Consider the following 56,899-nt stretch of genomic DNA (forward strand, 5'->3'; position numbering starts at 1 on the left):
TAAACAAAATGGTACACCGCATATTTGTCTATAAGTGTATCATTTTGTCTATTTATTCGCTACCTAGGGACTAGCTCCTTTTTTCCACCATAGCCGAGGGTTGGTGGGCACGAATCACGGTTCGAGTGACGTAATGAACCGGATAGTCTAGCTTTCGGAGTTGGTCCGTATCGGCTTGTAGGCCTTATAAGACTTATTTCCTTTGATCGGCTTTTTGCCACCGATAAAACCGTGTTGCCACCCTGAACCCACTTACTATAACGTTTTGGCGGGTCTCACCACGGAGTCCCGGTTCTGAGTATCGACATAATGCCATTGACAACTTGTCGATGGTCGTGACGCAGGCTTACCGATTTTGGGTTGGAGCGGTGGTAGTAGCGGTTTTAACTAATCCCACTGTTCCCTACTTAAGTCTCCAAGGGTTCCTCAAGACTCCCTGCCGGAACTCGCCTATTTTCGAGGATACAACGAGGCAAGAAAACACGCCCTAGGCTTTTAAACTCATTATTGAGGATATCCACTGTATCACTTAAGTCAAGCACTGTCATAGTTTTAACACATATGTTGTTAGCCATCCCCCTAGAGAAATATTTTTGGGTAAAATTGTGTAAATAATTGTAAACTTCTGGGCGATCGAACCAGTAGTAGGAGAAGATAGACGCAGCAATAAGGTGGCATCTATAAATTTTAGCTAAAAAATTTCTCTTTCCAATGAAATCAAGAGACGGGACATATTCTGGATAATCTCTCCTTAACCATAATATCACTTGAGTTAGGCCCGACGATTAAAAGGTTGATTAATTTCAGGGGAGAGGGTGGTATAAAAAAATACCTCAGCATTAGGGACTCGATCTACTTACGGTAAAGTTGTTGTCTAATAGCGTCGGAAGAATATGATCAGAAAAAAAATTAGCAAAGTGTTGGTGGGATTAAGAACCCGTCATTTTTTGATAATCGATGCAATTTGTTTTGCGATCGCACCGTTACTGGCTTTGGAAATTCGTTTAGATGGCATATTGGATCTGACTCCCTACCTACAGAGCCTAGCGGTAGTTACAGTATTATTTGTAGCACTCAAGCTTACAGTATTTTATGGCGGCGGCTTCTACAAGCGTTACTGGCGGTATGCGGGCCTGGAAGAAATGGCACAAATAACGATGCTGATAGGTATATCCCTAGCAGGGGAAATTATCTTGTTCCAAGAACTCTACCAGCTAAATAATTCGCCGATCGCCAATCTGCCACGATCGCTGCCGCTACTAGACGCTATGATCAGCTTTTTGTTAGTGGCGGCGATTCGTTTCAGCATTCCAGCTCTGGAAAGATGGAACCAAAAATCGTGGAAAGTTCAGCAACGCGAGCGCGTCCTGATAGTCGGTGCGGGCAGTGCAGGCACATCTCTGATGCAAACGATGCAGAGGAGCCCAGAGGTAGGACTCGATCCAATCGCTTTCATAGACGACGACCGCAAAAAAATCTCCAAGCAGATTGGCAGACTGACTGTAGTCGGCAATCGCTGTAACATTCCGGAGGTAGTTCGATCGCTAAATATCGACAAAGTTATGATTGCCATCCCCTCAGCTCCGGGAAAAGAGATTAGGGAGATCGTAGAAATTTGTCAGTCAATTGGAATTCCAACCAGCACCCTCCCCGGCCTCAATGAAATCATCAACGGTCGTGTCAGTTTAGGTAGCCTCAGAGATGTACAGATTGAGGACTTGCTCCGCCGCGAACCCATCCAAACCGATGTTGAGAAAGTCTTGGGATTGATTGGAGGTAAGAAAGTTCTAATTACCGGTGCGGGTGGCTCCATCGGCAGCGAACTTTGTCGGCAAATATTAAAGTGCGCTCCTGCGGAAATCATCATCGTCGGACACGGAGAAAATTCTGTATTCAACATTCAACAAGAATTAGGAAAAGTCCTGTCAGAACTCAAAAAAACCAGCAAAACCCCAACAGATATTACTCGCGTGACAGCCTTTATGGCCGATATTCGCTTTCGCGAGCGATTAGAGTACGTTTTTCTAAAAGTGAGACCCGACATCATTTTTCATGCGGCCGCTCACAAACACGTACCCATGATGGAATTAAACCCGCCGGAAGCGATTACTAACAATGTGCGGGGGACGAAAAATCTGCTGGATCTAGCATTGAAATACAATGTGCAACAATTTGTGATGATTTCCACCGACAAAGCGGTGAATCCAACGAGCATTATGGGAGCTAGCAAAAGAGTTGCCGAAATGCTGGTGCTGCAAGCAGCCAAAAAAAGCAAAAACCCCTTTGTAGTGGTTCGTTTCGGTAATGTTCTTGGCAGCCGCGGTAGCGTCGTACCTACTTTCAAGCGACAAATTGCTGAGGGCGGGCCGATCACAATTACCCATCCAGATATCACTCGCTATTTCATGACAATTCCCGAGGCAGTTCAACTGGTTTTGCAGGCAGCAGTCATCGGCAAGGGCGGGGAAGTATTCATGCTGGAGATGGGGGAACCAGTCAGAATTTTTGATTTAGCAAAAGATTTGATTCGGCTCTCAGGATATGAAGTGGGTAAAGACATAGAAATCGCGTTTACAGGGCTGCGGCCGGGAGAAAAATTGTTTGAAGAACTGTTTATTCCGGGCGAGAAATACAACCGCACTAAACACGAAAAAATTCTGAGTCTCGGCAATGCCAGCCGCCTAGTGAAAGAAAATATTGACCAGGAAATAGAAGCCCTTTGTCAAGCAGGCGATCGCAATGATACCACTTTAATAGTCTCAATGTTACAGCAGTTAGTGCCTGAGTACGTACCAGGGTATTCAACCGCCAATTTGGACGCCACTACAGCCCAAAAAACAACCCCTGTGGCAAAGATTAGCAGTGCAGCATCTATTCATTTAGAGAATGATTTGCGTGTGGCTCTGGCAAATGAGGAGTTTCGGATTCACTATCAGCCGATCGTCTGCCTGGAAACTAATAAGATTAGTAGTTTTGAAGCGCTGTTGCGCTGGCAGCACCCGAATCGAGGTTTGCTTTGGCCAGACGAATTCCTACCAGCGGCAGAAGAAACCGGCTTGATTGTTCCTATTGGCGAGTGGGTACTGCGGCAAGCTTGCAGCCAGATGCGGATTTGGCAGTCGCAATTTCGTCTTAACGCTCCTTTAACAGTCAGCGTGAATCTGACTAGCAAACAGTTTTTCCAAGCTGAATTAATCGAGACTATTGCCAAAATATTGAAAGAAACAAATCTCGATGCTCAGAGTTTGAGGTTAGAAATTCCTGAGTATGTTGTGACGGAAAATTCCGAGTGGGCTGGGTCTGTTTTTCTCAAACTTAAAACTTTAGGGGTGCAAGTACAAATCGACCACTGTGGTCTTAGTGATGTATCATTAACTCAGCTCTACCAATTGACGCGGCTGAAGTATGGGAAATTCGACAGTTTGAAGCTAGATTGCTCTCTCGTCACCGGCCTGGATGCTAGCAACCCCAACTTAGAAATTTTTCACAAAATTATTGCCATAACTCAAGAGTTAGGTATGGGGATGATTGCCACAGGAGTAGAAACGAGCTGGCAAATAGCTCAGCTAAAATCTATGAAGTGCGTCTACGGACAGGGATACTTTTTCTCGAAGCCTGTAGAAGGCTCTAAGGTAGAAAAATTGATTGGGGGTATGGCTGTTAAAAGTTAATGGGGTCTTTGTGAAGAAATTTGAAAGGGGAAATACACGATGGGGAATTCACCAATGAGCAAGCAGGTAATTAGTTACTAATGCAACAGTTGAAACCACTAACATTGCGCCGTAATTTTTCCTGGACTTTCACGGGCAACCTCATTTATGCCGCTTCCCAGTGGGGGATGTTGGTGGTGCTTGCTAAATTGGGCAGTCCTGAAATGGTGGGTCAATTTACCTTGGGATTGGCAGTTACAGCGCCTGTACTCATGTTTACTAATCTGCAACTGCGAGCTATCCAAGCGACGGATGCCAAAGGGGAGTATGTTTTTAGCGATTATCTGGGTCTGAGGTTAATTGGAACAGGGTTAGCACTATTGATAATTGCGGGCATTACGCTCAAAGCTGGATACCCAGGGGAGAAATCCTTGATGATTTTGACTATCGCACTGGCGAAATCCTTCGAGTCGATCAGTGACGTGTTTTACGGATTGATTCAACAGCACGAACGGATGGATAGGATTGCCATATCCCTAATGATTAAAGGCCCGTTATCGCTGTTACTTTTAGGCATCGGAGTTTCCGTGAGTGGGAGTGTTTTAGGGGGAGCGATCGGATTAGCAGTTGCATGGGGTTTAGTCCTATTCGGATGGGAGCTTCGCAATGGTAGATTACTTTTAAGGAATTCTTCGCAGGGGAGAGAGGAAGAAAATTTATTAGTTGCTGATGCTGAACCTGCAAACAGCAAAAATCCCTTGTACCCGCGCTGGCACGGAAAAACTCTGGGCAAGTTAGTTTTGCTGGCTTTACCTCTGGGTTTTGTGATGATGTTGATTTCGCTGAATACTAACATTCCTCGATACTTTATCGAGCGGTATTTAGGCGAACGAGAACTAGGGATTTTCTCTGCAATATCTTACCTGATGGTAGCAGGAAACATGGTAGTGAGCGCACTAGCGCAGTCTGCTAGTCCGCGGCTGGCAAAATATTATGCAGCGGGAAATAGCACTGCTTTTCGCACACTTTTGTTTAAGCTGGTGGGGATAGGCTTGATGTTAGGTGGGGCGGGCGTTTTTTTAGCTATTGTTGCTGGCAGGGAAATCTTAACTTTACTATATAAACCCGAGTATGCCGAACGAGCTGATTTGTTCGCGTGGCTAATGGTGGTTGCGGGTATGGGGTATGTGTCATCCTTCTTGGGTTACGGGATGACGGCAGCTAGATACTTTCAGGTGCAAATGCCTTTGTTCGGTTTGGTAACGGGGATTTCTGCGATAGCTTGTCTTCGGTTAATTCCGACGATGGGAGTGCAAGGGGCCGTGATCGCTCTGATTATTGGGGCGATCGTTCAAGCAGTTTTTAGTGTGGGAGTTATCGTGTATGCACTGCAAAGACTCAACAAATATCCAGGAACAAAATCAAATATCGACTAAGCAGCGTCCCATTCGTATTCTTCATGTTGTCGGTGGCATGAACCGCGGTGGCATTGAAACTTGGCTGATGCACGTTTTGAGACATATTGATCGCGATCGCTTTGTGATTGACTTTTTGGTTAATACCACTAAACCCTGCCCTTACGATGACGAAGTTCGCACTCTTGGCAGCCAGATTATATCTTGCCCTCGCGCATCCCAACCGTTGCTTTACGGGTCTAATTTTAAACGAATTCTCCAGAAAAATGAATCGTATGATATTGTCCACAGCCACGTTCAGCACTTCAACGGTTACGTTCTCCGGTTAGCAAAGCACGCTGGTGTACCCATCCGCATAGCCCACAGCCATAACGATACCTCTGCCGTAGAAGCTAAGGCTAGCCCAACGCGAAAGTTGTATTTGAATTTAATGAAATGGTTGATTTCTCGCCATGCCACGATCGGTTTAGCGGCAAGTCGCCCATCTGCCCAATCTTTGTTCGGTTCCCATTGGGAAAATGACCCGCGCTGGCGAGTGCTTTACTGTGGTGTCGATTTGACTCCTTTTCGCCAATCTGTCGATCGACAAGCAATACGCAATCAATTAGGCATTCCTGTCGATGCTTTTGCCATCGGTCATGTTGGTAGATTTGAAGAACAAAAAAACCATGAATTTATCTTAGATATCGCTGCTTTGCTAGCTAAGAAAGATGCTGATATCCGTTTCTTATTGGTGGGCGATGGCCCATTGCGGGCGCAAATGCAGGAAAAAGTCGATCGGATGAATTTGAGCGATCGCGTTATGTTGGCAGGCGTGCGATCGGATGTTCCTCAATTGATGCTGGGTGCAATGGATCTGTTCCTCTTGCCCTCCCTTCACGAGGGACTACCTCTGGTTTTGATGGAAGCGCAAGCTGCTGGTTTACCCTGTATTTTGTCTAATGTAATTACTCAGGAAGTAGAGGTAGTTCGGCCATTAATGCAACGACTTTCCTTATCCAAGTCTGCATCCGCATGGTCTGAAGCGCTCCTAACTATTAAAAACGCCAAACCAAAAATTACGCAAACAGAAGCTTATCAATTGGTCGAGCAAAGTTCCTTCAATATTCATAATAGCCTTAAACAATTGGAGGCACTCTACCTGGAGCGATCTTTTAATGAAGTTTAAAACTAAGGCTAAATCCGTTAAACCTAATTCTATTCCTATATCGTCATCGCAGTTAAAAGGCACGAAATGGTTATTTTTTGCTTTTTGCTGTTATTTGTTATCCCAAAGTTTCACCGTTCCGATCTTACCAATCGGGCCTTGGGCACTTTGGCCTTGTTTTTCTGATTTGGCATTTTTCTTCATCGTCTTCACCTTTATCCGATGTCGTCAATATACTACGCCCCTATCTCTTCCTAATAAAAATATATTTTCTATTTTTATAATTATTTTGTTGGGAAGTATCCTATCCTATCTTTGCTACTTGGCTTCTGCCGAACCCAATGCCGTTGGTCCTCCTTTTGGAGCTTTCCAACTTTATCGCTTCGTGCAATACTTTAGCTCATTTTGGTTAATTGCTCGTATTCCATTAACACCAGAGCGACTTCAGAAAATGAGGCAAATTGTTGATGGTGTACTAATTTTTGTTTGCTTGGGAGTTTTCTTAACCTATGCGGGTGTAATACCTCTCTCCTTAATCACCGCCCATTTACCAAAAGTTGGAGCTTGGCAATACTATGGTAGTGTGGGTGAAATTGGAACTAAGGGTTTAGGTTTTGTCGGTTACAACCATGCTTATGTTGCTGCGCAAGTAATGATGCTTTTGATTTTAAGGTTGCACTTAGGCAGTAATCAAAAAAATGATATATCTAATACTACTTTTCTTATTCTTTCTGCGCTAACTGTATTTATCAGCGAGTCTCGTTCTGGATTCGCAGCTATATTGTTTTTGATGTCGCTCTATTTGGTAACCAAACCAATTTATGTTTTATTTATTGTTAATCTAGCATGGATTTTACCTGTACTGGCATCAGCTTTAGGGTTGAAAAGTATTGAGCTAAATTCCTACGAAGGCTCAATTATAGATCGCCAATTAACCGTGTTCCAAGCTAATAACACTGACAATTTAAGTGGAAGGGATAAAAGATGGGCTGCTCACCTGGCTGCATTAGATGACAATCAAGTTAGTTGGATTGTCGGAAATGGTTTTGGTTCGGCGATTGATCGAGGTGACAATGCCCATATGCTTTATCTACAAATTACTTCCGAAACTGGTTTGATAGGTTTGAGCATATTTGGCATATTATTTGGGATGATTCTATTCTATTTGTATAAAATAGAAATCAAAGAAAAACCCTTTTTATGGGGAACAGTTACTTTTTTACTTACCGCTCTTAGTCAAGAAACTTTTTATCCAGAACCCGCTCTAGGTCAGTTTCTGGGACTTTATATAAGTTCGGTAGCAATTGTCCTGAGAACTCCTTATTTACTAGAAGAATCTTTACCTAACTCAAAAGGCTTAAGCGAAAAAATATGAGCGAGCGAAACAAATGGTATAAAATCTATACATTGGTAGCATTATTTTTGGTAATGCTAGTAATAACTGTAGCAATTACAACAAATAAGAATTTACCCTGCTATTCTCAAGCCACCACTATAAATCAATCGTTAAATAAGAGCGTAAATATTGTTAACGGCATCACCCTAGTTAATGGTAAATCCTTTTTTCCGTTCGGGTTTTATCACGTTTCTTGGAAATCCAAACCAGAAGAATTAATCAAAGATATGCGGGATATTGCAGCGGCTGGATTCAACACAATTCATGCTTCCGCAACGGAAGTTAATAGTTACGAGCGATTTTTGAATGAAGCCGATCGCCTTGGGATTTATGTTTTGAGCGAACAAGGAATTGGGTTAGTTAAAATGGTCAATTCCTTCAAAGAAAAAGCGGCAGTTTTGGGTTGGAATATTGCGGATGATGTTGATAATGGTAAACTCGTTCCCCAAGAAGTGTTAAAATTACACCAACAAGTGAAATTAAACGATCCAAATCATATCACTTATATCAGCGGTTATTCAAATAAAATTAAAGAATTTGCCAGTTGTGCTGATGTAATTGCCATGCAGTCTTATCCTATTGGTAACGGAGATGATGAGATATCATTAACCTACGATCGGGTTTCCCTTGTCCGCGATGCAGTTGCTCCATACCAGAAGGCTGTTTATGCTAACGTACAAGCTTTTGCTTGGCAAAACAAAAAGCAAGGAGAATCTCGTGCAATTCGCATACCTACCTTTGACGAAGTGAGAAATATGACCTACCAAGCTTTATTAGCAGGTGCGAAAGGAATTATTTACTACACTTATCACGATAACGATTGGCATTTGCCATCATACCCAGATTTGTGGGCGGGAATGAAGACTCTAGTGCCGGAAATAAAAGCAATTAATTCCCAGTTGTTAGAGGGAGAATTAAATATAATTGATGTGAGGATAAGAAAGGTAATAGCTGGAATATGGACGTATCAAAATGAAGCGTTAGTAGTAGTAATTAACAGGTCTTACGATCGCAAAGAAGTATCGATCGCCATCCCGTCAAAAATTACCAAACTAAAACGTATGTTTGAAAATCATCCTGACAATCTAACATTAAACGGCACTCGACTATCTGGATTTCTCAAACCTTTAGATGTCGCAGTTTATCAAGCAACTAAGGAACTTTAGATTTTATTGCTCTTTCATTCCCCAGCCCCTAGCCCCTCTCTCCCGCTATGATGAATGTTGTCGTAACTTTAGAACATCGCTTCGATCGCACGCCAGATGGCAAGGTATGGACGCAAACAACCTTCCCCTATTCCTTTTGGACACGATACTTACAAGTATTCGATCGCGTGCGCGTCGTAGCTCGCGTGCGAGACGTACCGAATGTGCCTTCCGACTGGAAACAAGCAAATGGCGAAGCCGTTGACTTTGCCGCCATACCCTATTACATTGGCCCTTGGCAATATCTGCTCAAAGCATGGCAAGTGCGGCGCTGTGCCAGAAATGCAGTCAAACCAAACGATGCGGTAATTTTGCGCGTTGGTTCCACGATCGCATCCCCTATTCAATCCATGCTACACAAAATTGGGCGTCCTTATGCCGTAGAAGTAGTAGCAGACCCCTACGATGTCTTTGCACCTGGGTCAGTAAAACATCCCCTGCGCCCGTTTTTGCGCTGGTCATCTCCCCGGCGACTGCGACGGCATTGTAGAGAAGCAGCAGCAGCAGCTTATGTTACCAAACACGCTTTGCAGCAACGATACCCTTGTGCTAACTTTTCCGTAGGTGTATCGGATGTAGATATTCCAGAACGCACGCTAGTTTCTTCCCCTCGTCTACCGCGTCAGGGAGGGACATTTAATCTGATTTTTGTCGGTACGATGGCTCAACTTTATAAAGCGCCAGATGTGTTAATCGATGCAGTTGCGGCTTGCGTGCGAGAGGGATTAGATCTCAAATTAACTTTAATTGGAGATGGCAAACATCGATCGGAATTAGAGGCAAAAGCCAAATCCCTTGGCTTGGGAGAGCGAGTATCTTTCCTCGGTCAGTTATCCGGTGGTGATGCAGTAATGGCCCAACTGGAGCGAGCCGATTTGTTCGTTCTACCTTCCCATCAGGAAGGTTTACCTAGAGCAATGGTAGAAGCAATGGCGCGAGCATTGCCTTGCATTGGCTCCACAGTAGGAGGCATCCCGGAATTGTTACCCCCGGAAGATATGGTGTCCCCCGGCAATGTTACAGCATTGGCGACTAAAATTCGCCAAGTAATAACTGACCCCGATCGCATGGCGCAAATGTCAGCGCGTAACTTACAAATAGCCACAGAATATCGAGATGAAATTCTCCAAAAACAACGAATCGAATTTTATCGCCACGTCCGAGAAATTACAGAAACTTGGTTGAAGGAAAAAAAATGACGAAACTGTTAATAGTTACTACCATAGAAGGTACGCTGCGTGCTTTTCTGCTGCCTTTTGCTCAACATTTTCGCTCCCAAGGTTGGCAGGTAGATGCAATGGCGCTGCGTGTTTCCAAACACCCGGAATGCTTGTCGTCTTTCGATAAAGTTTGGGAAATCGAATGGTCGCGTAATCCTTTAGATCCCAGGAACTTCCTCGCTGCTCCGCAAGTAATTAAAAAAGCAATGGCTGAGGAAAAATACGATATCATTCACGTTCATACTCCTGTAGCTGGTTTTGTAAGTCGAGCTGCTCTAAACGACTTCAGAAAACAGGGCAAATGCAAGGTAATTTATACTGCTCATGGTTTTCACTTTCATCCGGGAGGAAGCCAATTTAAAAATGCAATATACCTGAACTTAGAAAAATTAGCTGGACCTTGGACTGATTATTTAGTAACGATCAATCGCGAGGATGAAGCAGCAGCAAAAAAACACCATTTTTTGCCATCAGATCGCATCCGTTATATGCCGGGAATAGGAGTAGATTTGGATTATTACAATCCCGATCTGGTTTCGGAAGCTGAAGTAGCGCGGGTGCGTCAAGATTTGGGCTTAACTAAAGAAACTCCTTTGTTTTTAACAGTAGCAGAATTGATTCCCCGCAAGCGTCATCGCGATGTTATCCAGGCATTTGGTGCATTGAATCGACCAGAAGTACATTTAGCTTTAGCAGGCCCTAGCACTACATCGGTCAAAGAAGAAATGCAACAATTAGCCTCAGATTTGGGTGTGAAAGAGCGGGTACATTTTTTAGGAATGCGCCGGGATATTCCTATCCTTATGCGAGCTTCTTTGGCAACAATTTTAGTTTCCGAACAAGAGGGATTAGCTAGATGCGTTTTGGAGTCTTTATCGATGGAAATTCCTGTGATAGGAACAAAAATTAGGGGGATTCAAGAGTTAGTTGAAGACGAATGCGGTCTGCTCGTAGAAGTAGGAGATATTCCGGGAATTACACGAGCAATGGCTTGGGTTTTAGATCATCCAGACGAACTAAAAAAAATGGGTCAAAATGGACGATTGAAAATGCAAAAATATCAAATTAAGCAGATAACTAAACTCCATGAAGACCTTTATGCAGAAGCACTGAGTCGATGAAAAAACACATTCGCATCAACATACCGGACTGGGGTGCCTCGGAACTGGCGAATGCCGCGTTAGCCTTAGTGGGGCGCAGCTACACAGAGGCGCTAGCGGGAGAATTGCAGGCATTTGCGCTATCGGGCTGGCAACCTTATTTGCTGGCATCGGCGCGTTACGGACTGGCGCTGGCAGTTAAGGCGTTGGGCGTGCGGCGCGTGGCTGTCCCCGGTTATATTTGTCCGGCGGCGCTAACGGGATTGCGGGCTGGCGGGGCAGAAATTGTCGCGGTTGATTGCGCTTCGTCGTCCTTGCTATTCGACGCCCAGAAATTGACCGAAACAGTACTTGCTGGGCGTGTGGATGCAATTCTGGCCGCCAACACTTACGGAATAGACCAAGACTACGCGCTGCTTACCAACTTGGGCTTGCCAGTAATTGAGGATGCGGCTTATCAAGCGGGCTATAATACCTGTGGCGTTCGTGGTGCGGCGGGTGTGTGGAGTTTCAACTTCAAAGCCCTAACGGCAGTTGGTGGTGGAGTTTTATGGCTTAAGTCGGGTACTGTGACACCAAATTTGCCAGACCAAAGACTGACGGCTAAAGAGCAATTACCGCTTTTCGCTAATTATGCTTTGCGGGCTATTGTGCGTGAGTATTTACCGAAAAAGTTAGGGGGGGCTGCGCCACCGTCGCTGGAGAAGGAGACGGGAGTACGGGCTGTGTTGCAGGAAATGCGTGCCGCGTCGATGTCGGAATTGCAAGCGGCGATCGCAGTGACGCAGTGGCGGCGGCGTACTAAACTCGCAGTGCGACAGCAGGAAAACACCCGCATTTTGTTGGACAAAGTGCTGGCAAGTTGTCAGACGTTTAAGCGATTGGCAGACACAGAGGGTCAGACGAAAATACATCTGTTTCCTTTGCTTGTTAATGCCACGCCGGAACAAGCGCAGGAGTCTGTCTATCGCGTGCGCTGTTCTCTGTACGATCGCGGCATCCAAACGGAAACCCCCTACCCCCTATTGCTGGGCGGGCCAGATGAACTACCCAACGCGCACGCGCTAGCAGCACGCTTGCTACTTGTGCCGTGCAACACCAGTTTGGATGAAACGTCTATAAAATACATTGCCACTGTTTTAGGGAGCATCACAATATAAAGCTACATCAAAAACCCTATGCCGAAGCTTTTTTGAGTAAATTATTAACTTAATTAAAGGACGATTATGCGCGTTTTATTGACCTATGGATGGTGTCGCACGGCTTATGTAGCCGCTGAAAGTCTTGCCCGTGCTGGCTGGGAAGTTTATGTGTGCGATTTTACACCTTTGAGCATGACCCGCGTTTCTAGGTTCGTTCGCGGTTTCGATTTTGTTCCCCATCCATTTAAAGAGCCGGAGCAATATGTAAATGAATTAGCAGCCATTGTCAAACGGCGACAAATTGATGTTTTGTTACCCGTACACGAGGATAGTTTGCCGATTCAAACTTATCGCGAGCGCTTACCGGAAAATTTGATAATTGCCTGTCCTTCTCGGAATGACTTACTCAGGGTAATGGATAAGTATGAAATTATTAAAATTGCCGAGGCAGCCCAAGTTGCCGTTCCCAAAACACTTACACCTTCCAGTATTTCCGAAGTTGATTCTCTGGCTAGAGAACTGGGATTTCCGCTCGTGATTAAAACCCGACGGGGTAACAGTGGAAAAGGTGTTTTTCGGAGCGATTCACCAGAGGAAACCGTTCAAAAATACCGGGAAATTGTGGAAGACTTTAGTTTGGCAAATAACCAAATGCCCATTCTGCAAGAATATATAGAAGGTAGTATTTATGGCAGTTGCTTTTTAGCCAAAAAAGGCGAGGTAAAAGCCTGCTTCACCGAACGCTATCTGCGTTGTAAGGAAGGAGGATTTGGCACCAGCGTTTTTCGGGAACGTTGTCATTTTCCACTACTAGAAGATTATGCCAAAAAAATGGCTAAAGAACTTAACTGGACTGGCATCGGTCATTTTGACTTTGTGGTTGATGCTCAACAATCTTCTGCCTATTTGATTGAAATGAATCCTCGTTTTTGGGGGGCGCTAAATCTAGCTGTCAAAAATGGCTATGATTTCCCTAGAGGGCTAGTAACAATGCTAACTACAGGCGAACCAGATGCTCAGTCTTTTCAACCCGTATCGCCACCAATTTCTAGCCTCTGGATCGTGGGTGAAACTATTGCTAGCGTTGGTGAACTCCGTAGTGGAAAACGGCTGGCTCCCCTGGCTTCCCTTAAACGCATTTTCTTGCCCGGTCGTCATTGTAGCTACGATGACTTTCGTTGGCTCGATCCCCTACCTTTATTTATGGAATTTGCCTATTATGGCAGTTCTTTTTTAGCTTCTGGTGGTAATATTAATCCTGTAGCTGTGGAAATGATGCAATAATTATGCTAAATAAAACTGATACCAATTCCAACCAAATCAAAAGCAATGTGAACTTATACTTGTTATTTGGCAAGCGTCTATTCGACTTTACAGCCGCTTTTTTGGGGTTGCTAATTTTAGCAATTCCAATCGGCACGATCGCCATTATTATTTTGGTAACAGACGGTCGCCCTATTCTTTTTACTCAACAGAGAGTGGGTCAAGAAGGTAAGCTGTTTCAGATTAAAAAATTCCGCACAATGTATGTTCGGCAAGAAGGAGATAGTACAATTACTGTGGCAGGCGATCGACGCATTACACCTATTGGTGCTTATTTGCGACGGTGGAAACTTGACGAATTGCCACAACTATGGAATGTGATGGTAGGAGAAATGAGCTTTGTTGGCCCTAGACCTGATGTTCCCGGCTATGCAGATAAGTTGGAAGGCGATGAACGTAAACTTTTACTACTAAGACCAGGTATTACTGGCCCTGCAACTTTGGCTTACCGTAACGAAGAGGGGATATTAGCTAATGTTAGCGATCCAATTCAATACAACAATGAAGTGATTTATCCAGAAAAAGTCCGTCTGAATTTAGAATACTTAAAAGAAGCTTCTTTTTTCAAAGATTTAGCGTATATTTACCAAACAATAGTTGATTAGTTGAAAGCTGTATAGAGAGAAAAATAAGTTAGATGCCAATTAGATATTTTAAGAATAAAGACCTTTCAGATGCGAAATTGGTATCTATCAAAGAAGCCGAATTTGCTAATAGTCTTCGTGAGTCTGGAACTCACATTTTAAGGCATTGCGATCGCTATTGGAAGGAAACTTATCCCGGCTTTTATGAACCAGTTCATTGGATGGCTCGCTTGAAGGCAGATCAAGCAACCTGTCCCTCACCATTATCTTGGGGATTTCGTGCATCTTTGGAAAAAGACTCTTTATCGGCTGCCAATGGAGCAATGCCTATTATCTTGTTGCAAGACTTGGAATCTTATAATTTGGAGAGTCTGCCCTCAACGCGCAGAAGCCATATCCGTAAATGTAAAAAACTGGTTAAATTAGTTCAATTAACTGGAGAGCCGGCGAAAGAATTACTAAAGCAACAGGGATATGAAATATTTGCATCTGCAATGAAGCGATTTAAAAATAAGCACTTTTTATCGCAAGAACAATACATCGAAAAAATGAATGATTATATCGACTCTGAACATTATTTTGTTATGGGAGGTATTTTCGGAGATGAATTAATTGGATATCTTACGGCAATCTCGATCGACGGAACTGCTTATATGGATGAAAGGTTGGTGAAAACGGAAGCATTAAAAACCGATATTGGTAGTACATTGACTTTTGAATTTGCACAAGTTTGCAGACGCTCTGGGAATATTCATGAAATTGTCAGCGGTCAACACTCCCCGGAAAAGCAGTCTCTAACTGATTTCAAAATATCAATGGGATTCCAAGTAACTTATGTTCCCGTAAAGGTGGAAATAAATCCAATGATCGATAAATTTATTCGCTGGCGATACCCAAACAAATATTATCGTTTGAAGGGACCAACATCCTAGTGAACTGGGAACAGGTTCCCTGTTCCCTAAAATTGATACGATCGATTTGTGCTATTGTACATTTGAGTAGTTAAGGAGAACCTAATGAATATATTAATAATTTCTCCCCGTGAAGGTATAACTCTATCGCTATTGAGATGCCGGGGATTACTTAAGGGAAGCTCTTGTGTAACAAGTATATGGAAATCTTCAAGAGCATCCCGATTTTCAAGGTTTTGTAAAAACTATACTTTCTACGCTCTCTCGGAATCATCATCACAATAATTATGTGGTCAGATTAAGGGCAAAATATTTAAATATTGAGCCTCAAGAACTCCTAAAGTCGAACTTTTTTCCAACCTATCGTTCTCCCAAATGAAGATCAAATGACAAAACAAATTCTCCTTTCAACACCTCACATGGGTTCCCTCGAACAAGAGTTCGTCAAAGAAGCCTTTGATACCAACTGGATCGCCCCCGTTGGCCCCCATGTAGATGCTTTCGAGCAAGAATTCTGCGAGGTAGTTGGCGCTAAACACGCAGCGGCTGTTAGTTCCGGAACCGCAGCTTTGCATTTAGCTTTACAATTAATTGGTGTCGGTTCGGGAGATGAGGTTTTTTGCTCGACTCTGACTTTTATTGCAACTGCTAGCCCAATTACTTATCTTGGCGCTAAACCTGTTTTTATTGATAGCGATCGCACTTCTTGGAATCTCAACCCCGATTTGTTCCGAGAAGCACTTGACAAACGAGCAAAAATTGGTAAATTACCCAAAGCTGTGGTTATCGTACACCTCTACGGTCAAAGTTGCGATATCGACCCAATTCTGGAAGCTTGCAATGCTTATGAAATTCCGCTAATAGAAGATGCGGCAGAATCTCTAGGGGCTAGCTATAAAAATCGCTCTCCGGGAAGCTTTGGTAAAATCGGCATTTTCTCATTCAACGGTAATAAAATTATCACCACTTCCGGCGGCGGAATGTTAGTTTCCGATGACCAAAAGCTGGTAGAAAAAGCTCGTTTTTTGGCAACACAAGCCCGTGACCCCGCTCCTCATTACCAACATTCAGAAATTGGCTACAATTACCGCCTCAGCAATGTTTTGGCGGGAATTGGTCGCGGTCAATTACGGGTGTTGGAGGAGCGAGTGGAAGCTAGACGGCGCAATTTTGACTTTTACAAACAAGCTTTAGGAAACTTGCCGGGAATTGAATTCATGCCGGAAGCTGCCTTTGGACGCGCTACTCGCTGGCTGACTTGTTTAACGATCGATCCTGCCGCTTTCGGTGCAGATAGAGAACAAGTTCGCCTAGGGCTTGCTCAAGAGAAAATAGAAGCGCGTCCGGTTTGGAAACCTTTACATTTACAGCCAGTATTTGCTGATTGCGAATGTATGGGCGGTGCCGTGGCCGAAGAGTTATTTGAGTACGGGCTTTGTTTGCCTTCTGGCTCTAATTTAACTGAGGAAGATTTAGATCGGGTGACAAGTGCGATCGCCCAAATTCACAAAGAACATCGATGATATAGCCTTTCTCAGTAACATGAGGTGCTCAGAGGGCATAGGGCATAGGGCATAGGGCATAGGGCATAGGGCATAGGACTCGCCCCCATACCTCACTGTCTTGAGAACCGCTATATAGCCGAAGGAAGTTCGGCTACGGATTCTGTAAGGGATGTAACGGAGGTCAGGAAAAAGAAAGATGCGATCGCTATTATATCCCCCACTTATTCAAGAAGTTGGGGAGTTGGGTATTTTGTCTCTTGATTAATTTTGTTGCAATTCTTGCAATGCGATCGCAATTCCCTGTTTCAATCTTGGTTCGAGACTCTCTTGCTTAACTAAGTTTTCTAATTTCTGCCTCGCCTCGGCAGCACCTAGCTGTTTGAGCGCTGCCATGCAGTGCAGCCTGACGCTGCTGTCTGTGTCGCCCAACATTGAAATCAGAGCATCTAGCCCTCTCATATCTCCTAATTTTCCTAAACCTAAAGCTAAAGATTTTTTGCTAACTCCCTCCTGCACTGCCGGATGACCAGTTTTCAGCAAATCAATCAGAATTTCAGCAGCAACAGCTTTTAATTCCAGCTTTTCTACTCGCCCTAAAACAGTGACTATCTCTTGATAAACAGTAGAATTTATGTTAGGAAATTGCGCCATTAATGTCTGATGTAAATAGGCTAAAGCGGTTGCAGTTTCCATCCAGCTTAGGGCGCGCACAGTTTCGATTTGCAATTCAACCGGAGTTGTGGGCGATCGCAGCAATTCAAATAAAGCAGTGGCTGCAGCATCGGTTTTCACTCGTCCGATCGCGATCGCCGCTTGCTGACAAACTTCTAATCGGATGTCCGAAAGCAAAGGTTTGAGCAAGTTAACTAAATCTAATTCTGCATCTAAATAGGCGCGCACTCCGAGAGCTCGCACGGCTTCTTTTCTGACTGCTGTCGCCGGATCTTTGAGCGCTGCTACCAGTACCGGCGGGATGCGGGAGTCGTGAAAGCTGCTCAGGGCCTCGATTGCGGCTGCCCGCACCGCAACTTGAGAGTCTCCGACTACGCTCAACAGCGGTGCGATGGTTTCGGTGCGCCGAATTTGGGCGAGTGCTGCTGTTGCAAACTGTCGCGAGTCTTTTTGCTGCAAGAGATTTGCTAGGGATTCTATGGCTGTTTGGCCTAAATTCCCTAGGGTTTCGGCGGCGATTTGGCTCAATTCTTCGTCGGAATTTTTGATCGATTCTACTAAAGCTTGAATCACTTCTGGGTGATCAAACTTTCCGAGAATGCGGGCGGCAAACCACCGGGGCTCGGTGTCTGCATCTTCGTCTTCGAGCACGGCAATTAAAGGTGCGATCGCGCCATTTCCCAGATTTGGCAATACTTTAGCAATTTCCCAACGGTCTTGAAAATCGCCCCATTTTAAGGCTTCTATTGCTAAACTGACAGCTTGCTCTAAAATGTGTTGTTCCTGCGGCTTGCTACCGTCTGCTGTCACTTGCTGCAAGCATTCGACTAACCCAGGCCAGTTTTGGCGATCGGCAGCGACTTGCGCTTGTTCTAAAAAATTAGACATGATTTTAGTTTTACTTCTTTAAGGAGCTAGGTAGAGGGCAGCTAGTGGAGAACGCAAGATATTTTTTAGCAATCTTTTGTTACAATTATCCTTTTTTTGGCATTTTTGTCAATCCAGCATAATTGGTAAAATCGAAATCAAGCATTAATTTGATCCAGTTAAGCCATCAAGCTATACTTTTGGTAATTTAAAAAACTCCATATTCCCCATTAAAGATCAACCAATGAAGAAAGCTCTACTTTTAGTAAACCAGCACTCCCGAAAAGGGCAAAAGCTATTATCTCAAGCTACTAGAGAATTAAAAGCACTGGGTTTTGAGTTAATTGTAGAATCTACTGACCACGCCCGCGAACTTCCCGACACAATTCGCCGCCACCAAAATCGAGTTCAATTAGTAATAATCGGCGGTGGCGATGGCACTCTCAACGCTGCCATAGAAGGTTTGATAGACACCAAGTTACCCTTGGGTATTTTGCCGATGGGAACGGCTAACGACTTAGCCCGCACTCTGGGAATTCCTACAGATTTATCAGCAGCTTGTCAAGTAATTGCCAGCGGTAAAGTTCGGTTAATAGACTTGGGTTGGGTTAACGACCAATATTTTTTTAATGTTGCGAGTTTGGGACTAAGCGTGGAAATTACCCAGCGGCTGACTAAAGACGTAAAGCAGCGCTGGGGAGTGTTAGCTTATGCTTTTACTGCTTTGCAGACAATTTATTCAGCGCGACCGTTCCGAGCACAAATTAAGATAAATAACCAATCTTTTAATGTTAAAACTATTCAAATTGCCATTGGCAACGGTCGCTACTACGGCGGTGGCATGACAGTTGCCGAGGATGCCACAATCGACGACAAGCGACTGGATTTGTACAGTTTGGAAATAAAAAAATGGTGGGAAATCATTGCTTTGCTGCCAGCTATGAGGCAAGGAAATCATACCAGTTGGCCTAACGTTCGCGCCTTGCACGCTCAAGAATTTGAGGTTAATACTAGCAAACGCCGTCCGATTAATACTGACGGTGAAATCACAACTTACACGCCTGCAAAATTCCGAGTAATTCCCCAAGCTTTAGCAGTTATAGCTCCTTCATGACTCACAACTAATATAATTATGTTGTGGAACAGGCCGGAAAGCCTGTTCATATATAATTATGTTGTGGAACAGGCATCTTGCCTGTTCAGATATTAGCCACGGGCAAGATGCCCGTGCCACAATTAATCAGTTAATAAATTATATTGTGTTGTGGAACAGGCATCTTGCCTGTTCAGATATTAGCCACGGGCAAGATGCCCGTGCCACAATTAATCAATTAATTATATTGTGTTGTGGAACAGGCATCTTGCCTGTTCAGATATTAGCCCCGGGCAAGATGCCCGTGCCACAATTAATCAATTAATAATCGCCTCCAGCGCCATATTGCCACGCTTCAACTAATCGGTGAAAATAGTATTGCTGTTCGGGTGCTAAATTTTTAACCTGCGGTTCTACGGCTTTTCCCAAAGGCTGCAATCCCGTATAAATTCCTAAATTTACATAATGAACCATCCAATCTAGCAAATTAGCTACTCCCACCTGCGGGATAATTTTCATAACTAATCCGGGATGGCTAATTGCTGTTTTAAACAGGGTTTGGGACAAAGCCGGAAACAGCACGATATCTTGAAGAAACGGTTTGAGTACCGGTTCTCCCAAGTCTTCCATTACCTGAAATACGGCCGCCAAAAGTTGATTGATTTGATTGGGGTCTATTTGTTGATTCATCGCAGCACTCATCGAACGCTGAAACAACCAGGTGACAGATAGATTCGGCTGGTAGGGTTGCAAAAGTGCGAGGGAATTTTTGCTGAGACTGTCGCTTGTCAAAGCTTCGTCAATTCCTAGAGTCAAGCGCTTGAGGTGGCGTACCATTGCGCCGAAACCGCCGAAGCTGAGGGGAGATTGGCTACCGCTGCTGTCTCCGACTGGGAGTATGCGATTCCAAGGCGTTTTGAGAGGACTTTGGCGATAGCAGGGGAAGAATCCGTAGAGTGCTCTTTGGAATTTTAACTGTTCGAGTTCGACGTTTTGATATTGGGGAAGCAAGCGCAAATAGTCTTCAAATAATGTTTCTAAACTGAATCTTTCTGTGTCGGCGTCTATGTAGGTAAATAAGTAGGTGGTGCGGCCGTCTCTGGCTGGAAATGCTTCCCAAAAATATTGGCACTGATTTTGCATTGGGGTGAAGGATGCAAATATGTCCCCGGTGTCGTTTTTGGGGTATCCTTGAGCGCAACTGCCGACTACTAAACATACGGCGTCGGGTTTCTTCCCTTGTCTAGCTTGAAGGACAATAGGCGAAAAATGTCCCATTGCGTCTAATAATAATCTGGTTTTAAATAAATTTGTAGCAGGTTGTAAGTCGGTATTTTCCGATTCTACAAGGACTCCATTCGGATGAATGGTTGCTGTTTTAAATGGTGTATTTTCAAATAGCTTTCCTCCAGCTTGGAGAAATCGCTGTTTCAAGGTTTCTAGGAGGTAAACTGGGTCTATTCCGATGTTGAGTACGTCGCGCACCCAAATGTCGGGGGTGTTGGCAAAGCTGATGCGGGCTGGGTTATATTCGGTGGCGATCGCCTTTTCTATCTCTTCAACAGATAGCAAATTTAGTTCTAAGAATGCGTCTAATTCTTTGCGAGAAATGTTCCATTCTTGATCGCGGCCTCGCAGGATGCCGCGTTCAAGCAAGGCTACTCGCCAACCCCGCACGGCTAAGGCTGTACCGATTAATATTCCTAGGGTTCCGCCGCCGATAACTATGTCGAAGTCGAGGGTTTCGAGGGGTTGTTGGCTGTGTTTGACTGCTTGGGGTGCTGGTGCGGTGTTTTGTTTGAGGTTTTCCCAGAGTCGATCGACTTTTCTCAGGCCTCCGAGGGCGTCTGCTGGCAGTTGGGAGAGGGTTTGTTCGGTGAGGGACATCGGTTTTTAGTATTAAACAGTGGTTGATTTTTTATAATTTAACTTATAGCCTTTCTCATAAAGATGAGGTACTCATGGGCATAGGCCTCCGTGGGCATAGGCCTCCGTGGGCATAGGGCATAGGCCTCCGTGGGCATAGGGCATACCTCACTTTTTTGAGAACCGCTATAGATTAACATTTGCGACAGTTTCAGGGCTGACGCATGGGGTGGCGATAAACTCGGTTTATACTAAGATGTTGCACCATTGTCAATAAGCTTTTTAGGAACAGGCAAGATGCCTGTTCCACAAGAAAATCTACTCTTTGTGGAACAGGCATCTTGCCTGTTAAGGGAGAATGGTGCAAGATGTGAGTTTCTACGAATTTTGGGCTTAGTAACGAGAAATCTAGGAATCAACCGGGTTTATGAGGTTGGGAGTGCGATCGCGAACCGAGTTTTTATCATCATACAGAGAAACCCGGTTTCTGAAAAAAAACCGGGTTTCTACCTCTCGTTGGTAAGTCTGGGGAATTATCTTCAATCAGCCGTGCTTAATTCTTCAACTCGCAGCCGATCGCACAAAATTCGCTCGCACACTATACCACCCGTATCCGCACTCCTGCAAACTTCTAACTGAGCTTCCGGCAGCGCTTCAAACAAAAAACGCTCTCCAGGAAAAACCGTCCGCTCAAAATACCAATTAGGAATATTTGTAATGCGAGCGATTTGCACTTTGCTAGTATTATTTAGATACCAACACAAAATGCGCGTATGACCTTCGGAAATTACCTGATTTAGTGTCAAATTCATCTTTTTAACTTGTTTGTGCAATTGTGCGAGCGAGTGGCGAAAGGCCTAAGCTTATTATAGCAGATTCCCAGTTAAAACAGAATTTTTTATACATTTTTTTTATATTCTTTGGGTTAATTAATAAATTTCTCCGGGGAAACATCAGCGCCTTCCCCCTATTCCCAAGAAGGTGCAAAAGCCGGCATTGCTAAAGTGCAAGATTTCCATCCTCCCTTAACAGGTGCATTCAACAATTGACAGTGACCGACTGAACCTCTTGCCTGTTGGTAGTGACCGCAAAAATTACACTTGGAAGCCGGATTGCAACCGCGCTCGCTAATTACAAGGCAGGGCTGGTTTTGGGTTTGGTTGCGATCGATAGTTAAAGTGTTCATTAAATTACTTTTTAAATGTTCAGTCTTAAGTATGAGGGCTGAAGTGCAGTCGTGGCCTCTATCTGAAGGCTGAGTTAGCCTTAAGTTTTGTTGAGGGATCGATAGAAAATATATTATTTTTGACAGTATAAAGCGAGGGAGCAATTTAATTTGCTTCCGATCGCATTGGCGGCCCCGGCTTTAGCAAAGCTCGCGTTTGCCGGGGGGTATACTTCCTCAGACAGAGCTAATTATTTTCGCCTAACTGGCTGAACAAATCGGCTAAAATTGTATTAGAAAATAAAAAACCTTCGGGATCGCTCAACCTCAAATTGCCCGAAAGCGGCAGTTTCGCGGCATCGCCTAAAGTTGCGTGAAGCGGAGCTATCCCGTAGGGAATCGCCCTATCCTCCGTCATAATTTCCACCCATCCTTGTCGCCAGTAGGGCTGCAAACAACGCCAAATTTTATCAACCGTTTGCTGAGTAAACTTTTGAGTCAGCGCCGACAGGCTAACTCCTTCTGCTAAACGCAAACCTAGCATCAGCGTTTCTAACAAAATGTCATTTTCTGAAACTGGAAAATTTTGCTCAATTGCTGGGTAAATATCTGGCTGGGTTTCCCCCCCAATTTGAGGAGTAGCAGGGGAATTGAGGCCAGAGATCGATCGCACCCACTGATAATATTCTTGAGTTTTGCGAGGCCTTGTCAACCTCCTGCCTTCCACGTAACTCGCCGCCCCCATTCCCAAACCGTAATAAGGGCGATTTTCCCAATAAACGCGGTTGTGGCGGCACTGATAGCCCTCGCGAGCGTAATTAGAAATTTCGTAATGTTCGTAGCCAGCACCGGTCAGAATTTCCCGCGCTAAACGGTACATTCCAGCAGCGGTTTCATCTGCTGGTAGCGGCTGCGCGCCGGCTTCAAAGTAGCGCCCGAAAGCAGTTCCCTGCTCAACAATTAAGTCGTAACTCGACAGGTGAGTCGGGGAAATTTCCACCGCCGATTTCAGGGAAGCTTCCCACTGTTCTAAAGTTTGGTGCGGCAGTCCCGAAATTAGGTCTAAACTAAAATTGACAATACCAGCCGATCGCACTATTTCCACTGCTTCAAAAATATCAGCGACAGAGTGCGATCGCCCGCAAGCTTGCAGCAATTCATCCTGAAAAGCTTGCACTCCCAAACTAACTCGATTTACTCCCGCCGCTACATATCCCCGCAACTGTTCTAAAGTAAACGTACCCGGATCTATTTCTATAGAAATTTCCGCCCCAGCATCAATCCCAAATTTGCCGTCGAGAGTCTCTAAAATATTGCTCAACTGACTGACAGAAAGCAGCGAAGGCGTGCCACCACCAAAAAAAACTGTTTTCAGAGATGCGCCTAAATTTTTAGTTTCTTGAATTTCTTGACACAGTACGGCAACGTATTGCACGATTGTGCCGGAATTCTCGCCATTTTTGCGATCGCCCACCACAAAAACCGGAAAATCGCAGTAGTAACAGCGGCGGCGACAAAAAGGTATGTGCAGGTAAGCCGAACTAGGAATCCCGGAATTTGCCGCTGGCACACTTTTTTTTAATTCAAATGTTAAATAATCTGTGGGAGGGTTCATTACATCTCAAGCCGAAAGCGCAACTTCAAATCTAAAGTTTTAATTAAACAATCATGAATAATTATGTATATTATGACATTTTATTAGCAAAAAAGCGCTGCGAACGATGGCGTCCCGCCCTCGCCCGTGCTACGGCTCTTTTCATTTAACGTCGTACCGGTTTTGAGCGTCCAAAATTCCCCAACAGCCCGCAGCGCGGTCTATTCGCACCTCGTGCCTGCTTTCGGCGGGGCGTGGTAAATTCCGAGCGACTCCCTGGCACATCCCCCAATGGGTACAACGGCGCAATATAAGTTTATGAAAGTCCCTGAGTAAATAGGGCGATATCCGACCAAAGCATGAAAACAAGTATCAGCACTGGAAAGATATAATGGGAATAAATTCATTAACCTAGAACTAATGCTAGACGCAATCATAATAATCTCATTCGTAATCGCAGGCGGAGGCATTGGCTATTACGGAGTGGAACTCCTGCCGAGCAACCTGCTGCAGCAAGTTACAAATATACAAGGTTTAAGTTCTGTACTAGGCTCGTTTGGAGCATTAATCGGCTTCGTGATGGGATTAGTGGCTCAAACAACCTATCGGCGCCTGGAAAAACAAGTCCGCGATATGCCAGTGGAGATGCTGCTGACGCGGGCGATCGGCTTAATCATCGGACTGCTAGTAGCAAACTTAATGCTGGCTCCGCTATTCCTGCTGCCAATTCCCCGCGAGTTCGGCTTCATCAAACCTCTAGTCGCAGTCTTGGGTAGCGTCATGTTCGGCTTCACAGGCGTCAGTTTGACCGACACCCACGGCCGCGCTTTCTTGCGACTGATCAACCCCAAAAGCTTTGACACGGTGTTGCTAGCCGAAGGTACTTTCAAACCAGCCACTGCCAAAGTTGTCGATACTAGCTGCATTATTGACGGCAGAATTGAAAACTTGCTAGAAACAGGTTTCCTCGAAGGTCAAATTATCGTGCCCCAATTCGTGCTCCAAGAACTGCAACTGGTAGCTGATTCCGCCAACGATCAAAAGCGAGTGCGCGGACGCCGCGGCTTAGATGTACTCAACCGCATCAAAGAAACATATCCAGAACGGATTCAAATTCACTCGGCAGACTACGAAGATATTGCCACAGTCGATGCGAAATTAGTCCGCTTCGCCTTGGATATCGACGGCATTTTGCTCACCAACGATTACAACTTATCGAAAGTAGCTACCGTCCAAAAACTGCCAGTTTTGAATATCAATGATTTGACTCATGCGGTGCGCCCGACTTATTTGCCGGGAGATACGATCGAACTAAAAATCCGCAAAGAAGGCAAAGAACCCTCTCAGGGAATCGGTTACTTGGATGACGGCACAATGGTTGTCGTAGAAGCAGGAAGCAGCTATGTCGGCGGCGAAGCCAGAGTCGTAGTCACCAGCGCCCTGCAAACCAGCGCCGGCCGCATGATTTTCGCCCGTCCTCAAGAATCCGTTATTGTTTAAAACAGAGTAACAATGGCCAGGGCAATCAGAATCAAATATTGCGATCGTTGTTCCCAATCTGCCCCGACTCTCTACCGCGCCCGGTATGACGAGTCGGGGCAGTGGTTTTTTTTTGTGTCTTAAATGTTGGGAATCGGTAAGTAAAAACAATCCTTTTTACTTCTATGGTGGCACTTGGAAAGCTAGCAAGAAAAAATAGCAATTACCAACTTCTCCTTCTTTTCTCTTCCTTCGTGTCCTACCCTACGGGAACGGCTTCGCCGAACGCGTCTTCGCGGTTCGATCGCCCTTTTTCACCTTTCCCCAAAGTTTTAACGTCGGCGCGGGGCCGGAAGCCTCGCGCTATTGCCATTTTGCGGTTGCGGTTTTTCTTGCAGCTTCATTGTCAAACTAACCCGCTTTAACTTCTCATTCACCTCCAAAACCCGCACTTTCACAACTTGTCCGACTTTAACAATCTGTTTCGGATCTTCCACGAATCGATCGGCTAATTGAGAAATATGAACCAAACCATCTTGGTGCACTCCCACATCAACAAAGGCTCCAAAGTTAGCTACATTCGTGATTATGCCTTCTAATTCCATCCCAACTTGCAAATCGGATATTTCTTTGATTCCTGCTTGGAAAGTGGCATATTTAAACTCGGCTCGCGGGTCTCTTCCGGGTTTTTCTAGTTCGGAAATAATGTCTCGGAGTGTTGGTTCTCCGACTTTCTCTGTGACATATTTCTTAATATTTAAAGTCTTGATTTTTTCCGATATTTGTGTTATTTCTGTCAGCGGCAAGTCTAAATCCTTGGCGATCGCTTGCACTACAGGATAACTTTCGGGATGAACTGCGGTATTGTCCAGGGGGTTTTCGCCGCCGCGAATGCGGAGAAACCCCGCTGCTTGTTCAAAAGCTTTTGGGCCGAGTTTGGGAACTTTCAGGAGTTGACGGCGATTTTTAAATGCGCCGTTTTCGTTGCGGTAATTAACGATATTTTTGGCAACTGTTGCCGTCATTCCTGACACAAAGGTAAGCAGTTCTTTGGAGGCTGTGTTTAAGTCAACTCCGACATAATTAACGCAGCTTTCGACTGTTTCGTCGAGTTTCTTTTTGAGCAGTTTTTGGTCAACATCGTGCTGGTATTGACCGACTCCTATTGATTTCGGGTCGATTTTCACGAGTTCGGCGAGGGGGTCTTGCAAGCGCCGTCCGATGCTGACTGCGCCGCGGACGGTGATGTCCAGATCTGGAAATTCGGCGATCGCCACATCGCTTGCTGAATAAATCGATGCACCGGATTCATTCACCATGACTTTAATCGGTTTTCTTTCCATTTGGGCCAAAACTTCCGAAACAAATTCGTCTGTTTCGCGGGAAGCTGTACCGTTGCCGATCGCGATTAATTCAATTTTATATTTTTCAATTAAATGCTTGACAATTTTACCCGCTTGTTGTCGCTGAGCGGCCGCTTGGTGGGGGAAAATTGCTTGATATTCTAAAAATTGCCCGGTTTCATCGAGGGCGGAAACTTTGCACCCCGTGCGAAATCCCGGATCGATCGCCAGTGTCGGTTTCATTCCCGCCGGCGCAGACAGCAGCAACTCGCGCAGGTTGGTTTCAAAAGTGGCGATGGACTCGATATCAGCGACGGCTTTGTTGTGCGATCGTACTTCTGTAATTAACGAAGTCTTCATCAGTCGGTTGAAGGCATCCTTCAAAGTCGATCGATAAAACTCTTTAACTTCCGGTATCCTAGTTCTAATTTCCTGACCTTCCAAATAAGCCATCACTGCGGATTCATCAAAAGCCAGTTCCAAATCTAAAACCCCTTCCGTTTCCCCGCGAAACAGCGCTAACATATTGTGCGACTGAACGCTTCTCGCTGCAACTTGGTAATTGCGGTACATTTCAAATTTAGTGCTTCCTTCAGGGAAATCCTCTTTAATTTTCGAGACAAAAACTCCTGTTTTCATCAAAAATTCTCGCAAATAAGCCCGCAAGTCAGCTTTTTCCGAAACCGCTTCCGCCAAAATATCCGCAGCACCTTTAAGAGATTCTTCTGCTGTTTTCACTCCCTTTTCTTCCGAAATATATTTAGCTGCTTCCGCCTCAAAGTCTGCTGGTTTAGCCGTCGGTAAGTTCAGAGACTTGATAAATTCTGCCAGCGGTTCTAAACCTTTTTCCCTAGCAATAGTCGCTCGCGTCCGCCGCTTGGGTTTGTAAGGCAGATAAAGGTCTTCTAGTTCATTTTTTTGCAAACACGATTCGATTTTAGCTTGCAGTTCTTCTGTGAGTTTTCCCTGAGAGCTAATCGTCTCTAAAATCGACTTTTTGCGTTCTTCAATTTCCGTCAAATAGGTGAAGCGATCGGAGATATCCCGCAACTGAATTTCATTCAGCAAATCCGTGCGTTCTTTGCGGTAGCGGGCAATAAACGGAATAGTTGCTCCCTCGGCGAAAAGTTCCAGAGCATTATTGACTTGAGACAGATTAATGGAAAGTTCTTGAGCAATCAGTTGAGGAATGTCGATCATAGTGCAGAATTTCGGAACAGTCAATTTTAGATTTTAGATTTTAGATTTTAGATTAACTTCACAGAAGAGAGGAAGAAAAGGGATCATCCCGATTTTGTTAAAATCGTTTTCTAGGAGTTAGATCGTCGGGCACAGCAAAGCCGATATATCTCGCTGCTAGCTCTCCGGTTTGCACTCCTGTGAAAGCTCTCATTGGGATGCTCCCGTGATGTTAGCATAAATGCAGTCATTTCTCAATATTATATGTTGCCTTTTAAATATCCTGTGCCACAAACCGATCCGCCGCGATCGCCCAGAGAAACGCTGCCGACGATGTACGATTTACCTAGCGAAGACCCGGAGGAACCAGGCTTGCCTGACGAATTTCACGATTTGCAGCCGCAGTTGTTGAGCCTGACGTTTCGACCTCGGAATTATCCGGCTTCTGAGATATTTAGCGGCACCGACATGAACCTTTATTATGACGTGCATCACACTCTGTGGCACAAGCGGCCGGATTGGTTTGGAGTTGTGGGAGTTCCCCGACTTTACGATCGCTCCGAACTGCGGATGAGTTATGTTACTTGGCAGGAAGGTGTGAACCCTTTTGTAATTGTAGAACTGCTTTCGCCGGGAACAGAAAAAGAAGATTTAGGCGACAATACCGATGAGGAAAAGTTGCCACATCAGTCGGGAAACGCTGCCGGTAACGGGCAAGTTTTGCAGCCGGAGACGAAGGAGGAACCGCCTAGAAAATGGGAGGTTTACGAGCAAATTTTGCGGGTTCCTATTTATGCCGTTTTCAGTCGCTATACTAACAAATTGCGAGTCTTTGAATTGAAGGGCGGACACTATCAAGAATTAGAATTGCCCGAGTCGCGAGTGTGGATTCCTGACCTAAGTTTGGGCTTGGGTTTGTGGCAAGGAGAGTTTCAGGGAATCGATCGACTGTGGTTGCGCTGGTATGATGTTGATGGCAATTGGATTCTGACTGAAGCGGAACAGCAACGGCAGCGGGCTGAGTCAGCGGAAGCTCAATTGCAGTCTTTAATTCGGCGGCTGCGGGAATCTGGCATCGATCCCGATCGATTTTTAAATGGTTAGAGAAGACGGAAGTCCTGACTAATAGTATGTCCGGTCGATTACCCCTAATACGGTAGGGGCGGGTTTACGAAAAATATCTACCAATAATTGACAATCTCAAAAACCCGCCCTTTTAATCGCGGTAACTCGATCGGACATGATATAAAAACTGGTTCGCAGTCAGGACTGTAGTTTGTTTTTACTTCAACATAAGACTGAAGGCCTCACTACGCACAGGCTTTAAGATTTGATCGCAACTTGATTGGTTGCCGCTTGTTTGTTTGTTGCTGGTACTCTTTGCGGTCAAGTCATCCGCGTCGAGAGAGTGATGCAAATAAGCTTTACCGACAGAACCGAAAAGTTGCAGTTTGTCAGAAATGACCCATCGCATGGCATTGATAGCTTTTTCCATTATTTCCAACAAATCCGGATCAGACAAAGAAATGCTACTTTTTAACACGTCCATATAAGCTTCGCGAACTTCTGTATTCACATTAAATTTCGATACTCCGAATTTAATACATTCATGAATCATTGACCCCGGCAAACCGCTAGCACCGTGCATCACTAAGGGCACTGAAACAGCAGCCCGGATTTTTGCCAGACGCGGAAAATCGAGTTTCGGTTCGCTGAAATATTTGCCGTGAACGTTACCAATTGTTACGGCTAAAAAATCCACCTTAGTTTCTTTGATAAACTCTACTGCTGCTACGGGATCGGTCATCCTTGCGGCTTTCTCATCGATTGTCAAACCTTCTTCCCTGCCACTAATTCTGCCGATTTCTGCTTCAACGGCCGCACCGTTAGCGTGGGCTAATTTAGTCATTTCCCGGCTAAATATTAAGTTTTGTTCGTAGGGCAAAAAAGAACCGTCTGCCATAATTGATTTGATGCCGTCGGCTAGGGCGAGGTGAATGTCTTTTTCTGAGGTGCTGTGATCTAAGTGTACTGCGATCGGCATTAAAGATTTGCCGGCCGCTTTGATGCACAGCGCGACTAAAGGCGATTGTCCGTATTGGAGGGCGCTGGGGTGAATTTGCAGTATAGCAGGACTGTGCAGCGCTTCGGCCGCATTGATGACCGCTTTTACTCCTTCGAGGTTGTAGACGTTAAAAGCGCCGATCGCATAACCATTTCTCAAGGCCGTGTTCAGCAATTCGCTAGTTGATGCGAGCATATAGTACCTACTTTAAAAACTTTTCTGAATGTCGATCATTCTATCAAAGTTCGAGGGCCAGCTCAGCGTAATTTTTGTTTATTTTAATTGCGAATTCTTCGGCGACGATTTATGTGAAGTGCATTTATTCTTCGGTAAGGTGCGCCTAGCGCACCCTACTATTTGTTTGGTGCTCCTAGCGCACCTTACTCCTTGAGTGATTTCCTATGTTTGTGCGTTACCAGCGTGCAAACCGCATTCTTTTACGGTCGCTTCTTCCCACCACCAGCGACCTTCGCGTTCGTGTTGGTTCGGCAATACCGGCTTCGTACAAGGTTCGCAACCAATACTTACAAAACCACGTTCGTGCAACTTGTTGTAAGGCACATCCAAAGCGCGAATGTATTCCCAAACCTCTGCCGAAGACCAGTTTGCTAAGGGGTTGAATTTAATTAATTCATGGTCAGGAGTGGAGAATGCAGTATCAACTTCAATGACCGGAATACCGTTGCGGGTACTGGGACTTTGGTCTTTCCGCTGACCAGTAATCCAAGCATCGAGAGTATTCAGTTTGCGGCGCAGCGGCTTGACTTTCCGCACGCCACAGCATTCTTTGTGACCGTCTTGATAAAAACTAAACAATCCCTTTTCTTCTACTAGGGCTTGTACTTCGGCTGCATCGGGAAACATTACTTCTAATTTAATGCCGTAATGTTTTCTGACTTGATCCAAAAACTGATAGGTTTCTGAGTGCAGTCGTCCGGTGTCTAGGGTGAAAACGCGGAAATTTTTGGTAATTTTTGAGGCAATATCGATCAGAACTACATCTTCTGCACCGCTGAAAGAAATTGAGATGTTGTCAAAATTTTCTAGGGCAAATTTGAGAATTTCTCGCGGTGTTTTTTGACTGTATTCTGCTTCTAGGGCGGCAATGTTGAGATTTCTTTGGATGGCAACCATATTTTCGGGTTTTCGGTGTTCTTTTCCTCTAGCCCTTTATTATAGCCGATCGCCGTCGGGAGCATCTCATATTTGTAAAAACACTTCTTCTGGCTCCTTCCTTCTTCCTTCTTCCTCTTTTCTCCTGGCTCCTGACTCCTGACTCCTGAATCCTATTTCTAGCGGAGGGTTGCTTTCATTGAGATGCTCCCATCGCCGTCTCTCTCTCACCGACTAATTTGACAATCAAGCAATGTCGTCCGGGGCCGCCGGATTCATCCGTGAAGCGAGAAAAAAGCTCCGACTGCTCATCACCAGCCCCCGGATTTACCAGTGGGAGCGCTTTCTTCTATTCTAAAATCTAAAATCGATTGACCGCATCTTGCAGCAGTCTTTTCGGCTGGGCCCACAATCAAGCTCAAGGATGGCGATCGCCCACTGGTAGCAGTTTTGGTGAACCCAAAACTCCTCTACTGGGTAAAATGGGACTGTCGCGCGGCCCATTGATATCAAATCTGTTAGCATCAGAATTATTTCTATCTCTATTCTTTTCATCTGCGTGAATCTGCGTCAATCTCTTGTCCGGGGCGGTGAATAAATTATCTTTTTTTGACCGCATATACAGGCAGATAAACACAGATAAACGCAGATGAATTAGATCGATTCCGGTTGCACCATCCGTGATGGTTGACTGTTGACTGTTGACTGTTGACTGTTGACTGATGACAATCTAAAATCTAAAATCTAAAATCTAAAATCTAAAATCGATTGACTGTTGACGGTATTTTACTATTTCGATGCTACCGGAATTGATATGAATTTACCCACCATTATAAATGATCCACAACAAAAAGCTTTAAATATTATTGCTTTCATCCTAAATATTAAGCTGTTTAATTAATAAAACAATAGCGTTTATTCGGCGAGTTGGTGCTGTATTTTGCCTGAAAATAACCTTGGGGCTTCCCAGGATTAGCACCGCTATAGGTACTTTTTAATTGCGTCTTATGGCGCTGAATAAATAATTTGTCTAGCACCAGTTAGGCACCTGCTCAAACTAAATCATTGAAAGCCAAGCTAGTAAACGTAGAAGATGCGGCTGGTTTTTCCAATATATCCTTATATGGCACTCCTAAATTATTGGTAAATTTCTTACTCCCGATCAAGCGGGTTCGGGGAGGGTGGGGGTAGGGTAAAAATTTACGACTCCTGTAAGGATTGCCATACTAAGATAGGTTGGTTTTCAAACAGCGAATTACCAATAATCAATTACTAATTGCCGATTAATTTATTGAGAGCGATTCCGTTAGTAAAGTAAATTTTTATCGCTTTTTATCGCTGACAGCTAACCTTCAGCCATACGATCGGCTATATTGTATTTAGAAGTACATTAATTTGTCCGCAAAGCGGTATAGTCCCATCGCCGCCGATCGCGTCAGCTTCTGAATAAACATAGTCCGCTGTCAATAACAGCAAGGAAGTGTGGAATCATGTCCAAAATTTTAGTAGTGGACGACGTAAAGAGCGAACTAGAAATCATCTGCCGTATTCTTCAAGATGCGGGATTGGATGTGATCCGGGCAGGCGACGGCGAAGAGGCGATCGCCATGATCCGCAAAACCCTTCCAGCTTTGGTAGTTTTAGATGTAGTGATGCCGCGAATGAACGGGTTTGAAGTGATCAGAGAATTGCGGGGCGATCGGGCAACTGCAAAATTGCCCGTAGTATTTTGTACTCATAAAAACACCGAGATCGATAAAGCTTGGGGAACTGATTTAGGAGCCGACGCTTACGTCAGCAAACCTTTTGAACCTCAGCAACTCGTCCACATAGTGCAGCGCTTGCTTTCAGCGTAAACTGAATATAAAGCGATCGACCACTTCCCAAAAAACATTATACCGACAAACCCCGTTATTTTTAATAAACTGGGTTTTGGAATCCCATAAAAGTTTATCTTTAATGATAGAAACCTGCTTATTTGCCGCAGCCCAGATTTATTTAACGGAAACTTTTGAGTCACCCAAACTGATGCTGAAAAACTCGATCGGCGATCGGCTTTAGGGTCAAAGCAAAACTCTAATTTGTAAGGTACACTAGGAACTAAAAATCAGCCATGAAAATAACGGCTCCCCCCGCTGGGGGGCATCAGACAAGTGCAACAAAGCAATTTCTCCTGTTCGGTCAAGGAGGCAGTCTGTTCGGCATAGAATTAGAGGCAGTGCGGGAAGTCCTTTGCCTCAAGGAACAACCGATTTCCCTGGTTCCCAATACCCAGCCATTTTTGCTGGGATTAACCAACTTGCGGGGCGAAATCTTAGCAGCAGCAGACTTCGGACTGTTTGTCGGTATTGAGTCAGTTGACACCTACCACCCAAAGAGCCGCATCTTAGTGGTAGAAGCGCCCGATCCACGAGACGTGAGATTGTTATCGAAAATGCGCCTGGGATTAGCCGTTTCCCGCGTCGAAGGAGTTTTACCTCTCAATCCCGATCGCATTGTCTCAGCACTAGATGTCAGTCCCGACCTAGCTCCCTTCTTAAAAGGTCTGTACAATTCCGAAGGACGCTTGCTAATGATTGTCGATGTAGAAGCGATCGCCCATTCCGAACGCTGGTAAAAATCAACAATAAAGATAAGTCTGCAACGGCTTTGCATCAATAATATTAACTAACGATCGCCCGCATCCGATTTGCCCATCCTTAATTTTATGATCAAAATTCTCTATACCTCGATCGCAACGACTTTCACCCTGACATTGCCTGACTTGTCCTCATCAGTGGTAGCTGGGGCTGCTAATGTCATCATTTCTGGGTGTTACTTTTCCATCGCCTGGCTAATCAGCTTAGCTTTGTGGCGAAACCGTCAATTCGGGTTCGACATCTTCGCCACAGTCACAGCCTGCATATTTTGGACCTGCGCTTTCGGCCATAGCGGCCACGCAGCCGAATACCTAGGACTGCCACACTCTCCGGTGGCGCAAACAGTGTTCGATTGGATAACTGTAATTGCGGCGATCGCTTTTTTGAGTTTGTCCAACCGCTACACCTTCTTAGTAGGTTCCACCCAAATCCTTAACTCTAAAAAAGAAACAGAACAAGCACTGAGCGAAACTAACCAGCGATTTCACGCAATCTTCGACCAAGCTTTTCAAGTGTTCGCATTATTGGAGCCAGACGGTACTCTGATCGAAGCAAATCAGACAGCGCTAGAAGTGGGCGATTTCCAAACATCAGAAGTCCTGGGGCTGAAATTTTGGCTGACACCAGGGTGGGCATCATCTCCAACCAACCAGCAGCGCCTAAAAACGAACATTCAACAAGTCTCGGCCGGCAAGTTTGTCCGGGAAGAATACGAAATCACCGGCTTCAACAACCATGTGACAGTAATGGACGTGTCGTTTAAGCCGCTGTTAAATGAAACAGGAGAAGTATTTCAAATCCTCGCCGAAGGTCGCGACATTACCCAGCGCAAACAGGCAGAAGCTGCATTGCAGCAGCTAACCGCAGAACTAGAGCAGCGAGTGAATGAAAGAACCGAGCAGATCCTGCAAACTAACGCACAATTGGAACAGGAAATTCGCGAGCGTACCGCAGTACAAGAACAATTAAAAGCCTCCGAACTATTCTTAAACAACATCCTCAACAGCATTCCAGACCCGATTTACGTCAAAGACCAACAGCACCGCTGGATAATATTAAACAATGCCTTTTGTCAATACATAAATCACAGCAGAGAAGAACTAATTGGCAAATCCTACGACCTGTTCTTGTCCCAACAGGAAGCACAGACATATCGAGAAAAAGACGAATTAGTTTTCGTGACAAATACCAGCACCGAAGTCCAAAAAACCATCACAGACCGAGCAGGAAACACCCGCTTTCTCTCCGCCAAAAAATGTACCTTTGTAGATGCCGAGGGCAGGAAATTTCTCGTTTGCGCGATTAGAGATATCACCAATCGCGTGGAAATGGAAGAACAAATGCGGCAGACACTGGCAGAAATAGAAAGTTCCCAAAACTTGCTGCGAACAGTCATTGACGCTACGCCAGACTGCATTTTTGTCAAAGATCGAAACTTGCGCTACACCCTAGTCAATGCAGGTTTCGCCGCCGCCTTCGGCAAAACTCAAGCAGAAATTATCGGCAAAGACGACGCAGAAATCGGCATATCGGTCGATCGAATCTTCGCCAACTTCCAGCCCGAAACCGATTCCGAGAACCAAATCCAAAACTTCCGGGCCGGCAACCACCTCGCGTCGGCCTCCAACGACTTAGCCACCTTAGCCGACGGCAAAGTACACACCTTCGACACCCAGAAATTGCCCCTCAAGGATGCAGAAGGCAATATTTTAGGAATGCTCGGCTTGGCGCGCGACATCACACAGCGTCGCAAATCTGAACAAGAACTATTGCGGTTCAAAGCAATTTTAGAAACCACAACAGACTGGGTAGGCATAGCCGACACCCAACAGCGCACCATTTATCTCAACCGCGCCGCCAGAGAAATGCTGAGAGTTGGCGAAAACGCAGATTTAGCCGGAGTCAGCATTTCCGACCTGACATCGCCCAAAAGTATCGACACTATTATCAACGTCGGCATCCCCGCAGCTTGCCGGGACGGGGCGTGGAGCGGTGAAACAATTTGGCAAACTTTAGACGGCAAAGAAATACCAGTTTCTCAAGTAATTATTGCTCACAAATCCGAGAAGGGAGAAATTGAATTTCTGTCAACGATCGCCCGCAACATTACAGAACGCAAGCGCGTAGAAGAAACCTTGCAGCAGAACTTGCAAATGCTCGACCTTGCCAGCGATGGCTTGATCGTTCGGGATATGGACGGCACGATTAATTATTGGAGTCAGGGAGCCGAACGGATGTACGGCTGGACAAAAAATGAAGCATTAGGGAAACCCACCAATACTCTATTGCACAGCATTTTTCCCCAGTCTTTAGCAACTATTTCGGCACAGTTAGAAGAGCAGGATTATTGGGAAGGAGAAGTAATTCACACTACCAATTATGATACCAAAATTACCGTATTCAGTCGATGGAATTTGCAGCGAGATGAACAGGGTAAACCGAAAGCAATTTTAGAAACTAACAACGACATTACGGATCGCAAGCAAGCCGAAATCGAAAAGCAAAGATTGATTTCGCTCGTAGAAAGCAGCTCAGATTTTATCGGCACTGCAACAATGGAGGGAGAGGCAACATACCTGAATGTCGCGGGAATGAAACTAGCAGGGTTGCCAAATATTGAAGAAGTCAAAAGCAAAAGTATGTATGACTTCTTCTCAGTAGAAGATGGTAAGATTTTTAAAGAAGAAATCGTGCCGGCTACTGTGCGAGACGGTTTTTGGCAGGGTGAATTCCGCTTGAGGAACTTTCAAACCGGCGAAGACTTTCCGGTTGACTTCACCCTATTTACAGTCAAACACCCAGAAACCGATGAGCCTATGGGGTTCGCAACAGTTACTCGCGACATCAGCGATCGCAAACGCGCAGAAGAGATGGTGCGCGATCGCGAAAGACTGTTCCGAGCCATTTTTGACCAATCGTTCCAATTAGTGGGGCTGCTAAAACCAGACGGAACCGTTTTGGAAGTCAACCAAACAGCCCTCGCCGTCGCCGGAATGGAGCGCGAAGACTTCGTAGGCACGCAGTTTGTAGATAATTTGTGGTGGCAAATTTCTCCAGAAGCCAAGCAAAAAGTGCAAGCAGCGCTCACAAAAGCTGCCGCCGGCGAGGTAGTCCGCTACGAAGCCGACGTGCTCGTTGCTGGGGGTGCTGTGATAACTGTGGACTTCTCCCTCAAGCCGATCGTAGACGACAGCGGCAAAGTCGTGCTGCTAATTCCCGAAGGCCGCGACATCAGCGATCGCAAAGCCCTAGAACGAGAATTAGTTTTGCGTCAAAGCCGCTTTGACGCATTTTTCGCAGCCGCCCCGGCCTCAATGTTTATTTTTGACGAGCAGTTGCGCTTCGTGCAAGTTAACGAGAAATTAGCGGAAACCACCGGCGTCTCAGTTGCCGAACACCTCGGCAAGACTGTGAGGGAAGTTATACCCGAAATGCTCGATACCCTACAGCCGATGCTGCAGAAGATTCTCGCCACCAACCAACCGTTTTTAAACGTTGAGGTGTCGGGTTCAATCTTCAACGAACCGGGCGTCATGCGAGATTGGCTGGCGTCATATTTTCCTTTGCCCGGATATGACGGCAAACCCATCGGTGTCGGCGGTGTGGCGATCGAAATTACCGATCGCAAAAAAGCAGAAGTAGAGCGCGATCGATTTTTTACCCTGTCTCTCGACTTGCTTTGTATTGCAGATTTTGAAGGCAAATTCAAGCGCGTCAATCCCGCTTGGGTAAAAAGCCTCGGCTACACCCTAGAAGAACTGGAAGGCCAACCTTTTCTCAATTTCGTCCATCCAGACGATCGCGAACAAACCGTAGCCGAAACCGGCAAATTATCCAGCGGCCTCGAAACAATCGCTTTTGAAAATCGCTACCGCTGCAAAGACGGTTCCTACAAGTGGCTGTCGTGGAAAGCGCGACCTGAAGCCGAACAAAAGTTTATATATGCAGTGGCTCGCGACATTACCGAAAGCAAACAGGCGATGGTGCAACTGGAAAAAACAACAGCCCAATTAGCCCGTTCTGAAGACCAATTTCGCCAGCAAACCAATCTCTTGCAACTGCTAATAAACAGCATTGGCGACGGCATAATTGCTGCCGACGAAAAAGGCAATTTTGTGTTGTTCAACCCCGCCGCCGAAGATATTTTTGGCATGGGTGCGACAGATGCTCTTCCCAATGAATGGTCAGCAAGATACGGTTTATTCTTGCCCGATACGGTAACTCCCTATCCCCCAGCCGAAATACCTTTAGCGCGCACGGTTCGAGGAGAAGCCGTTGACGACGTAGACCTTTTTACCCGCCACGCAGGCAAGCCAGAGGGCCTGTGGGTGAAAATTAACGGTCGGCCACTCAAAGACGAAACGGGGGCGCTTAAAGGCGGCGTAGTCGTTTGCCGCAACGTCACCGAACAAAGAGCATCCCAGCAGCAAATGCAGCAGTTGGCCGAGGCACAGGAACGCTTGCTGCAAGAACTCAAAACGCGGCAAAATGCCCTAGACGAATCGGCGATCGTCAGCGAGACCGATCTCCAAGGCATGATTACCTACGTCAACGACGGATTCATTGAAATCTCCGGTTACAGCATGGGAGAACTCCTGCACCGCAACCACCGCCTCGTCAATTCCGGCTACCATCCCCAATCATTTTTTGAAGAAATGTGGGTGACACTTTCTCGCGGTTTGGTGTGGAAAGGGGAAATCAAAAACCGACGCAAAGATGGCTCGTTTTACTGGGTTAATTCGACGATCTCCCCCATCTTTGATACCAGCGGCAAAATAGTCAAATATATCGCCATTCGCTTTGACATCACCGAGCGCAAAGAGGCAGAAGAACGACTAGGAAAATTGGCAGCAGAACGTAAAGCTGAAGCTGATTCTCTGACGCAGCAAGTTCTTAAATTGTTGGGAGAAATTAAAGGCGCGGCTCAAGGCGACTTGACAGTCAGGGCGGAAGTGACTAACGATGTTTTAGGTGCTGTCGCCGACTCTTTCAACTTCTTAATCGGTTCTCTGCGGAAAGTGGTAACGGGAATTCAAACTTTAGCCGAACAGGTAACATCTGCCACCGACGAGTCAATTAACAATACCAGTCAACTCACCCAACAGGCAGAAATTCAAGCAGCAAAAATATCTGCCATCATGCGCGAAATCGAGCGGATTGTGAATTCGATCCGCGACGTGCGAGATGTTTCGGTGCGCGCCGAAACAGTGGCTCAGCAGTCTTCTCACACGGCTGAAGTCGGCGGTATGGCTGTCGATCGAGCTGTCGAAGGTATTAACGGGCTCCGGTTGACGATCGCCTCTACCTCGAAAATGATGAAGCGTTTGGGCGAATCTTCACAGCAAATTGGCAAAATTGTGACTTCGATTTCTCAACTTGCTTCGCAAACTAATTTATTAGCTCTGAATGCTACTATTGAGGCGGCGCGAGCCGGCGAACAAGGTTTAGGCTTTGCAGTTGTTGCCGAAGAAGTGCGGAAATTAGCAGAAAGATCCGCCGGCGCTACGGAGGAAATCTCCGAAATTGTCGGTACAATTCAAGAAGAAATCAGCCGCGTGATGAAGGCAATGGAATCCGGGACGCTGGAGGTAGTGGAAGGCACTAAGCTGGCAAGCGAAGCTAAAACTCACCTCAATGCCATCATCGAAGTTAGTCGAGAAATGAATGCTTTGGTACAGAATATTACTAGCGCATCTGCCAAGCAAACTGTTTCGGCTGAGGGAATTGCTAATAGTATGCAGCAAGTCAACGAGATTGCGAATACTACCGCACAAAAAGGTGCGGATGTCAAAGCATCTTTGGATGAGCTGTCTGGTTCTCTGGGCCAATTGCAAAAGTCGGTGGCGAATTTCCGCAGTTAGTTCAGTTGACAGTTGACAGTTGACAGTTGACAGTTGACAGTTGACAGTTGACAGTTGACAGTTGACAGTTGACAGTTATACGAATCACTAATAACTATCGTTGTTGCCGGGGCGGGTTGACAAATATCCTGAATGCGAAGTTATAGATAATCGTGAACCCGCTCCGACAACAATTACAGTTAAATAACGGGACATCATATATAAAAAAACAGCCCACAGTTAACAGTCAACAGTTAACAGTCAACAGACAACAGACTAATATGAATGATGACGATTTAAACGAATTAATAGATGCTTTTACCGCAGAATGCGAAGAGTTTCTTCAGTCAATGGAGACGAATCTGCTGGCGATGGAAGCTGCGGGTTTGAAAGAGCGACAAGCGGCAGTTAAAGAAATGTTTCGGGCGGCGCACTCGATTAAAGGTGCGGGTTCGATGTTGGGCTTTCAAAACGTATCGGCGGCGGCTCACACGCTGGAGGACTGTTTTGTCATTTTGCGCGATCGCACAGACTTGGCGGCCCTGGAACCGACTACTGTGAGTGTTTTGCTGCAGGGGGTGGATGCTCTCAAAAAGATTACGATCGAATCAGTTCAACACTCCGATATTACAACTCCGGATCAAACGGAAAACTTGGAGGCGATCGCCCGAATTTTCTCGGAATTCCAGGCCAAGTACGGCAAGTCAGAACAGCAGCCAGTCGTCGCAGCCGGCCAAGGGCCCGCCCCCGAAACCCTGAAACTGATTTTTGAACAGCAAGTGCCGGCACTCTTCAATCGCCTAGAAACCGAGCTTTCCCAAGGTTCCGAAGCAGATTTGGCAACAAGCGTCACCGCCCTCAACCAGGTTTACTACCAACTCTCCGGTTTGGCTGGAATGCTGCAATTGCCGGATTTTGGGAAAGTCGCCGCAGCCCTCAAAGATTTGATAGACTCTCCCGACTTGACTGTACAACGGTTGCAATCCGACGGTTGGGCGATCGCCCAAAACTTGCAAACCGCACGCCAACAAATATTGGAAGGAAGGGCGCTCGACATCCCCGAAATCTCCCCCACTCCCACTCTCCCCCTCTCCCCCTCCCCCACTCTCCCCCTCTCCCCCTCCCCCACTCTCCCCCTCTCCCTCTCCCCCACTCCCACTCTCCCACTCTCCCCCACTCCCACTCCCCCACTCTCCCCCTCTCCCACTCCCCCCGAAATCCCCCCCTCCTCGACTCTCCCAGTCCCCAACCCGCAAAGGCCGACAATCCGGGTAGACTTAGAACGCTTAACTGAATTGGTGAATCTAGTCGGGGAATTAGTCATCAACCGTACAAATTTAGAACTTCAAGAATCCGAACTGCGCGGCGAAGTCAAGCGCATCCGCCGCAACATCGTAGATTTGAACCAATTCGGCGGTCAGTTGCGAGAAGAATACGACAGACTGAGCTTTGCAGAGTGGAGAGGGGGAAACGGGAACTCTGGATTGGGAAAACTTGCTGCTGCAGAAACAGAATTCCCCATGATTGCTAACGGCAAATCCTCTCCGGTTCATGCTCACTTCGATATCTTAGAGATGGATCGTTATACAGAGTTCCACTCGACAGCCGCAGAAGTCATCGAAACTGCCCAAGCAATTTCTCAATCCGCCACCAAATTAGACACCTTAGCCATGAAATTCGAGCGCAGTACCGACCAACTGCGCCGCATTACCGAACAACTACGCAGCCGCGTCATGCAGTTGCGAGTCGTGAGTTTCAGTCGCGCCGTCGATCACTTGCCCAGAGCCCTGCGGGAGATGTGTATCACATACGATAAAGATGTCAACCTGCTGCTAGTGGGAAGAGATACGAAAATTGACGAAAGTTTGCTCGACGCTTTGCGCGATCCCTTAATACACTTAGTGAGAAACGCTTTCGACCACGGCATCGAAATGCCCCAAGTTCGGAAAGCAAGCGGCAAGTCGGCCAGCGGTCAAATAGAAATAGAAGCCCGCCACCAAGGTGGCCAAACTATTATTACTGTCGCCGATGATGGCAAAGGCATTGACCCGGAAATGATTCGCCGTAAAATTGTCACAAAGGGTTTGGCTACGGAGGAACAAGCTCAAGAATTTTCTATTGCCGAACTCTACGATTTTCTGTTTTGGCCGGGTTTCAGCACTACAGAAGGGGTCAGCGACCTTTCGGGGCGGGGAGTCGGGCTTGACGTGGTGCGAACAAATTTGCGGACTGTGCGGGGGACTGTGAAGGTAGACTCTCGCCTGGGAAAAGGTACGAGTTTTATCATTAAACTGCCACTGCTGCTGTCGATTACTGATGCTTTGATGGTGAAAACCGATCACAATAAAATAGCAGTGCCACTGGATGCAGTCGAGGAAATTCTGCACATTAAAGCCTCGGAAGTTCACATTGCCGGCAATCAGCCGATGCTGTGGTGGCGGGAGGAATTTATTCGTTTGGTGAGAATGCAAGATTTGCTCGAATACAGCGTCCTCGCGCCGGATGCCCCCTCTCCTGACCCTTTGACCCAAGACGAAATTCCTGTCCTGGTTTTGGCTTCTACCGAAGGAATGCTGGCGGTGGCAGTGGAACGGCTGATCGGTCAGCAGGAAATTGTGGTTAAACCTTTGCCACCGCCTCTATCCAAGCCTCGCGGGGTTTTGGGGACTACGATTTTGGGGGACGGGCGCGTGGTGAATATTCTGGATGTGGACGATTTGGTGGGCCAACCTGTGGTAAATAGTTCGATCGCCGCTATTTCCGGTAAAGTGCAGGAGATGCCGGCGAGTGCGAGTCAGTCACCGCAGATTTTGGTAGTGGATGATTCCTATACAATTCGCCAGTTGCTGTCTCTGACGCTGACTCGTGCTCGCTACCGGGTGGTACAGGCTAAAGACGGTGTGGATGCCCTGGAAAAGTTGCAAAATGGTCTTGATTGCAGTTTGGCGATCGTGGATATTGAAATGCCCCGGATGGATGGATTTGAATTGTTGCGATCGATCAGATCGACCGAGCGGTTTGCTAAGATTCCCGTAGCTATGCTGACATCCCGTAGCGGGCCCAAACATCGGCAAATGGCAATGGAATTAGGCGCCAATCAATACTTCACCAAACCTTACAGCGAAGCCCAACTTTTACAAGCTATCCCCAAATTAATCCACCACTCAATAATTTAATCCACTATCTCAAATCTCCACTAAAATAATCCCTAATCTCAAACAAAACTTAGGTCAAAAGTAATTGAGGACGCTAATTATAGTGGGAAGCTACGCAGCCGACTCACCTACTAAAATCCCCTATTTTTTAATAATCTAAAACCTAATATCAATTCCGGTTGTATCGGAATGATTAAACCGCAGAGGACGCAGAGGATACAGAGAAAGGGAAGATAGAGATGAATAATTCAGATGCCAAGGGAGTTGAGATAAAATCAATAATCTTCAATCTAAAATCCAATAATCCTCAATCTAAAATCTAAAATCTAAAATCTAAAATCGAATGACTCACGCCAATTACAATCGCCGCTTTCGGAGCAAGAAACAAGCAACTGTTAGAATTGTCCCTAAAAAAATGGTTTGCTTTGAACTAGGAAATATTTACTATGCTGTTCCTATTGAACGAGTGGAGCGCATTGTTAAAAACTTTAATGTCTACGGCATTTTACCTAACGGTAATAGTTTATTGCGGCATCAAGAAGAACTGATTACCATAATTAATTTATCCACAATATTTCCCAGCAGTCCGAGCCTTGCTGAGTGCAAATACCTGATTATTTGTACCTTAAATAAAAGCGATCGGTTAGGGATTCCCCTTCCTGATATGCCAAAAATTTTGGAAATTACCGAAGAAAGCTTCTGCGAGATTCCCGAATTGTACCGTCAACAGCAACTGCCTTCGGTAATAGAAAAGTTAATTCGCGCACCTGATGGTTCCGAAGTTTTTTATCTGAATTTCGATCTATTTAAGCCAATGTAGCAATATGAATCCTGCGGAGTCAGTGTTTAGTATGTTAACCTATGGCGGCGATCGCCCTCATCAGCGGGCCACGCGGTTAATTCCCCGCAAAATGCACAGCAGATTATCCCAATTGCCCTGGGCATAAACCAAATTGCGAATGCGCCACGCGGTATTTTCCTTTTTCTCCATCAGCACTTTCACCGTCACCGCCTTGTCCCCCACCTGCACCATCTGGCCATTTCGCAAGCGCCCTGCATACAGATCCATGTCCACTTCTGCGGTGTGGTCCTGCCACGGTTGCTTCACGGATCTCACCACAGCTTTAACCATCCCCACCTGCGTCCCTGAAAACACATCAAAATCCACAAACTCCGCATCCTGCCCCGGTTGCTTGGCCCAGGCTTGCACCAGTTGCGTATACAGTTCTGGATCGAACGCGGCTTTTTGCTGCGAGAATTGCCGAGTCACCGATTCAGTTTTTAGATACCACTGGTAAAACTCATTCACCACTGCCTGGGGCGAATCCTGCGCCAATGCCCTCCCTTGCGATAAAAGGATGACTGCAACGATGACAAAACTGATGACAGACGTGAGTAGATATTTCCAATTGTGGCTGATTTTGCGCCGATACATAGGATGATTTCCTCCTGTTTAGATTCGTGATTCGTTCTTCGTACATGGTGTCTGTAAAATTGAGGCGAGTCTTGCTGAATTCTACCTGGTTGATAAAGTTCAGGGAACTTATCGAAGAATGACGATACAGTGGGCACCTTCCCATAAACTGTAAATAGTATTTTTGCACTCTTGTTATTTATTTATGAAAAAAATCACAATATTATCGATCGCCCTACTAATTTTTGCAGCAACTCTCGATTTGCCGAAGGTGGGGCTGCAACTAAGTGCGATCGGGCAAATAGAAACACCCCAACCCATCCCAACACCCCAATCAATCCCAACACCCCAATCAATCCCAACACCCCAATCAATCCCAACACCCCAACCACAAACACCCCAACCACAAACACCCCAACCACAAACACCCCAACAAATCCCAACACCCCAACAAATCCAAACACCCCCAATCCAAACACCCCAACCAAAAGCAAACGACCCCAAAAAGCTCGGCTACGTCTCCCCAGAATTTGCCGAAAATTTCTCCCAGCAACAAATCGACCAAATCAACGCCAACGTCGAAATGCTGCTGCTAACTCAAAGCTGCTCCCGCTGCGACCTCCGAGCCGTAAAATTAGTTAACCTTAACTTAAAAAATCCCATCCTTACAGGAGCAGATTTATCAGATGCCAACCTCAGCGGTAGTCGCTTCGAGATCTCAGATTTTGTCAACACCAATCTAGCTCGCACAAACTTAAGCGGAGCCGAATTAGTAGGAGCGAGAATCAGCAACGCTAACCTCAGAAAAGCTAACTTGACAAAGACAAATCTAGACGGTGCAGACCTGCGATTTTCCGACTTGAGAGATGCCAATCTTTCCGATGCCAACCTCCGCAATGCTAATATAGATGGCGCTAGTATCGATCGAGCAAGCATGGCCGGCACCACAATGCCCGACGGCAGAAAAAATAATTAATAATAGAGGTAGTCTTATGTCGCCGATTAAACAACGCCTTCTCGAAGCGATCGAACGGACTCCTGAGCCACTTTTAGAGCAAACGCTGGCATTTCTGGAATTTTTGACCAGTCGGACACAATCCGCGATCGCCCCAGACTTAGACTCAGATTTTGACTCAGATACCGACTCCAACGAGCAAATCCTCGCCGATCTGAAAGCCTCCCTCCACCAAGCCAAAGCGGGACAAACCTTTCCCATATCGGAACTCTGGGACGGTATTGTAAAACTTCATTAAGCTTGTAAGCATTAATAAACAATAGTAGTATCATATAGTCATGGAAGTCAAAAAATGTTGCGCTCGCTAAGAATGGAAAAGCCAAATGCAATTAACAGAGAGGCACATCATTAAATCTACGGAACATCGTTTCGCCCAGATTGATAAATTGGCTTTTAAATCCAAAAATCTCTACAATGCCGCTAACTACGTCATTCGTCAAAGTTTTGTCTACGGATGGGGTCACGTTAATTACAACGAGATGAACCGCTTGATGAAGTCTCATCAAGCATACAAGGCTTTACCTGCTAAGGTTAGCCAACAAATTTTGATGGTACTGGACAAGAATTGGAAATCGTTTTTTGAAGCAGTCAAAGCTTACAAAGCTGATTCCTTTAAATTCACTGGTCGCCCGAAGCTGCCGAAGTACAAAGATAAGGTCAAAGGGCGAAACATTCTCGTCTACACAATTCAAGCGATTAGCAGCAAGCCATTGAAGAAAGGAATCATTAAGCTTTCTGGTACGGAAATATCAATCAAAACTAAAGTAAATCCCGATCGAATTTGTCAAGTTAGATTGGTTCCCAAATGCGATTCTTATGTGATTGAGGTAATTTATAATGAGCCGGAGTCCACCGCCAACGACGACAAATTTGCAGCTAGCATTGATTTAGGACTGAATAATTTGGTAGCGCTAACTTCAAATCAGCCGGGTTTTACCCCTCTGTTGATTAACGGGCGTCCGTTGAAATCAATCAACCAGTTCTACAACAAACGCAAAGCCGAGTTGCAATCTCAGTTAAAAGGTTGCAAAACTTCACCCCGGGTTCAGCGCTTAACTCGCTGTCGCAACCAAAAAGTCGATAATTACTTGCATCACGTCAGTCGATTGATAGTCGATCTTTTGGCTGCAAAGCAAATTGGGACGCTAGTAATTGGCAAAAATGCACAGTGGAAAACCGAGATCGATTTAGGGAAGAAAACCAATCAAAATTTTGTCAGTATTCCTCACGCTCGATTAATTGAGATGTTGGAATATAAAGCTCGACTGGTTGGGATTAAAGTGATCGTGCAAGAAGAATCTTACACTTCTCAATCAAATTTTCTCGGTTTAGATTCAATACCTGTCTACGGAAATACTGATAAGGACGCTGTATTTAGCGGTAGGCGGATCAAAAGAGGTTTGTACAAGACAGCAGTCGGTCAATTAATTAATTCCGATGTCAACGGCTCTTACAACATCCTCAGAAAAGCAATCCCAAATGCGTTCAGCTTTCTTGATAGGGAGTTGCGTAGTTCAACCGAGGCGGGTCAATCCGCTCAAAGCACAAGTGAAAGGGGAGGGACTTGACGCCTCTCATGTCATGTCATAAATGACTATGCTTTTGCCAGCTATCAATGTCTGATATGTCAGTCCAAGTCACATTCACGCTACTCTTCAAACGTCGCCTCAAAGGACTCGCTAAAAAGTATCGCCAAATTCAAACCGATATTCAGCCAGTCCTTGATGAGCTTATCCAAGGAAACTTCATAGGAAACCAGATTACAGGGACTCAATACACCGTTTACAAAGTCCGGGCTAAAAACAGTGATTCCCAAGTTGGTAAGAGCGGCGGTTATCGCTTGATTTATCAAGTTGAATCACCGACTCAAGTTGTTTTACACCTGATTTACTCGAAATCAGAACAAGCAAATGTCTCCGCCGAGGAAATCCAAACTGCGATCGCAGAATACCAAGCGAACCCAGACGAATAAGCCATTTTTCAAATCTAAACGCTTGCCCTTCTTGCTCTTTGAGGCGCTCGCTGTCATCGTCAAAATCCGTGTCGTGCCTTCCTTCAATTCTATTCAAACAGCCAAAAACCTCTGAATCACCTCATCACTTAACTCGCTAGTGCTTCCAGAAGCCACAATCCCGCCTTTTTGCATAGCATAATACCAGTCAGCCTGCCGCACAAAATGCAAATGTTGCTCCACCAACAAAACAGAAATTCCCCTAGTCGCAACCACACGGCGCACCGCCGCTTCAATATCTAAAATAATCGATGGCTGAATCCCCTCCGTAGGTTCATCCAAAACCAGCAACTGCGGCTCACCCATCAAAGCCCTAGCAATAGCTAACTGCTGCTGCTGTCCCCCGCTCAAATCACCTCCCAGGCGATCGAGCATAGTTTTCAAAACCGGAAATAACTCAAAAATTTCATCAGGAACTTCAGGATTTTTGGTTTTGGTTGGTTTCGCTTCCAAACCTAACAAAAGATTTTCTTTTACCGTCAAACGTGGAATAACTTCACGCCCTTGAGGCACATAACCAATGCCTAATCTAGCCCGCTGGTAAGTCAACTTAGAAGCAATAGATTCTCCCCCAAAAGCAATAGTGCCACTGCGGGGTTGCAGCAACCCCATAATCGTTTTTAGCATAGTAGTTTTGCCCACACCATTGCGGCCGATTAAGCAAACCATTTGCCCAGCATTTACGCTTAAATCGACATCGCGCAAAATGTGACTTTCGCCGTAGTAAACATTCAAATTAGAAACTTGTAGCATAATTATTTACTGTTGACTGTTGACTGTTGACTGTTGACTGTTGACTGTTAACTGTTGACTGTTGACTGTTGACTGTTGACTAATAACTATTCTTCCGGTTTGCCCAAATATACCTCAATTACCCGATCGTCATTTTGCACCTCATCCATAGTCCCCTCACACAAAACCGCACCCTGATGCAACACCGTAACCTGCCGCGCAATTTGCCGCACAAACTCCATATCGTGCTCAATTACCAACACCGAATGACTTTCGGCCAGCGAAATCAGCAACTCTCCAGTTAACATCGTTTCCTCATCCGTCAAACCCGCCACAGGTTCATCTACCAACAACAAATCAGGAGATTGAGCCACCAACATTCCAATTTCCAACCATTGCTTTTCCCCGTGAGAAAGCAAACCAGCCGAAATATCAGCTTTAGCAACTAAACCAATTGTTTCTAACAAGCCCGCAACCGTGCGTTTTTCAGCAGCAGAAGCAGGCTTGAACAAAGTCGAAAAAACATTTTTATGGCGGCTGCAAGACAATTCCAAATTTTCGCGCGGCGTTAAATTCAAGTAAACTCGCGGCGTCTGAAACTTGCGACCAATTCCCAAGCGCGAAATCCTATCTTCCGACAACTTGCGTAAATTTTGTCCCTTAAATAACACCCTGCCCTCTGTCGGCTGCACCTTCCCGGTAATTGAATCGAGAAAAGTTGTTTTACCCGCACCATTGGGGCCAATTATAACTCGCAGTTCGCCCGCATCCATACTAAAATTTAAACCATTTATGGCTTTAAAACCATCAAAACTAACAGTCAAGTTTTCTATTTCTAATACTTTGCCATTCATAGGTGATTTCTCCGGGTAGGGTGCGTCAGTTAAAAGTCTCTGGGTAAGCCGGAAAATCTCTTGGCTGACGCACCTGACAGCGCTAATTTTCTCCGGGTAGGGTGCGTCAGTTAACAGTCTCTGGGTAAGCCAGGAAATCTGCGGGCTGACGCACCCTACACAAGCAGATAAATGGTTATTTTACTCTCAAGAAAAACTGCTCGAACTGCTCGACACTGGAGGTGGAGATGCAGCCATAATTCGCTCAGCTAGCTTCGAGAGGGGCAGACTTTGCAAATACACTTTTCCAGGCCCGGTTAGCTTGACTAAAAACAAGCCTTCGCCGCCAAATAGAGCATTTTTAAACCCGCCCACAAACTGAATATCGTAATCTACAGTCGGCGCAAAAGCTACCAAACAACCAGTGTCCGCTCGCAACACTTCGCCAACTCCCAAATTTTTCTCAACTATTGTTCCTCCCGCATGAACAAAAGCTAGCCCATCACCCTGCAACTTTTGCAGAATAAAACCTTCTCCACCAAAGAAACCGGCACCGAGCCGCTTGGTGAATGCTACCTCAATTTCAATGCCGTTGGCTGCACAGAGAAATGAGTCTTTTTGACACAAAAATTGACCGCCAAGTTGGCCTAAATCGAGGGGAATTACTTTACCCGGATAGGGGGCGGCAAAAGCGACGCGGCCCTTGCGATTTCCGGCGTTAACAAAAGTGGTAATGAAAAAACCCGCTCCTGTCAGCATCCGTTTGAAACCTTGAAATAAGCCGCCGCCTGTGGATGTTTGCATTTGGATGTCGCCTTCCATGTATGTCATGGTTCCAGCTTCAGCCCTGACACCTTCTTTGGGGTCGAGTTCAATCTCGATGAGTTGCAAATCGTCGCCGTAGATTTTGTAGTCAATAATATCTGCCATATGTTGCCCCTCAAGTTAAAGAACGAAGCTACTTGCTACTGATATCTAAGGATCGTGAATTAAATAATTTGCATAAGCCTGTGGGATGGGCGTCTCGCCCGTCTATAAGGGACGGGCGAGACGCCCATCCCACAAGAACAATTAAAATTGCAGGTTATTTAATTCTGATTCCTAAGTAGGTGGACATATATATTGCATATTCTCAGATAAAAATGCAGCTTTTCCCAAGTCTATGGCGATTACTTCGTTCCTCGCTGCCTGGTGAAATTTATTTATGTCCGCCTAGTTATAAATTACACGATATTTTTGCACTCAATGTTCAAGTTCTTCTTTTTCGAGCTGCACTTGGGGGTCTTGTTCCAGGCTGGGGTAAGTAGATGCGTACTTGGGTCTTCTGAACAAACTGCGGATTTGGTCGAAACCTTGATGTTGCAGCCATCCGACTAAGCCGTCGGGCAGCACTGTAACTACTATGAGGAATAGCGCACCTTGGAAAAACAGCCAAACTTCGGGGAATTGTTCGCTCAAGAAACTTTTGCCAAAGTTGACTAGCAGTGTTCCCAATATTGCTCCCGATAATGTGGCGCGGCCTCCCACTGCGACCCAGATTACCATTTCAATTGAAAAGGCAATATCCATTGCTTTTGGCGAAATGATTCCGGTTTGTACGGTAAATAATGCCCCTGCTATCCCGGCTAAACCGGCGGAAATTGCAAAGACTAAAACTTTATATCCTGTGGGATTGTAACCTGAGAAACGCAGGCGCACTTCGTCGTCGCGAATTGCTACTAGCAGGCGGCCGAAACGCCCGCTGGTCAGCCACCTACAGAGGGCGTAAGTTGCTGCTAGAAATAGTATGGTGAGAATGTAGAAAATATATTGAGTATCTCGGTCATTTACTGTGGCTCCGAACAGGGTTTTAAAGTCGGTGAGTCCGTTGGTTCCGTTAATCAGTTTTTGCTGGCCGTTAAAGAAGTTGAAAAATACAATGGTTGCTGCTTGGGTAAGAATTGAAAAGTAAACGCCTCGAATTCGATTGCGGAATACTAAATAACCTAAAAGTGCGCCCAAGATGGCGGGGATGAGAACTACTGCTAATGCTGAGAAGGGAAATGAATAAAATGGTTGCCAAAACCAGGGGAGTTCGGTAACGCCGTAGAGGTTCATAAATTCTGGCAATTGACTGCTGGCGGTTGGAGGAATTTGCAATTTTAGGTGCATGGCGAAAGCGTAGCCGCCGATTGCAAAAAACACCCCATGCCCTAAACTAAGTAAACCCGTGTATCCCCAAATCAAGTCTATGCCGAGGGCGGCAATTGCTAGTGCTAAAAACCGCCCCAATTGATTGAGCCGAACGTCGGGGAGTATTCCTGGGAGGAGTAAGATGAATGTGAGGGCGATCGCGCTGACAATTGCCGCTTCTTTTACCCAGGGTTTTTGATGTGTTTTCTGCATTTTTCGCTACACTCGCAGTTGTAATTTTTAATTTTCTACCGTCCGCCCTTTTTGCGGGAAAATCCCTCCCGGCTTCACTTGCAGAAAAGCCATAATTAAGGCGAATACCATTACTTTTGCCATGCTGGTTGTGGCGAAAAATGTGAAGAAATCGGCTAAAGGCTTGATAGGAGCGAACATTAATGCTAATGTTCCAGAACCGATCAGGTAATTGGCAGTGCCGATCGCGATCGCAGCAACTACACTCCCCACAATCTTGCCGACACCGCCGACAACCACCACCATAAAGGTATCGACTATATAATTTTGTCCGGTATTTGACCCTACGGAACCGATCAAACTAATCGCGCACCCAGCGACACCTGCCAACCCCGAACCCAAAGCAAAAGTCAGCGCGTCTACTTGTTCGGTAGGAATTCCCAAACACGCACTCATGCTGCGATTTTGCGTCACGGATCTAATCCGCAATCCCCACACAGACTTTTGCAAAAATAGGTAAATTCCCGCCAAACAAATTCCGGTAAGGACAATAATAAAAATTCGGGCGTAGGGCAACTGAAAATTGCCCAGCGGTATGCCACCCCGCAACCATTGCGGTGCAGTTACGTCCACATTTTGAGCGCCAAACCAAGGTTGAGTTACTGCCAGTTTGTAGGTTTGTCCTAAAAAGGCGCTCACCGCCCAGGAAATACCCAAAGATAAAGGCAAAATTAGGGCGATAATTTTGTTGCGAATGCGATCGAAATCCAGGCGAGATTTCAGCAACCGCAAACCGCCAAAAAACAGCAAACAAAACACCGCAATCCCAATTACCAGAACCCAACTAACGCTGCGGACAAACTGCTGCAAAATTAAACTTACGCCCCAAGTTGCCAGCAGAGTTTCTAGCGGCCGCCCGTAAAGATAGCGAATCACTCCGCGTTCGAGAATTAATCCTACCAGTGCAGCCACTAAAAAAGCTAGGGGAATTGCAAATAAAATATAGGTTTCAAAAGCAAATCCTCCCATACCTTTGAAGACATTTTGCACCACAAAAGTTGTATAAGCCCCCAGCATCATCAACTCGCCATGAGCCATATTAATCACGCCCATCAGCCCGAAAATAATCGCTAATCCCAGGGCTGCAATTAGTAAAACAGCGCCGATGCTAATGCCGTTAAATAAACCATCTAATATCGCCACTTTTGTTACTCCTGCATCAAGTCGGTTAACTTTGTTCGCGGATAATTAGGGGCGGATTTTACCCCGTTGGTGTCAACTTAAGCGTCAAGTTTTCTATAAATTATGCTTAGAGTCAGTATCTCGATCCCCCTAAATCCCCCTTAATAAGGGGGACTTTGAAGACTCAATTTACCCTTGATTAAGGGGGACTTTGAAGACTCCAGTTACCCTTAATTAAGGGGGACTTTGAAGACTCCAGTTCCCTCTGATTAAGGGGAGTAGGGGGTGACGCAAGAACGCTCTTGCCCCCCCCTTATTAAGGGGGGGTAGGGGGGATCGAAGATACGTTGCCAACGTTAAAAAAAATGGTATTACCGACTTATCAAGCTTTGAATTTGCCACCTTTTGCGGGGTCTGACCAATCGCAAGCAAAGCCTTTTGTTTCAGCGACAAATTGATTCCAAGGCACCGGCTTCACTGCTTCTGGTGTAGCATAAGCGATGTTAAACAAACCGTCTTCTCTCACTTCGCCCAAGCGGACAAATTTAGAGATGTGGTGGTTGTTTTCCATCGTAACTTTGCCCTCCGGCGCGTCAAAGGTTTGACCCAAAGCTGCTGCCCGCACTTTTTCCAAATCGTCGGCTGTCCCTGCTTTTTCGACGGCTTGCTTCCACAGGTAAACCATGATATAAGCTGCTTCCATCGGGTCATTGGTCACTCTATCTTTGCCGTATTTGGCCTTGAAAGCTTCCACAAATTTTGTATTAGCCGGAGAGTCTACAGTCATGAAGTAATTCCAGGCGGCGTAATGGCCTTTAAGATATTCTACGCCGATCGCCTTTACTTCTTCTTCTGCAATACTGACCGACATTGACGGATATTTGTCCGGGCCCAAACCTGCACCCTGCAACTGTTTGAAAAATGCTACGTTGCTGTCGCCGTTGAGAGAGTTGAAAATGACGCCGCCCTCTGGCAAAGCTGCCTTAATTTTAGTAATAATTGGCGTGACTTCTGTCCCGCCCAAAGGAATGTAATCCTCCCCAACTAATTCGCCGCCTTTGGCTGCTAGCTGTGCTTTGATAATGGTATTTGCCGTGCGGGGGAAAACGTAGTCAGACCCGACTAAGAAGAATTTTTTGCCTTTATTTTGTAGCAGCCAGTCAACTGCTGGTTCGATTTGCTGGTTCGGCGCAGCCCCGGTATAAAAGATATTCTTGGAACACTCTTGACCCTCGTATTGTACGGGATACCAGAGCATATGATTTTTTTCTTCAAATACGGGCAATACTGCTTTGCGACTGGCGGAAGTCCAGCAGCCGAAGACTGTGACTACTTTATCTTGGTCGATCAATTTTTTGGCTTTTTCGGCAAAAGTCGGCCAGTCTGAGTTGCCATCTTCTACTACTGCTTCGATTTGTTTTCCGAGGACGCCACCAGCTTTATTGATTTCTTCGATCGCTAATTGTTCGGCATCGACAACGCTTTTTTCGCTGATTGACATCGTGCCGCTCAAGGAATGTAAAATTCCTACTTTAATCGTGTTTCCGCCCCCGGCTGCTGCTGGTGTTCCTGTGGAATTTGGAGAAGGAGAAGCGGCGGGAGTTGCTGTTGGAGTTGGAGTTCTACAAGCTTTTAGAAATAAACTTGATGTTAGGGTAGCAGAACCGTATAAAAGAAATTTCCGCCGATCGAATCGATTTGTCATTTTTTCTTGTTACTCTTGAATAGATGAGTCAGATGATTGAGAATAATAACACATAGCGACTTGATATTAAGACTCGCTTCAGCAGACTGTTGTATTTTTAGCTACAAAACTTATTGTTTTTGACAAAATGAATGTTTTGTGGGGATTGAGGGCAACGGCGGCAGAAACCGGGGTGATACCATTTTAGATTTTAGATTTTAGATTTTAGATTGACTGATGACATCAGGGTTGGGATCGGGGGCTTAGCGGATTTTTTTGGGGAAACCGGCTTTAGACACCAAAATACGTCTTTTCAGCAATTACTGTGTAATTAGAAACCGGTTTCTTTACATAAATTATCTTATTGATGCTACCAGTTAGGCAGCAACCGGGTCGATCGCACATTCATAGAAAGCCGGTTTCTCGCTCTCCACAGGTTATTGATGCTAAAACTTAGGCAGCAACCGGGTCGATCGCACATTCATAGGCGAGTATCAAAGCAGGTGACGATCGCACTTCGCTTGGAGTACGATCGTCACCTGTAGTAATGCCCCTGATTTATGGAGAATAGCGGACTCGAACCGCTGGCCTCTGCGGTGCGATCGCAGCGCTCTACCAACTGAGCTAATTCCCCTGATTGAGTTTTAATTTAGCATTTTAGATGCCGGATTGCCGAATCTAAAAGACTTACAGGTCTTGCTTGCTCTCACGTTCGCAGACCGTCACTTACACTAGCACGTAACTGCTAAAAAGGTCAAGTGTTTTCCGCAGCCGGCTCAGTGGGGGCGATCGAGCAAAGTGCCGCGACTCTATCCAACTCTAAATCAGCAAAATAGTCCACCGTCCAATTAGCTTGGCGCTGGATCATGTGAAACGGGTAAGTGTGAGTCACACCCGCAACCTGAATCCCGGCTTTTTTCGCCGCTTCAATCCCCGCAAAAGTATCTTCTACCGCCAAACACTCGATCGGTTGCAGGTTAAAGTCGGGGTATTTCTGGTTGAGAAGTTCCACAGCCAATAGATAGCCGTCGGGTGCTGGTTTGCTCGCCCTCAAGTCGTCGCCTGCGACAATTAACTCAAAGTTTGCTGCCAAACCTGCCCGATCTAACACCAATTCTATATCCGATCGCAGTGCCCCGCTAACTACCGCCATTTTCAGTCCGGCGGCCAGAATTTTATCAATAAATTCTGCCAAACCCGGATAAATCGGCAGTTTCTCCAAAGTATCTATTTGAGCTTTGTAAGCTTGGGCCTTGCGCTGCAGCAGTCGATCGAGATATGTTTCTGTTAGATATCGTCCTCGGCGCTTGAGCAGTTCGGTAATGCAAGCGCGATCGCTCCTTCCCAAACAAATTTCTCGAAACTCCCCACGTTTGAGCTGGAGATTTTCATCAAGCATCAATTGAGCGATGATTTTCTCGTGAATTGGCTCGTCATTAACAATCACGCCATTAAAATCAAATAAAACTGCTTTTAGAGTCATTAGTTATGGGTTATGAGTTATTAGTTATGAGTTAAGCTGTTACGCATTTAAAGGAGGATAAGCTGTTCGACATTTAAAGGCCGATTGTAGGGTGCGTCAGTACATAAGCGTTTCCCTTGTAACTGTAAGTGTTCGCTTCTGACGCACCTTACCTGGTTCGTTAGTCGTTTAAATGCGTAACAGCTTAGTAGGGTGCGGAGCGTACATAAGCGTTTCCCATGTATAGTCAGTGTTCGCTTCGGGACGCACCTTACCTGGATCGTTAATGGTTTAAATGCTCCACAGCTTATTAGTTATGAGTTATTAGTTATGAGTTATTATTCAGTCCGCGAAGGCGGACTTTGTTTGTGTAGCCCCGACTTCCAGTCGGTGGTTATTCTGTAAATCAAGCAGGAGCTGGAATGCCTGGTAAATCGCCATCAACATCAGGAGTTCGATCGTCCCAATTCCACCCCCTCGCCACCTTGGCCTGTTCCAAATCTTCCCCAGGCAAAGGTTTCACGCCCTGCGTCACCTGATTCACCCACCAGTGTTCGTGAGTTTGCACCGCCGCGAATCCTGCCGCCCCCACCCAAGCATCGAGGCTGCCAGCCGCGTAAGATTTAATATAAGGCTCTTCAAAGATATCAGTCAGCCACTCTGTCTGCCGCAAAGTTTTTTGGTTTCCGTCCAAAATTGCCACTTGTCCCCCAACCTTCAGAAGTCGGAAGCTTTCTCGCAAAATTGCCCGCGATACAGCAGGTGGCGTCTCGTGAAACAGCAAGGAAGCTGCGACTAAATCGAAGCTGGCATCGCCAAAAGCAACGCTTTCGGCATTTCCGTGCAACCACTGGATATTTAAGCCGGCTTTTTGCGCTTTCATGTCGGCAACTACCAGCATATAAGGCGACAAATCCAGCCCGACAACTTCCGCTTCGGGAAAGGCTTGCTTGAGCATGAGCGTTGTCGAACCGGTGCCACATCCCAAATCGATGATTCGGCGCGGTTTCACCCGCACAGCGTCAATTAAGCCTTGCCTGACGACTGTTTCGTGGGGAGGCAAAACATATTGCGTGATTGGATCGTAGGAAACGGCGGCACTGGGGTTGAGGTAGCCGCGTTTAATGCCGTGAAAGTTTTGGCTGGTGTAATATTCGGGATAAACTAAATCGGGTTGTCGGTAGCGATCGCCCGCTGTTTCCCAGTCAATACCTTCGTAGAGTCGTTTCAGTGCTTCTTCGTCGATCGCCAGTCGAATCAGGGGCGACAAAAAGCGCTCGAAAATTGTATCCTTGCCAACAGCCATAAAACACCTTTAACAAAAACTCTTCTAATTTTAGCCAACGGCCGTAAATTTAGCAGTGAACTAACCTGACGGTCAACGGATTACCGTTAGACCGCAGGCTTCTTTTTCCTTTTTTGCAAAGGCTTTTTTGAGTGACGGAGTTCCCCCGCCAGGGTGCATCTCAGTTTGGCAAATACATCAAATTGAAAGTTGACCGTTGAGATAAGCACAGCGAAGAGCAAGGATAGA

General features: G+C 45.7%; 41 protein-coding genes, 1 tRNA gene and 1 pseudogene. 25 read left to right on the forward strand and 18 right to left on the reverse strand.

Annotation, left to right across the window (positions count from 1 at the left end; genetic code table 11):
- Nucleotides 1-893 precede the first annotated feature (893 nt).
- From QUA16_RS12220 to QUA16_RS12275, 12 genes are all read left to right on the forward strand, one after another.
- Entirely contained in the window at nucleotides 894-3,671 is a 2,778-nt protein-coding gene (locus tag QUA16_RS12220; protein WP_333101964.1) for a polysaccharide biosynthesis protein, read from the forward strand.
- 80 nt (nucleotides 3,672-3,751) lie between these two features.
- Nucleotides 3,752-5,086 carry an oligosaccharide flippase family protein gene (locus QUA16_RS12225; RefSeq protein ID WP_333101963.1) on the forward strand — a complete coding sequence of 445 codons (1,335 nt, stop codon included), beginning with the start codon at nucleotides 3,752-3,754 and terminating at the stop codon, nucleotides 5,084-5,086.
- Nucleotides 5,034-6,233: a glycosyltransferase family 1 protein gene (locus QUA16_RS12230; RefSeq protein ID WP_333101962.1), complete on the forward strand. Its 1,200-nt coding sequence runs from the start codon at nucleotides 5,034-5,036 to the stop codon at nucleotides 6,231-6,233. The genes QUA16_RS12225 and QUA16_RS12230 overlap by 53 nt, the downstream gene beginning before the upstream one ends.
- On the forward strand, nucleotides 6,223-7,587 hold the full coding sequence (locus QUA16_RS12235; RefSeq protein WP_333101961.1) for an O-antigen ligase family protein: 1,365 nt from the start codon (nucleotides 6,223-6,225) through the stop codon (nucleotides 7,585-7,587). Before QUA16_RS12230 ends, QUA16_RS12235 begins: the two co-directional genes overlap by 11 nt.
- Nucleotides 7,584-8,774: a hypothetical protein gene (locus QUA16_RS12240; RefSeq protein WP_333101960.1), complete on the forward strand. Its 1,191-nt coding sequence runs from the start codon at nucleotides 7,584-7,586 to the stop codon at nucleotides 8,772-8,774. The genes QUA16_RS12235 and QUA16_RS12240 overlap by 4 nt, the downstream gene beginning before the upstream one ends.
- A gap of 47 nt (nucleotides 8,775-8,821) precedes the next feature.
- Entirely contained in the window at nucleotides 8,822-10,012 is a 1,191-nt protein-coding gene (locus tag QUA16_RS12245; RefSeq protein ID WP_333101959.1) for a glycosyltransferase family 4 protein, read from the forward strand.
- Nucleotides 10,009-11,154, forward strand: coding sequence for a glycosyltransferase family 4 protein (locus QUA16_RS12250; RefSeq protein WP_333101958.1), 1,146 nt, complete (start codon nucleotides 10,009-10,011; stop codon nucleotides 11,152-11,154). The genes QUA16_RS12245 and QUA16_RS12250 overlap by 4 nt, the downstream gene beginning before the upstream one ends.
- Nucleotides 11,151-12,293, forward strand: coding sequence for a DegT/DnrJ/EryC1/StrS family aminotransferase (locus QUA16_RS12255; RefSeq protein WP_333101957.1), 1,143 nt, complete (start codon nucleotides 11,151-11,153; stop codon nucleotides 12,291-12,293). The genes QUA16_RS12250 and QUA16_RS12255 overlap by 4 nt, the downstream gene beginning before the upstream one ends.
- A 66-nt stretch (nucleotides 12,294-12,359) precedes the next feature.
- Nucleotides 12,360-13,559 (forward strand): ATP-grasp domain-containing protein, encoded by a 1,200-nt coding sequence (locus tag QUA16_RS12260; protein ID WP_333101956.1) that lies wholly within the window; start codon nucleotides 12,360-12,362, stop codon nucleotides 13,557-13,559.
- A gap of 2 nt (nucleotides 13,560-13,561) precedes the next feature.
- Entirely contained in the window at nucleotides 13,562-14,203 is a 642-nt protein-coding gene (locus tag QUA16_RS12265) for a sugar transferase (RefSeq protein ID WP_333101955.1), read from the forward strand.
- A gap of 32 nt (nucleotides 14,204-14,235) precedes the next feature.
- On the forward strand, nucleotides 14,236-15,114 hold the full coding sequence (locus tag QUA16_RS12270) for a hypothetical protein (RefSeq protein WP_333101954.1): 879 nt from the start codon (nucleotides 14,236-14,238) through the stop codon (nucleotides 15,112-15,114).
- Between the two features lie 365 nt (nucleotides 15,115-15,479).
- Nucleotides 15,480-16,616: a DegT/DnrJ/EryC1/StrS family aminotransferase gene (locus tag QUA16_RS12275; RefSeq protein ID WP_333101953.1), complete on the forward strand. Its 1,137-nt coding sequence runs from the start codon at nucleotides 15,480-15,482 to the stop codon at nucleotides 16,614-16,616.
- Between the two features lie 243 nt (nucleotides 16,617-16,859).
- On the opposite strand, the gene QUA16_RS12280 is transcribed toward QUA16_RS12275, so the two are convergent.
- Entirely contained in the window at nucleotides 16,860-18,158 is a 1,299-nt protein-coding gene (locus QUA16_RS12280; RefSeq protein WP_333101952.1) for a HEAT repeat domain-containing protein, read from the reverse strand.
- Between the two features lie 223 nt (nucleotides 18,159-18,381).
- On the opposite strand from QUA16_RS12280, the gene QUA16_RS12285 reads away from it, so the two are divergent.
- Nucleotides 18,382-19,251 carry a lipid kinase gene (locus QUA16_RS12285; RefSeq protein ID WP_333101951.1) on the forward strand — a complete coding sequence of 290 codons (870 nt, stop codon included), beginning with the start codon at nucleotides 18,382-18,384 and terminating at the stop codon, nucleotides 19,249-19,251.
- Between the two features lie 300 nt (nucleotides 19,252-19,551).
- On the opposite strand, the gene QUA16_RS12290 is transcribed toward QUA16_RS12285, so the two are convergent.
- The 4 genes from QUA16_RS12290 to hemW form a co-directional block, all read right to left on the reverse strand.
- Nucleotides 19,552-21,117 (reverse strand): FAD-dependent oxidoreductase, encoded by a 1,566-nt coding sequence (locus QUA16_RS12290; protein ID WP_333101948.1) that lies wholly within the window; start codon nucleotides 21,115-21,117, stop codon nucleotides 19,552-19,554.
- 518 nt (nucleotides 21,118-21,635) lie between these two features.
- Nucleotides 21,636-21,908 (reverse strand): DUF1830 domain-containing protein, encoded by a 273-nt coding sequence (locus QUA16_RS12295; RefSeq protein WP_333057596.1) that lies wholly within the window; start codon nucleotides 21,906-21,908, stop codon nucleotides 21,636-21,638.
- A 155-nt stretch (nucleotides 21,909-22,063) separates the two neighbouring features.
- Entirely contained in the window at nucleotides 22,064-22,282 is a 219-nt protein-coding gene (locus tag QUA16_RS12300) for a hypothetical protein (protein ID WP_333101947.1), read from the reverse strand.
- Between the two features lie 226 nt (nucleotides 22,283-22,508).
- Nucleotides 22,509-23,876 carry a radical SAM family heme chaperone HemW gene (gene hemW, locus QUA16_RS12305; RefSeq protein WP_333101946.1) on the reverse strand — a complete coding sequence of 456 codons (1,368 nt, stop codon included), beginning with the start codon at nucleotides 23,874-23,876 and terminating at the stop codon, nucleotides 22,509-22,511.
- Between the two features lie 399 nt (nucleotides 23,877-24,275).
- Here hemW and QUA16_RS12310 point away from each other — a divergent pair, with 399 nt between their 5' ends.
- A complete protein-coding gene (locus QUA16_RS12310) occupies nucleotides 24,276-25,355 on the forward strand; it encodes a PIN/TRAM domain-containing protein (protein ID WP_333101945.1) in 1,080 nt (359 codons plus the stop codon).
- Nucleotides 25,356-25,666: 311 nt separating this feature from the next.
- On the opposite strand, the gene QUA16_RS12315 is transcribed toward QUA16_RS12310, so the two are convergent.
- A complete protein-coding gene (locus tag QUA16_RS12315; protein WP_333101944.1) occupies nucleotides 25,667-27,877 on the reverse strand; it encodes a Tex family protein in 2,211 nt (736 codons plus the stop codon).
- Nucleotides 27,878-28,120: 243 nt separating this feature from the next.
- On the opposite strand from QUA16_RS12315, the gene QUA16_RS12320 reads away from it, so the two are divergent.
- A complete protein-coding gene (locus tag QUA16_RS12320) occupies nucleotides 28,121-28,960 on the forward strand; it encodes a Uma2 family endonuclease (RefSeq protein ID WP_333101943.1) in 840 nt (279 codons plus the stop codon).
- Between the two features lie 178 nt (nucleotides 28,961-29,138).
- Here the strand turns inward: QUA16_RS12320 and QUA16_RS12325 are convergent, their stop codons facing one another.
- Together QUA16_RS12325 and QUA16_RS12330 are read right to left on the reverse strand one after the other, a co-directional pair.
- The gene (locus QUA16_RS12325; protein WP_333101942.1) at nucleotides 29,139-30,116 is read right to left on the reverse strand and encodes a class II fructose-bisphosphate aldolase; all 978 of its coding nucleotides are present in this window, start codon (nucleotides 30,114-30,116) and stop codon (nucleotides 29,139-29,141) included.
- Between the two features lie 204 nt (nucleotides 30,117-30,320).
- Nucleotides 30,321-31,055 (reverse strand): phosphoadenylyl-sulfate reductase, encoded by a 735-nt coding sequence (locus QUA16_RS12330; RefSeq protein WP_333101941.1) that lies wholly within the window; start codon nucleotides 31,053-31,055, stop codon nucleotides 30,321-30,323.
- A 350-nt stretch (nucleotides 31,056-31,405) separates the two neighbouring features.
- Between QUA16_RS12330 and QUA16_RS12335 the strand changes: the two genes are divergently transcribed.
- The 6 genes from QUA16_RS12335 (at nucleotide 31,406) to QUA16_RS12360 (ending at nucleotide 43,488) form a co-directional block, all read left to right on the forward strand.
- Nucleotides 31,406-31,597, forward strand: coding sequence for a hypothetical protein (locus tag QUA16_RS12335; protein ID WP_333181149.1), 192 nt, complete (start codon nucleotides 31,406-31,408; stop codon nucleotides 31,595-31,597).
- A gap of 927 nt (nucleotides 31,598-32,524) precedes the next feature.
- Nucleotides 32,525-32,890 (forward strand): response regulator, encoded by a 366-nt coding sequence (locus QUA16_RS12340; protein ID WP_333101939.1) that lies wholly within the window; start codon nucleotides 32,525-32,527, stop codon nucleotides 32,888-32,890.
- A gap of 257 nt (nucleotides 32,891-33,147) precedes the next feature.
- Entirely contained in the window at nucleotides 33,148-33,651 is a 504-nt protein-coding gene (locus tag QUA16_RS12345; RefSeq protein WP_333101938.1) for a chemotaxis protein CheW, read from the forward strand.
- Between the two features lie 90 nt (nucleotides 33,652-33,741).
- A complete protein-coding gene (locus tag QUA16_RS12350) occupies nucleotides 33,742-39,534 on the forward strand; it encodes a PAS domain S-box protein (RefSeq protein WP_333101937.1) in 5,793 nt (1,930 codons plus the stop codon).
- Between the two features lie 260 nt (nucleotides 39,535-39,794).
- Nucleotides 39,795-42,689 (forward strand): hybrid sensor histidine kinase/response regulator, encoded by a 2,895-nt coding sequence (locus QUA16_RS12355; RefSeq protein ID WP_333181150.1) that lies wholly within the window; start codon nucleotides 39,795-39,797, stop codon nucleotides 42,687-42,689.
- Between the two features lie 322 nt (nucleotides 42,690-43,011).
- Nucleotides 43,012-43,488, forward strand: a complete 477-nt coding sequence (locus QUA16_RS12360; protein WP_333101935.1) for a chemotaxis protein CheW — start codon at nucleotides 43,012-43,014, stop codon at nucleotides 43,486-43,488.
- A 60-nt stretch (nucleotides 43,489-43,548) separates the two neighbouring features.
- Here QUA16_RS12360 and QUA16_RS12365 read toward each other — a convergent pair whose 3' ends face one another.
- A complete protein-coding gene (locus tag QUA16_RS12365) occupies nucleotides 43,549-44,103 on the reverse strand; it encodes a hypothetical protein (RefSeq protein ID WP_333101934.1) in 555 nt (184 codons plus the stop codon).
- Nucleotides 44,104-44,287: 184 nt separating this feature from the next.
- Between QUA16_RS12365 and QUA16_RS12370 the strand changes: the two genes are divergently transcribed.
- The 4 genes and pseudogenes from QUA16_RS12370 to QUA16_RS12385 all read left to right on the forward strand — a co-directional run bounded on the left by QUA16_RS12370 (nucleotide 44,288) and on the right by QUA16_RS12385 (nucleotide 47,069).
- A complete protein-coding gene (locus QUA16_RS12370; RefSeq protein WP_333101933.1) occupies nucleotides 44,288-45,058 on the forward strand; it encodes a pentapeptide repeat-containing protein in 771 nt (256 codons plus the stop codon).
- 16 nt (nucleotides 45,059-45,074) lie between these two features.
- Nucleotides 45,075-45,335, forward strand: a complete 261-nt coding sequence (locus QUA16_RS12375; RefSeq protein WP_333101931.1) for a hypothetical protein — start codon at nucleotides 45,075-45,077, stop codon at nucleotides 45,333-45,335.
- Between the two features lie 85 nt (nucleotides 45,336-45,420).
- Nucleotides 45,421-46,687: pseudogene (locus tag QUA16_RS12380) on the forward strand (RNA-guided endonuclease InsQ/TnpB family protein).
- Nucleotides 46,688-46,721: 34 nt separating this feature from the next.
- Nucleotides 46,722-47,069 carry a type II toxin-antitoxin system mRNA interferase toxin, RelE/StbE family gene (locus QUA16_RS12385; protein WP_333101930.1) on the forward strand — a complete coding sequence of 116 codons (348 nt, stop codon included), beginning with the start codon at nucleotides 46,722-46,724 and terminating at the stop codon, nucleotides 47,067-47,069.
- Nucleotides 47,070-47,162: 93 nt separating this feature from the next.
- On the opposite strand, the gene urtE is transcribed toward QUA16_RS12385, so the two are convergent.
- The 9 genes from urtE to QUA16_RS12430 form a co-directional block, all read right to left on the reverse strand.
- Nucleotides 47,163-47,861, reverse strand: coding sequence for an urea ABC transporter ATP-binding subunit UrtE (gene urtE, locus QUA16_RS12390; RefSeq protein WP_333101929.1), 699 nt, complete (start codon nucleotides 47,859-47,861; stop codon nucleotides 47,163-47,165).
- Between the two features lie 86 nt (nucleotides 47,862-47,947).
- Nucleotides 47,948-48,694 carry an urea ABC transporter ATP-binding protein UrtD gene (urtD, locus tag QUA16_RS12395; RefSeq protein WP_333101927.1) on the reverse strand — a complete coding sequence of 249 codons (747 nt, stop codon included), beginning with the start codon at nucleotides 48,692-48,694 and terminating at the stop codon, nucleotides 47,948-47,950.
- 186 nt (nucleotides 48,695-48,880) lie between these two features.
- Nucleotides 48,881-49,603: a TIGR00266 family protein gene (locus QUA16_RS12400; RefSeq protein ID WP_333101926.1), complete on the reverse strand. Its 723-nt coding sequence runs from the start codon at nucleotides 49,601-49,603 to the stop codon at nucleotides 48,881-48,883.
- 312 nt (nucleotides 49,604-49,915) lie between these two features.
- Nucleotides 49,916-51,058: an urea ABC transporter permease subunit UrtC gene (urtC, locus tag QUA16_RS12405; RefSeq protein WP_333101924.1), complete on the reverse strand. Its 1,143-nt coding sequence runs from the start codon at nucleotides 51,056-51,058 to the stop codon at nucleotides 49,916-49,918.
- A gap of 27 nt (nucleotides 51,059-51,085) precedes the next feature.
- Nucleotides 51,086-52,240, reverse strand: a complete 1,155-nt coding sequence (locus QUA16_RS12410; protein WP_333101923.1) for an ABC transporter permease subunit — start codon at nucleotides 52,238-52,240, stop codon at nucleotides 51,086-51,088.
- Nucleotides 52,241-52,601: 361 nt separating this feature from the next.
- Nucleotides 52,602-53,924, reverse strand: a complete 1,323-nt coding sequence (gene urtA, locus QUA16_RS12415; protein ID WP_333101921.1) for an urea ABC transporter substrate-binding protein — start codon at nucleotides 53,922-53,924, stop codon at nucleotides 52,602-52,604.
- Nucleotides 53,925-54,464: 540 nt separating this feature from the next.
- Nucleotides 54,465-54,537: transfer RNA gene (locus QUA16_RS12420), tRNA-Ala, on the reverse strand.
- A gap of 120 nt (nucleotides 54,538-54,657) precedes the next feature.
- Nucleotides 54,658-55,386: an HAD family phosphatase gene (locus tag QUA16_RS12425; RefSeq protein WP_333101920.1), complete on the reverse strand. Its 729-nt coding sequence runs from the start codon at nucleotides 55,384-55,386 to the stop codon at nucleotides 54,658-54,660.
- Between the two features lie 385 nt (nucleotides 55,387-55,771).
- The gene (locus QUA16_RS12430) at nucleotides 55,772-56,671 is read right to left on the reverse strand and encodes a class I SAM-dependent methyltransferase (protein WP_333101919.1); all 900 of its coding nucleotides are present in this window, start codon (nucleotides 56,669-56,671) and stop codon (nucleotides 55,772-55,774) included.
- Nucleotides 56,672-56,899: the final 228 nt, after the last annotated feature.

The organism is Microcoleus sp. S13_C3 (assembly GCF_036700905.1).
In the GTDB taxonomy this organism is placed as follows: Bacteria; Cyanobacteriota; Cyanobacteriia; order Cyanobacteriales; family Microcoleaceae; genus Microcoleus.

Excerpts from the sequence above, each read along its gene's own strand:
- QUA16_RS12225 (WP_333101963.1), top strand. The coding sequence starts at position 3,752 with ATGCAACAGTTGAAACCACTAACATTGCGCCGTAATTTTTCCTGGACT.
- QUA16_RS12260 (WP_333101956.1), top strand. The coding sequence starts at position 12,360 with ATGCGCGTTTTATTGACCTATGGATGGTGTCGCACGGCTTATGTAGCC.
- QUA16_RS12300 (WP_333101947.1), bottom strand. The coding sequence starts at position 22,282 with ATGAACACTTTAACTATCGATCGCAACCAAACCCAAAACCAGCCCTGC.
- QUA16_RS12340 (WP_333101939.1), top strand. The coding sequence starts at position 32,525 with ATGTCCAAAATTTTAGTAGTGGACGACGTAAAGAGCGAACTAGAAATC.
- urtC (WP_333101924.1), bottom strand. The coding sequence starts at position 51,058 with ATGCAGAAAACACATCAAAAACCCTGGGTAAAAGAAGCGGCAATTGTC.
- QUA16_RS12235 (WP_333101961.1), top strand. The coding sequence starts at position 6,223 with ATGAAGTTTAAAACTAAGGCTAAATCCGTTAAACCTAATTCTATTCCT.
- QUA16_RS12430 (WP_333101919.1), bottom strand. The coding sequence starts at position 56,671 with ATGGCTGTTGGCAAGGATACAATTTTCGAGCGCTTTTTGTCGCCCCTG.
- QUA16_RS12240 (WP_333101960.1), top strand. The coding sequence starts at position 7,584 with ATGAGCGAGCGAAACAAATGGTATAAAATCTATACATTGGTAGCATTA.
- QUA16_RS12255 (WP_333101957.1), top strand. The coding sequence starts at position 11,151 with ATGAAAAAACACATTCGCATCAACATACCGGACTGGGGTGCCTCGGAA.
- QUA16_RS12295 (WP_333057596.1), bottom strand. The coding sequence starts at position 21,908 with ATGAATTTGACACTAAATCAGGTAATTTCCGAAGGTCATACGCGCATT.
- QUA16_RS12290 (WP_333101948.1), bottom strand. The coding sequence starts at position 21,117 with ATGTCCCTCACCGAACAAACCCTCTCCCAACTGCCAGCAGACGCCCTC.
- QUA16_RS12310 (WP_333101945.1), top strand. The coding sequence starts at position 24,276 with ATGCTAGACGCAATCATAATAATCTCATTCGTAATCGCAGGCGGAGGC.
- QUA16_RS12280 (WP_333101952.1), bottom strand. The coding sequence starts at position 18,158 with ATGTCTAATTTTTTAGAACAAGCGCAAGTCGCTGCCGATCGCCAAAAC.
- QUA16_RS12400 (WP_333101926.1), bottom strand. The coding sequence starts at position 49,603 with ATGGCAGATATTATTGACTACAAAATCTACGGCGACGATTTGCAACTC.
- QUA16_RS12275 (WP_333101953.1), top strand. The coding sequence starts at position 15,480 with ATGACAAAACAAATTCTCCTTTCAACACCTCACATGGGTTCCCTCGAA.
- QUA16_RS12330 (WP_333101941.1), bottom strand. The coding sequence starts at position 31,055 with ATGGTTGCCATCCAAAGAAATCTCAACATTGCCGCCCTAGAAGCAGAA.
- QUA16_RS12250 (WP_333101958.1), top strand. The coding sequence starts at position 10,009 with ATGACGAAACTGTTAATAGTTACTACCATAGAAGGTACGCTGCGTGCT.
- QUA16_RS12375 (WP_333101931.1), top strand. The coding sequence starts at position 45,075 with ATGTCGCCGATTAAACAACGCCTTCTCGAAGCGATCGAACGGACTCCT.
- QUA16_RS12315 (WP_333101944.1), bottom strand. The coding sequence starts at position 27,877 with ATGATCGACATTCCTCAACTGATTGCTCAAGAACTTTCCATTAATCTG.
- QUA16_RS12285 (WP_333101951.1), top strand. The coding sequence starts at position 18,382 with ATGAAGAAAGCTCTACTTTTAGTAAACCAGCACTCCCGAAAAGGGCAA.
- QUA16_RS12425 (WP_333101920.1), bottom strand. The coding sequence starts at position 55,386 with ATGACTCTAAAAGCAGTTTTATTTGATTTTAATGGCGTGATTGTTAAT.
- QUA16_RS12245 (WP_333101959.1), top strand. The coding sequence starts at position 8,822 with ATGATGAATGTTGTCGTAACTTTAGAACATCGCTTCGATCGCACGCCA.
- urtA (WP_333101921.1), bottom strand. The coding sequence starts at position 53,924 with ATGACAAATCGATTCGATCGGCGGAAATTTCTTTTATACGGTTCTGCT.
- QUA16_RS12325 (WP_333101942.1), bottom strand. The coding sequence starts at position 30,116 with ATGCTCGCATCAACTAGCGAATTGCTGAACACGGCCTTGAGAAATGGT.
- QUA16_RS12365 (WP_333101934.1), bottom strand. The coding sequence starts at position 44,103 with ATGTATCGGCGCAAAATCAGCCACAATTGGAAATATCTACTCACGTCT.
- QUA16_RS12265 (WP_333101955.1), top strand. The coding sequence starts at position 13,562 with ATGCTAAATAAAACTGATACCAATTCCAACCAAATCAAAAGCAATGTG.
- QUA16_RS12270 (WP_333101954.1), top strand. The coding sequence starts at position 14,236 with ATGCCAATTAGATATTTTAAGAATAAAGACCTTTCAGATGCGAAATTG.
- QUA16_RS12350 (WP_333101937.1), top strand. The coding sequence starts at position 33,742 with ATGATCAAAATTCTCTATACCTCGATCGCAACGACTTTCACCCTGACA.
- QUA16_RS12360 (WP_333101935.1), top strand. The coding sequence starts at position 43,012 with ATGACTCACGCCAATTACAATCGCCGCTTTCGGAGCAAGAAACAAGCA.
- urtE (WP_333101929.1), bottom strand. The coding sequence starts at position 47,861 with ATGCTACAAGTTTCTAATTTGAATGTTTACTACGGCGAAAGTCACATT.
- QUA16_RS12345 (WP_333101938.1), top strand. The coding sequence starts at position 33,148 with ATGAAAATAACGGCTCCCCCCGCTGGGGGGCATCAGACAAGTGCAACA.
- QUA16_RS12320 (WP_333101943.1), top strand. The coding sequence starts at position 28,121 with ATGTTGCCTTTTAAATATCCTGTGCCACAAACCGATCCGCCGCGATCG.
- QUA16_RS12355 (WP_333181150.1), top strand. The coding sequence starts at position 39,795 with ATGAATGATGACGATTTAAACGAATTAATAGATGCTTTTACCGCAGAA.
- urtD (WP_333101927.1), bottom strand. The coding sequence starts at position 48,694 with ATGAATGGCAAAGTATTAGAAATAGAAAACTTGACTGTTAGTTTTGAT.
- QUA16_RS12385 (WP_333101930.1), top strand. The coding sequence starts at position 46,722 with ATGTCAGTCCAAGTCACATTCACGCTACTCTTCAAACGTCGCCTCAAA.
- hemW (WP_333101946.1), bottom strand. The coding sequence starts at position 23,876 with ATGAACCCTCCCACAGATTATTTAACATTTGAATTAAAAAAAAGTGTG.
- QUA16_RS12220 (WP_333101964.1), top strand. The coding sequence starts at position 894 with ATGATCAGAAAAAAAATTAGCAAAGTGTTGGTGGGATTAAGAACCCGT.
- QUA16_RS12230 (WP_333101962.1), top strand. The coding sequence starts at position 5,034 with ATGCACTGCAAAGACTCAACAAATATCCAGGAACAAAATCAAATATCG.
- QUA16_RS12370 (WP_333101933.1), top strand. The coding sequence starts at position 44,288 with ATGAAAAAAATCACAATATTATCGATCGCCCTACTAATTTTTGCAGCA.